Origin of the sequence: Lactobacillus sp. YT155 (assembly GCF_030504545.1) — a bacterium.
GTDB lineage: Bacteria > Bacillota > Bacilli > Lactobacillales > Lactobacillaceae > BQUT01.
This window is the reverse complement of record NZ_JAUKWP010000002.1, coordinates 173,015-230,685: the sequence shown is the minus strand read 5'-3', so window position 1 is coordinate 230,685 and position 57,671 is coordinate 173,015. Positions and strand designations below refer to the sequence as shown.

59 protein-coding genes and 1 tRNA gene (2 of these 60 running past the window's edge) are annotated in these 57,671 nt (G+C 34.8%); 39 read left to right on the top strand and 21 right to left on the bottom strand.

Features of this window, described 5'->3' with window-relative positions:
* The 12 genes from ligA to Q2T76_RS03930 all read left to right on the top strand — a co-directional run.
* On the top strand, nt 1–1,669 hold the 3' portion of the coding sequence (ligA, locus tag Q2T76_RS03985; RefSeq protein ID WP_302084226.1) for an NAD-dependent DNA ligase LigA. Its footprint begins 347 nt before the window's first position; the window shows 1,669 of its 2,016 coding nt (coding positions 348–2,016); its start codon lies beyond the left edge, outside the window; its stop codon occupies nt 1,667–1,669.
* Between the two features lie 10 nt (nt 1,670–1,679).
* Nucleotides 1,680–2,828: a CamS family sex pheromone protein gene (locus tag Q2T76_RS03980; protein WP_302084225.1), complete on the top strand. Its 1,149-nt coding sequence runs from the start codon at nt 1,680–1,682 to the stop codon at nt 2,826–2,828.
* 10 nt (nt 2,829–2,838) lie between these two features.
* The gene (gatC, locus tag Q2T76_RS03975; protein WP_302084224.1) at nt 2,839–3,138 is read left to right on the top strand and encodes an Asp-tRNA(Asn)/Glu-tRNA(Gln) amidotransferase subunit GatC; all 300 of its coding nucleotides are present in this window, start codon (nt 2,839–2,841) and stop codon (nt 3,136–3,138) included.
* Complete coding sequence (gene gatA / locus Q2T76_RS03970) at nt 3,138–4,601, top strand: Asp-tRNA(Asn)/Glu-tRNA(Gln) amidotransferase subunit GatA (protein ID WP_302084223.1); 1,464 nt, start codon at nt 3,138–3,140, stop codon at nt 4,599–4,601. The genes gatC and gatA overlap by 1 nt, the downstream gene beginning before the upstream one ends.
* 1 nt (nt 4,602) lies before the next feature.
* Nucleotides 4,603–6,033: an Asp-tRNA(Asn)/Glu-tRNA(Gln) amidotransferase subunit GatB gene (gene gatB / locus Q2T76_RS03965; protein WP_302084222.1), complete on the top strand. Its 1,431-nt coding sequence runs from the start codon at nt 4,603–4,605 to the stop codon at nt 6,031–6,033.
* A 17-nt stretch (nt 6,034–6,050) separates the two neighbouring features.
* Nucleotides 6,051–7,016: a diacylglycerol kinase gene (locus tag Q2T76_RS03960; protein WP_302084221.1), complete on the top strand. Its 966-nt coding sequence runs from the start codon at nt 6,051–6,053 to the stop codon at nt 7,014–7,016.
* A complete protein-coding gene (gene rlmD, locus Q2T76_RS03955) occupies nt 7,003–8,349 on the top strand; it encodes a 23S rRNA (uracil(1939)-C(5))-methyltransferase RlmD (RefSeq protein WP_302084220.1) in 1,347 nt (448 codons plus the stop codon). The genes Q2T76_RS03960 and rlmD (Q2T76_RS03955) overlap by 14 nt, the downstream gene beginning before the upstream one ends.
* Nucleotides 8,350–8,371: 22 nt before the next feature.
* Nucleotides 8,372–9,127, top strand: coding sequence for a GH25 family lysozyme (locus Q2T76_RS03950; RefSeq protein WP_302084219.1), 756 nt, complete (start codon nt 8,372–8,374; stop codon nt 9,125–9,127).
* Between the two features lie 39 nt (nt 9,128–9,166).
* On the top strand, nt 9,167–10,153 hold the full coding sequence (locus Q2T76_RS03945; protein WP_302084218.1) for a Gfo/Idh/MocA family protein: 987 nt from the start codon (nt 9,167–9,169) through the stop codon (nt 10,151–10,153).
* Nucleotides 10,154–10,161: 8 nt separating this feature from the next.
* Nucleotides 10,162–11,361: a DEAD/DEAH box helicase gene (locus Q2T76_RS03940; RefSeq protein ID WP_302084217.1), complete on the top strand. Its 1,200-nt coding sequence runs from the start codon at nt 10,162–10,164 to the stop codon at nt 11,359–11,361.
* 22 nt (nt 11,362–11,383) lie between these two features.
* A tRNA-Arg gene (locus Q2T76_RS03935) sits at nt 11,384–11,457 on the top strand.
* Between the two features lie 46 nt (nt 11,458–11,503).
* Nucleotides 11,504–11,722, top strand: a complete 219-nt coding sequence (locus Q2T76_RS03930; RefSeq protein WP_302084216.1) for a hypothetical protein — start codon at nt 11,504–11,506, stop codon at nt 11,720–11,722.
* Between the two features lie 69 nt (nt 11,723–11,791).
* Here the strand turns inward: Q2T76_RS03930 and Q2T76_RS03925 are convergent, their stop codons facing one another.
* The 4 genes from Q2T76_RS03925 to Q2T76_RS03910 all read right to left on the bottom strand — a co-directional run bounded on the left by Q2T76_RS03925 (nt 11,792) and on the right by Q2T76_RS03910 (nt 14,594).
* On the bottom strand, nt 11,792–12,442 hold the full coding sequence (locus Q2T76_RS03925; RefSeq protein WP_302084215.1) for an NAD(P)-dependent oxidoreductase: 651 nt from the start codon (nt 12,440–12,442) through the stop codon (nt 11,792–11,794).
* 133 nt (nt 12,443–12,575) lie between these two features.
* Nucleotides 12,576–13,439, bottom strand: coding sequence for a class II fructose-1,6-bisphosphate aldolase (fba, locus tag Q2T76_RS03920; protein ID WP_302084214.1), 864 nt, complete (start codon nt 13,437–13,439; stop codon nt 12,576–12,578).
* Nucleotides 13,440–13,712: 273 nt separating this feature from the next.
* Nucleotides 13,713–14,135 carry a GtrA family protein gene (locus tag Q2T76_RS03915; RefSeq protein WP_302084213.1) on the bottom strand — a complete coding sequence of 141 codons (423 nt, stop codon included), beginning with the start codon at nt 14,133–14,135 and terminating at the stop codon, nt 13,713–13,715.
* A 9-nt stretch (nt 14,136–14,144) separates the two neighbouring features.
* Nucleotides 14,145–14,594, bottom strand: a complete 450-nt coding sequence (locus tag Q2T76_RS03910) for a flavodoxin (RefSeq protein WP_302084212.1) — start codon at nt 14,592–14,594, stop codon at nt 14,145–14,147.
* Between the two features lie 130 nt (nt 14,595–14,724).
* Between Q2T76_RS03910 and map the strand changes: the two genes are divergently transcribed.
* From map to galU, 3 genes are read left to right on the top strand one after another with little or no spacing between them, the layout of a single operon-like run.
* Nucleotides 14,725–15,510 carry a type I methionyl aminopeptidase gene (gene map / locus Q2T76_RS03905; RefSeq protein WP_302084211.1) on the top strand — a complete coding sequence of 262 codons (786 nt, stop codon included), beginning with the start codon at nt 14,725–14,727 and terminating at the stop codon, nt 15,508–15,510.
* A 17-nt stretch (nt 15,511–15,527) separates the two neighbouring features.
* Nucleotides 15,528–16,445: a YihY/virulence factor BrkB family protein gene (locus Q2T76_RS03900; RefSeq protein WP_302084210.1), complete on the top strand. Its 918-nt coding sequence runs from the start codon at nt 15,528–15,530 to the stop codon at nt 16,443–16,445.
* A gap of 21 nt (nt 16,446–16,466) precedes the next feature.
* On the top strand, nt 16,467–17,354 hold the full coding sequence (galU, locus tag Q2T76_RS03895) for a UTP--glucose-1-phosphate uridylyltransferase GalU (RefSeq protein ID WP_302084209.1): 888 nt from the start codon (nt 16,467–16,469) through the stop codon (nt 17,352–17,354).
* Here galU and Q2T76_RS03890 read toward each other — a convergent pair.
* The gene (locus Q2T76_RS03890) at nt 17,351–17,635 is read right to left on the bottom strand and encodes a hypothetical protein (RefSeq protein ID WP_302084208.1); all 285 of its coding nucleotides are present in this window, start codon (nt 17,633–17,635) and stop codon (nt 17,351–17,353) included. The two genes, galU and Q2T76_RS03890, sit on opposite strands and share 4 nt — an antisense overlap.
* 88 nt (nt 17,636–17,723) lie before the next feature.
* On the opposite strand from Q2T76_RS03890, the gene Q2T76_RS03885 reads away from it, so the two are divergent.
* Genes Q2T76_RS03885 through Q2T76_RS03875 form a run of 3 tightly spaced genes read left to right on the top strand, consistent with a single transcriptional unit; the run spans nt 17,724 to nt 21,274 of the window.
* Nucleotides 17,724–18,860: a thiolase family protein gene (locus Q2T76_RS03885; protein ID WP_302084207.1), complete on the top strand. Its 1,137-nt coding sequence runs from the start codon at nt 17,724–17,726 to the stop codon at nt 18,858–18,860.
* A 10-nt stretch (nt 18,861–18,870) separates the two neighbouring features.
* Nucleotides 18,871–20,106 (top strand): hydroxymethylglutaryl-CoA reductase, degradative, encoded by a 1,236-nt coding sequence (locus tag Q2T76_RS03880; RefSeq protein ID WP_302084206.1) that lies wholly within the window; start codon nt 18,871–18,873, stop codon nt 20,104–20,106.
* A 4-nt stretch (nt 20,107–20,110) separates the two neighbouring features.
* Entirely contained in the window at nt 20,111–21,274 is a 1,164-nt protein-coding gene (locus Q2T76_RS03875; RefSeq protein ID WP_302084205.1) for a hydroxymethylglutaryl-CoA synthase, read from the top strand.
* Between the two features lie 265 nt (nt 21,275–21,539).
* On the opposite strand, the gene Q2T76_RS03870 is transcribed toward Q2T76_RS03875, so the two are convergent.
* Together Q2T76_RS03870 and rlmD (Q2T76_RS03865) are read right to left on the bottom strand one after the other, a co-directional pair.
* Nucleotides 21,540–22,013, bottom strand: coding sequence for a nucleoside 2-deoxyribosyltransferase (locus tag Q2T76_RS03870; protein WP_302084204.1), 474 nt, complete (start codon nt 22,011–22,013; stop codon nt 21,540–21,542).
* Between the two features lie 9 nt (nt 22,014–22,022).
* A complete protein-coding gene (gene rlmD, locus Q2T76_RS03865; protein WP_302084203.1) occupies nt 22,023–23,399 on the bottom strand; it encodes a 23S rRNA (uracil(1939)-C(5))-methyltransferase RlmD in 1,377 nt (458 codons plus the stop codon).
* Nucleotides 23,400–23,468: 69 nt separating this feature from the next.
* On the opposite strand from rlmD (Q2T76_RS03865), the gene recX reads away from it, so the two are divergent.
* Nucleotides 23,469–24,251, top strand: a complete 783-nt coding sequence (gene recX / locus Q2T76_RS03860; RefSeq protein WP_302084202.1) for a recombination regulator RecX — start codon at nt 23,469–23,471, stop codon at nt 24,249–24,251.
* 6 nt (nt 24,252–24,257) lie between these two features.
* Here the strand turns inward: recX and Q2T76_RS03855 are convergent, their stop codons facing one another.
* From Q2T76_RS03855 to Q2T76_RS03845, 3 genes are read right to left on the bottom strand one after another with little or no spacing between them, the layout of a single operon-like run.
* Nucleotides 24,258–25,001, bottom strand: coding sequence for an amino acid ABC transporter ATP-binding protein (locus Q2T76_RS03855; RefSeq protein ID WP_302084201.1), 744 nt, complete (start codon nt 24,999–25,001; stop codon nt 24,258–24,260).
* On the bottom strand, nt 24,998–25,696 hold the full coding sequence (locus tag Q2T76_RS03850; RefSeq protein WP_302084200.1) for an amino acid ABC transporter permease: 699 nt from the start codon (nt 25,694–25,696) through the stop codon (nt 24,998–25,000). Before Q2T76_RS03850 ends, Q2T76_RS03855 begins: the two co-directional genes overlap by 4 nt.
* Nucleotides 25,697–25,708: 12 nt before the next feature.
* On the bottom strand, nt 25,709–26,488 hold the full coding sequence (locus tag Q2T76_RS03845) for a transporter substrate-binding domain-containing protein (protein WP_302084199.1): 780 nt from the start codon (nt 26,486–26,488) through the stop codon (nt 25,709–25,711).
* A 320-nt stretch (nt 26,489–26,808) separates the two neighbouring features.
* Between Q2T76_RS03845 and Q2T76_RS03840 the strand changes: the two genes are divergently transcribed.
* From Q2T76_RS03840 to Q2T76_RS03805, 8 genes are all read left to right on the top strand, one after another.
* On the top strand, nt 26,809–27,345 hold the full coding sequence (locus Q2T76_RS03840) for a DUF402 domain-containing protein (protein WP_302084198.1): 537 nt from the start codon (nt 26,809–26,811) through the stop codon (nt 27,343–27,345).
* Nucleotides 27,346–27,495: 150 nt separating this feature from the next.
* The gene (locus Q2T76_RS03835) at nt 27,496–28,539 is read left to right on the top strand and encodes a ribose utilization transcriptional repressor RbsR (RefSeq protein WP_302084197.1); all 1,044 of its coding nucleotides are present in this window, start codon (nt 27,496–27,498) and stop codon (nt 28,537–28,539) included.
* On the top strand, nt 28,517–28,909 hold the full coding sequence (rbsD, locus tag Q2T76_RS03830) for a D-ribose pyranase (protein ID WP_302084196.1): 393 nt from the start codon (nt 28,517–28,519) through the stop codon (nt 28,907–28,909). Before Q2T76_RS03835 ends, rbsD begins: the two co-directional genes overlap by 23 nt.
* An 18-nt stretch (nt 28,910–28,927) precedes the next feature.
* The gene (locus tag Q2T76_RS03825; RefSeq protein ID WP_302084195.1) at nt 28,928–30,418 is read left to right on the top strand and encodes a sugar ABC transporter ATP-binding protein; all 1,491 of its coding nucleotides are present in this window, start codon (nt 28,928–28,930) and stop codon (nt 30,416–30,418) included.
* Complete coding sequence (locus Q2T76_RS03820) at nt 30,411–31,382, top strand: ABC transporter permease (protein WP_302084194.1); 972 nt, start codon at nt 30,411–30,413, stop codon at nt 31,380–31,382. The genes Q2T76_RS03825 and Q2T76_RS03820 overlap by 8 nt, the downstream gene beginning before the upstream one ends.
* A gap of 19 nt (nt 31,383–31,401) precedes the next feature.
* Nucleotides 31,402–32,355, top strand: a complete 954-nt coding sequence (locus Q2T76_RS03815; protein WP_302084193.1) for a substrate-binding domain-containing protein — start codon at nt 31,402–31,404, stop codon at nt 32,353–32,355.
* Between the two features lie 99 nt (nt 32,356–32,454).
* Nucleotides 32,455–33,027, top strand: a complete 573-nt coding sequence (locus tag Q2T76_RS03810) for a TetR/AcrR family transcriptional regulator (protein WP_302084192.1) — start codon at nt 32,455–32,457, stop codon at nt 33,025–33,027.
* An 11-nt stretch (nt 33,028–33,038) separates the two neighbouring features.
* The gene (locus tag Q2T76_RS03805; protein ID WP_302084191.1) at nt 33,039–33,617 is read left to right on the top strand and encodes an NAD(P)H-dependent oxidoreductase; all 579 of its coding nucleotides are present in this window, start codon (nt 33,039–33,041) and stop codon (nt 33,615–33,617) included.
* 31 nt (nt 33,618–33,648) lie between these two features.
* Here Q2T76_RS03805 and Q2T76_RS03800 read toward each other — a convergent pair whose 3' ends face one another.
* Nucleotides 33,649–34,110 carry a hypothetical protein gene (locus Q2T76_RS03800; protein WP_302084190.1) on the bottom strand — a complete coding sequence of 154 codons (462 nt, stop codon included), beginning with the start codon at nt 34,108–34,110 and terminating at the stop codon, nt 33,649–33,651.
* Between the two features lie 128 nt (nt 34,111–34,238).
* Between Q2T76_RS03800 and Q2T76_RS03795 the strand changes: the two genes are divergently transcribed.
* Together Q2T76_RS03795 and Q2T76_RS03790 are read left to right on the top strand one after the other, a co-directional pair.
* Nucleotides 34,239–35,594, top strand: coding sequence for a hemolysin family protein (locus Q2T76_RS03795; RefSeq protein WP_302084189.1), 1,356 nt, complete (start codon nt 34,239–34,241; stop codon nt 35,592–35,594).
* 92 nt (nt 35,595–35,686) lie between these two features.
* Nucleotides 35,687–37,261 (top strand): peptide chain release factor 3, encoded by a 1,575-nt coding sequence (locus tag Q2T76_RS03790; RefSeq protein WP_302084188.1) that lies wholly within the window; start codon nt 35,687–35,689, stop codon nt 37,259–37,261.
* Between the two features lie 28 nt (nt 37,262–37,289).
* Here Q2T76_RS03790 and Q2T76_RS03785 read toward each other — a convergent pair whose 3' ends face one another.
* Nucleotides 37,290–39,458 (bottom strand): ATP-dependent Clp protease ATP-binding subunit, encoded by a 2,169-nt coding sequence (locus Q2T76_RS03785; protein WP_302084187.1) that lies wholly within the window; start codon nt 39,456–39,458, stop codon nt 37,290–37,292.
* A gap of 299 nt (nt 39,459–39,757) precedes the next feature.
* Here Q2T76_RS03785 and Q2T76_RS03780 point away from each other — a divergent pair, with 299 nt between their 5' ends.
* Nucleotides 39,758–40,024, top strand: a complete 267-nt coding sequence (locus tag Q2T76_RS03780) for a phosphocarrier protein HPr (protein ID WP_302084186.1) — start codon at nt 39,758–39,760, stop codon at nt 40,022–40,024.
* Nucleotides 40,024–41,751: a phosphoenolpyruvate--protein phosphotransferase gene (gene ptsP, locus Q2T76_RS03775; RefSeq protein WP_302084185.1), complete on the top strand. Its 1,728-nt coding sequence runs from the start codon at nt 40,024–40,026 to the stop codon at nt 41,749–41,751. Before Q2T76_RS03780 ends, ptsP begins: the two co-directional genes overlap by 1 nt.
* A gap of 38 nt (nt 41,752–41,789) precedes the next feature.
* On the opposite strand, the gene Q2T76_RS03770 is transcribed toward ptsP, so the two are convergent.
* From Q2T76_RS03770 to Q2T76_RS03750, 5 genes are all read right to left on the bottom strand, one after another.
* The gene (locus tag Q2T76_RS03770; RefSeq protein WP_302084184.1) at nt 41,790–42,542 is read right to left on the bottom strand and encodes an ABC transporter ATP-binding protein; all 753 of its coding nucleotides are present in this window, start codon (nt 42,540–42,542) and stop codon (nt 41,790–41,792) included.
* Nucleotides 42,542–43,420, bottom strand: coding sequence for an ABC transporter permease (locus tag Q2T76_RS03765; RefSeq protein ID WP_302084183.1), 879 nt, complete (start codon nt 43,418–43,420; stop codon nt 42,542–42,544). The genes Q2T76_RS03770 and Q2T76_RS03765 overlap by 1 nt, the downstream gene beginning before the upstream one ends.
* Nucleotides 43,417–44,409 carry a tryptophan ABC transporter substrate-binding protein gene (gene trpX / locus Q2T76_RS03760; RefSeq protein WP_302084182.1) on the bottom strand — a complete coding sequence of 331 codons (993 nt, stop codon included), beginning with the start codon at nt 44,407–44,409 and terminating at the stop codon, nt 43,417–43,419. The genes Q2T76_RS03765 and trpX overlap by 4 nt, the downstream gene beginning before the upstream one ends.
* Nucleotides 44,410–44,700: 291 nt before the next feature.
* A complete protein-coding gene (locus tag Q2T76_RS03755) occupies nt 44,701–45,942 on the bottom strand; it encodes an MFS transporter (protein WP_302084181.1) in 1,242 nt (413 codons plus the stop codon).
* 17 nt (nt 45,943–45,959) lie between these two features.
* Nucleotides 45,960–47,618, bottom strand: coding sequence for a family 43 glycosylhydrolase (locus Q2T76_RS03750; protein WP_302084180.1), 1,659 nt, complete (start codon nt 47,616–47,618; stop codon nt 45,960–45,962).
* Nucleotides 47,619–47,813: 195 nt separating this feature from the next.
* On the opposite strand from Q2T76_RS03750, the gene Q2T76_RS03745 reads away from it, so the two are divergent.
* Nucleotides 47,814–48,629 carry an AraC family transcriptional regulator gene (locus Q2T76_RS03745; protein WP_302084179.1) on the top strand — a complete coding sequence of 272 codons (816 nt, stop codon included), beginning with the start codon at nt 47,814–47,816 and terminating at the stop codon, nt 48,627–48,629.
* Nucleotides 48,630–48,663: 34 nt separating this feature from the next.
* Here Q2T76_RS03745 and Q2T76_RS03740 read toward each other — a convergent pair whose 3' ends face one another.
* Both Q2T76_RS03740 and Q2T76_RS03735 read right to left on the bottom strand, forming a co-directional pair.
* Nucleotides 48,664–49,668 carry a HAMP domain-containing sensor histidine kinase gene (locus Q2T76_RS03740; RefSeq protein WP_302084178.1) on the bottom strand — a complete coding sequence of 335 codons (1,005 nt, stop codon included), beginning with the start codon at nt 49,666–49,668 and terminating at the stop codon, nt 48,664–48,666.
* 11 nt (nt 49,669–49,679) lie between these two features.
* Nucleotides 49,680–50,354, bottom strand: a complete 675-nt coding sequence (locus Q2T76_RS03735) for a response regulator transcription factor (protein WP_302084177.1) — start codon at nt 50,352–50,354, stop codon at nt 49,680–49,682.
* 55 nt (nt 50,355–50,409) lie between these two features.
* On the opposite strand from Q2T76_RS03735, the gene Q2T76_RS03730 reads away from it, so the two are divergent.
* Nucleotides 50,410–51,177, top strand: a complete 768-nt coding sequence (locus Q2T76_RS03730; RefSeq protein WP_302084258.1) for an ABC transporter ATP-binding protein — start codon at nt 50,410–50,412, stop codon at nt 51,175–51,177.
* Nucleotides 51,167–53,164: an FtsX-like permease family protein gene (locus tag Q2T76_RS03725; protein ID WP_302084176.1), complete on the top strand. Its 1,998-nt coding sequence runs from the start codon at nt 51,167–51,169 to the stop codon at nt 53,162–53,164. The genes Q2T76_RS03730 and Q2T76_RS03725 overlap by 11 nt, the downstream gene beginning before the upstream one ends.
* Here the strand turns inward: Q2T76_RS03725 and Q2T76_RS03720 are convergent.
* Entirely contained in the window at nt 53,154–53,561 is a 408-nt protein-coding gene (locus Q2T76_RS03720; RefSeq protein WP_302084175.1) for a hypothetical protein, read from the bottom strand. The two genes, Q2T76_RS03725 and Q2T76_RS03720, sit on opposite strands and share 11 nt — an antisense overlap.
* 28 nt (nt 53,562–53,589) lie before the next feature.
* On the opposite strand from Q2T76_RS03720, the gene Q2T76_RS03715 reads away from it, so the two are divergent.
* The 4 genes from Q2T76_RS03715 (at nt 53,590) to Q2T76_RS03700 (ending at nt 56,695) form a co-directional block, all read left to right on the top strand.
* Nucleotides 53,590–54,321, top strand: coding sequence for an MBL fold metallo-hydrolase (locus tag Q2T76_RS03715; protein ID WP_302084174.1), 732 nt, complete (start codon nt 53,590–53,592; stop codon nt 54,319–54,321).
* 219 nt (nt 54,322–54,540) lie between these two features.
* Entirely contained in the window at nt 54,541–54,939 is a 399-nt protein-coding gene (gene spxA, locus Q2T76_RS03710) for a transcriptional regulator SpxA (RefSeq protein WP_302084173.1), read from the top strand.
* Nucleotides 54,940–55,052: 113 nt separating this feature from the next.
* Complete coding sequence (locus tag Q2T76_RS03705; RefSeq protein WP_302084172.1) at nt 55,053–55,745, top strand: adaptor protein MecA; 693 nt, start codon at nt 55,053–55,055, stop codon at nt 55,743–55,745.
* 50 nt (nt 55,746–55,795) lie between these two features.
* Nucleotides 55,796–56,695, top strand: a complete 900-nt coding sequence (locus Q2T76_RS03700) for a competence protein CoiA (protein ID WP_302084171.1) — start codon at nt 55,796–55,798, stop codon at nt 56,693–56,695.
* Here Q2T76_RS03700 and Q2T76_RS03695 read toward each other — a convergent pair.
* Nucleotides 56,678–57,310 (bottom strand): DsbA family protein, encoded by a 633-nt coding sequence (locus Q2T76_RS03695; protein WP_302084170.1) that lies wholly within the window; start codon nt 57,308–57,310, stop codon nt 56,678–56,680. The genes Q2T76_RS03700 and Q2T76_RS03695 overlap by 18 nt on opposite strands.
* Before the next feature lie 162 nt (nt 57,311–57,472).
* On the opposite strand from Q2T76_RS03695, the gene Q2T76_RS03690 reads away from it, so the two are divergent.
* Nucleotides 57,473–57,671, top strand: the start of a protein-coding gene (locus Q2T76_RS03690; protein WP_302084169.1) for a GTP pyrophosphokinase family protein. 476 nt of this gene lie beyond the right edge of the window; only the first 199 of its 675 coding nucleotides appear in the window; the start codon lies at nt 57,473–57,475; its stop codon lies beyond the right edge, outside the window.

The following is a 57,671-nucleotide window of genomic DNA, read 5'->3' as shown; positions in this document are numbered from 1 at the left end:
TGACGGGTTAGCCTTGTCGCTGATTTATGAAAATGGTGAGCTAGTTCAAGGTTCAACGCGTGGTGATGGTGTGATTGGTGAAGATGTAACCAATAACATTATGACGATTAATGACATTCCTAAGAAGCTCTCCGAACCCATTAGTTTGGAAGTTCGTGGTGAATGTTATATGCCAAAGTCCTCATTCAAAAACTTGAATGAACAACGTGAAATTGAGGGACAAACTGTTTTTGCTAATCCGAGAAATGCAGCCGCTGGCTCACTTCGTCAGCTTGACTCTAGCATCACTAAATCACGGAATTTGAGTACTTTTATTTATACACTGATTAATGCTGAAGACTATGGTGTCACAACTCAAAAACAAGCAATTGAATTTATGAAAAAACTTGGATTCCATACTAACCCAAGCTCAGAAACTATCAGTAATATTAATCAAATTGAAGATTACATTGAGAAGTATCAAGATCAAAGAAATGATTTAGAGTATGGTATTGATGGCATTGTTTTAAAGGTAAATGATTTAGCTACTCAAGCTGAACTTGGTAACACTGTCAAAGTTCCTCGTTGGGAAATAGCTTATAAGTTTCCGCCAGAGCAATCAGAAACTATCGTTAGAGATATTGAATGGACAATGGGAAGAACTGGAGTCTTAACGCCGACGGCAGTAATGGACCCAGTACAGCTGGCAGGTACGACTGTATCACGAGCAACATTGCATAATGTGGAAATGATTAGGGATAAGGATGTTAGAATTGGCGACACAGTTTTGCTTCACAAAGCCGGTGACATTATTCCTGAAGTATCACAAGTTGTTTTGAAAAAAAGACCTGACAATTTGCCAGAAGTGGCAGTTCCAACAAACTGTCCTTATTGTGATTCCAAGTTAGTTCATTTAGAAGACGAAGTTGCTTTGCGTTGTATTAACCCAATGTGTCCTGCACAAATCAAAGAAGGTTTAACACATTTTGCTTCAAGAAATGCGATGAATATCGATGGCCTTGGTCCACGGATAATCGAACAATTATTTGAAAAACAAATGATTAAAGATGTTGCTGGATTATATCGATTAACGGCTGATGGTTTGTCACAGCTGGAAGGTTTCAAGGAAAAATCTATTAATAATTTGTTAACAGCAATTGATAACTCTAGAAGTAATTCACTAGAGAAACTATTATATGGTTTAGGGATTCGTCATGTTGGCGCTAAAGCTGCTAAATTATTGGCAGAGGAATTTAATAGCATGGACAATTTGATGGATGCATCCCAAGAATCAATTGCTAATATCAATACCATCGGTGAAACAATTGCCGACAGTGTGACAACTTACTTTGAAAATCAAGAAGTCCATGATTTAATTCAAGAATTAAAAGACGCCTCAGTGAACATGGATTACTTAGGCGGTAGTGAAGAAGTCGTTTCTAACCCTTATTTTACTGATAAAACAGTAGTTATTACTGGAACATTAGAAAATTACAAACGCCAAGAATTGGCGGATCAATTAGAAAAAATGGGTGCCAAAGTAACAAACTCTGTTACAAAGAAAACTGATTATTTAATTGCCGGTGAAAAAGCTGGTAGTAAATTAGATAAAGCAAACAGTTTAAATGTTACTATATTGGATGAAACAACTTTAGAAGGTTATTTATCGTCAACTCAGGATGCTGAGTAGGAGGAATGTTTTGAAAAAGAAATTATTATCTGCGGTAGTATTAAGTTTAGTCGCAATTACAATTGCCGGATGTGGTAACTTACAAAAATCAAGTTTATCAAGTGGAAATGGTTCATCAAAAAAAGAAAAAGTTGTTCAGACAACTAGTTCTAATGATGGTTCTTCCTACAATACTTTATTGCAAGGTAAACAATACCAAGTTAGTCCAATTAATGGATTGACTAGTGGCGATAACGATAATCAGTTCAACTTACAAAGTTTTGATGCTGGTTTATTGGAAGTTTCTAAAAAGGAATTTGCAACTAAAGAATATACTTTCCAAGAAGGAAATGTTATTAAGTCAAACGTTGCTCAAAACTGGTTGGCTCGTAAGTCCGACAGTAATAAAGAAGGCTTGAATCCAGCCGATAATGGTAAGACTGAGCCAAAAGAAAGGAATCCACTTTATTTATCACAAATAATTGAAGATGATTTCTACAAAGAATCAGGTAATAGTTATCAACTGTCAGGAATTTCAATTGGTCTTTCAATGAATGAAGTCGATTATTATACCAAGGTCAAATATGGTGCAACTTTTGAGACGAAAATCTCAGAAGCCGACCGAGTTGCCGAAGGTAAGAAGATGGCCGACGAAATTGTCAAACGACTACGTAAGATGAAAAAAACCAAAGATATTCCAATTATGGTAGCTCTTTATAAAGCTGAAACTAAGGATAGTTTGGTTGGTGGAAATTATTTCATGTATGGAGTAAGCAAGAACGGAACTTCTAACATTGGTTCATGGAGTAATTTGAATAACCAAAGCCAAGTCTTACCGGTAGTTAACAATGCAAAAGTAGTTAATACCGCCGATTCCGATGCTTTCTCATCCTTTAAGTCACACATCCAAAACTACTTCCCTAAATTATCAGGTGTAATTGGCAAAGCTCATTATGCTGATGGTAACTTGGATAGTATGAGTATTACTATTACTACTCAATTCTACGGTGCGGCTGAAGTAAAGAGTTTCACTCAATACGTATCAAACGCCGCCTCATCATATCTTCCTGGTGGAGTTGACCTAGAAATTAAAATACAATCAACTAATGGATTACAAGCCTTTGTCGCTCGTGAAAAAGGACAAAAAGACTTTTATTCTCATGTCTTTAATGATTACTAAGGGGTAAAAAATGATAGATAAAGAACAAATCAGACATATTGCAACGTTAGCAAAATTCGAATTTTCCGATGAAGAATTTGATGGATTTGCTACAAAATTTCAAGAAACCCTTGATATGGGTGACAAACTTCAAGATATTGACACAACTGGAGTAGAACCAACTACTAATTTAGCTACTCGAACAACTGTCTTTCGTGAAGATACTCCTGAAACCGACCAAACTCGTGAACAATTATTGAGTAATGTTCCAGAATCAGACGGTCGTTTAATTAAAGTGCCATCAATTTTAGATACAGAAGGTGACAACTAGTGAATTATTTTGATCATTCAATTGAAGAATTACACGAGCTTTTAGTAAACAAAGAAATCACTGCAACTCAATTGGTAGAGTCTACTTATGAAAATATTGAAGCTACTGATAAAAAAATCAATGCTTTCATTACTTTGAACAAAGAAGAAGCTTTGAAACGAGCACAAGCAGTTGATGAAAAAGGGATTGATACTGATAACTTAATGAGTGGAATTCCGATTGCTATCAAAGATAATATTTTAACTACTGGAATCAAAACTACAGCAGCAAGTAAAATGCTGGAAAATTTTGTTCCTGTTTATGATGCAACCGTAGTAGAAAAACTTCATCAAGATGGAGCTATCAGTGTTGGTAAATTAAACATGGACGAATTTGCCATGGGTTCATCTAGTGAAACCTCTTATTTTGGAAATGTTCACAACCCTTGGAATTTGGATAGAGTACCTGGTGGTTCTTCAGGTGGTTCAGCAGCAAGTGTTGCTGCCGGTGAAATTGTTGCTGCTCTAGGAACAGATACTGGTGGTTCAGTTCGTCAACCAGCTGCTTTTAATGGTGTCTTTGGTATCAAGCCAACTTATGGTCGAATATCAAGATGGGGTGTGATTGCCTTTTCTTCAAGTCTTGACCAAGTTGGTGTTTTATCAAAACGAGTTAAAGATGCCGCTGCTGTCTTGACTTCTATTAGTGGTGAAGACTCAAAAGATGACACTTCAGCTGCGGTTGAAGTTCCTGACTTTGTTAAAAATATCAACCCAGATATGAAGGGCAAAAAGATTGCTGTCCCTAAGGAATTCATGGGTGAAGGTGTAAATGATCAGATTATTGAAGTCATTAAGTCAGCACTTCAAGAATTTGAAAAAATGGGTGCAACCGTTGAAACTATTTCGTTACCTCATGTTAAAAATGCGGTACCAACTTATTTCATTTTAGCCTCAAGTGAAGCCTCATCAAACCTACAAAGATTTGATGGAATTCGCTATGGCTTCAGAGCTCAAGATGTTAAGAATTTGGAAGATGTCTATGTTAAGAGTCGTTCTGAAGGATTCGGTGACGAAGTTAAGCGTCGTTTGATGTTAGGAACATTTGCTCTTTCATCTGGATATTATGATGTCTATTTCAAAAAAGCTGCTCAAATTAGAACTTTAATCATCCAAGAAATGGCAAAAGTTTTTGAAGAGTACGATTATATTATGGGACCATCAACACCAACTACTGCCTTTAAGATTGGTGATAAAATTGATGATCCAGTAACAATGTATATGAACGATATGCTAACAATTCCAGCTAACATGTCAGGTGCGCCTGCGGCTTCAATCCCAGCCGGAATGATTGACGGCATGCCAGTTGGTCTACAAATTATTGCTAATAATTTTGATGACCAAGGAGTCTTCGATGCGGCCTTAGCCTTTGAACAAGCTACTAAATTTTATGAAAAACAACCTGCAATGAAAGGAGAAAACTAAGATGAATTTTGAAACAACCATTGGACTAGAAGTCCACGTTGAATTAAAGACAAAATCCAAAATGTTTAGTACTTCTCCTGCAGTGTATGGTGCTGAACCAAATACAAATACTAACGTAATTGACTTTGGATTTCCTGGTACTTTGCCAACTGTTAATAAAGAAGGTTATCGTCTAGGAATTATGACTGCTTTAGCTTTACATGCTGAAGTTGAAAAACACACTCACTTTGATCGTAAAAATTATTTTTATCCTGATAATCCTAAGGCTTATCAGATTACTCAGTATGAAAAACCTTTGGCACATGACGGCTGGATAGAAATTGAAGTTGATGGTCAAAAGAAAAAAATCGGTATCGAAGAAATGCATGTGGAAGAAGATGCTGGTAAAAACACCCACGGTGAAGACGGATATTCATATGTGGATTTGAATCGTCAGGGAACTGGACTAATTGAAATTGTTTCTAAACCAGATATGACCACACCTGATGAAGCATATGCATATCTAGAAAAACTAAAACAAACTATCCAATTTACTGGTGCTTCTGACGTGAAAATGGAAGAAGGGTCAATGCGTGTTGACTGTAATATTTCAATACGACCAATTGGCTCAAAGAAATATGGACAAAAGATTGAGTTGAAAAACCTTAACTCATTTAATCATGTCCGTTTAGGTCTAGCCTTTGAAGAAAAACGTCAAGCTGAGATTCTTCGCATGGGTGGCGAAATTCTTCCCGAAACGCGTCGTTTTGACGAACCAAGTGGCGAAACAATCTTAATGCGTGTCAAGGAAGGTAAAGATGATTATCGTTACTTCCCTGAACCAGATTTACCTAACTACGAAATCGAGCAAGCATGGATTGATCAAATTAATTCACAACTTCCTGAAATGCCTGATAAGAGAAGAATTCGTTACGTTGATGAATTAGAAATTCCTGAGTATGATGCAGGAGTTCTAACAGCTACTAAAGAAATGTCAGATTTCTTCGAAGAATCAGTTTCTCTAGGAGCAAATCCTAAGTTAGTTTCAAACTGGTTGATGGGTGAAGTTAACGCCTATATGAATGCTAATCAACTAGATCTTCTAGAAACTAAATTAACACCTAAAAACCTTGCAACAATGGTAAAATTAATTACAGAAGGAACAATTTCTTCAAAAATTGCGAAGAAAGTTTTCCAAGAAACAATTGAGAATGGTACCGAACCTAATCAATGGGTTAAAGAAAAAGGTTTGATTCAAGAATCAGATCCAGCTGTTTTGACACCAATTATTTCTGAAATTTTGGACAATAATGAACAATCAATTATTGATTTCAAGAATGGTAAAGATCGTGCAATTGGTTTCTTAGTTGGACAGATTATGAAACAAACTCATGGACAAGCTAATCCTAAAGTTGTCAATCAAATATTGATGAGTGAAATAAAGAAAAGATAATTTTCGAGGATAAAAAAATGCGGGCAAGATTAATTTATAATCCAACATCTGGACATGAAACAATGACTAATAGTGTTGGAGATGTATTAGACATTTTAGAACAAGCCGGCTATGAGGCTAGTGCTTTTCGGACAACTCCTGAGGAGAACTCTGCCCAAAAAGAAGCTAAAAGAGCAGCACTTGCAGGATTTGATCTGTTAGTTGCAGCCGGTGGTGACGGAACTATCAATGAAGTTGTTAATGGCATTGCCGAGCTAGATAAAAGGCCGCAGTTGGCTATTATTCCTAGTGGAACTACGAATGACTTTGCTCGTGCTTTGAAAATTCCTCGTGAGGATCCAATTGAAGCGGCTAAAATTATTTTGAACAAGAAGTTTTTGCCCATGGATATTGGAAAAGCTAATGATAAATATTTCATGAATATTGCCGCTGGTGGGTCAATGACTGAATTGACATACGAAGTTCCATCCGCATTAAAGTCAGTTCTCGGTTACTTGGCATACTTAGTTAAAGGTGCCGAGATGTTACCTAAAATCGGGCCTACTAAAATGAAAATTGAATATGACGAAGGTGAATATGTCGGAAGTGCATCAATGTTCTTTATTGCGATGACAAATTCGGTTGGTGGTTTTGAACAAGTAGTTCCAGATCAACAATTCAGTGATGGATTATTTACGTTAATTGTTATCAAGACCAGCAACTTGAAAGACATTGTTCATCTTATTGCCTTAGCATTAAATGGTGGTCGTCATGTTGATAATGACAAAATCATTTACACAAATTCTCGAAAAATCAAAATCACACCTGAAGATGATAAGAAGTTAATGATTAATCTTGATGGTGAATATGGTGGTGATGCACCAATGGAATTTGATAATTTGCAACAACATATTGATATATACGCTAATACCAGTGAATTGAAAGATTCAATTAGTGATTCGGTCAAAATTGAAACCAAACAGGTGAATAATGAAGAAAAATGATCAACTAACATTAGAAATATTAGATTTGACCTACGAAGGAAAAGGGATAGCCAAAGTCGATGGTTATCCTTTATTTGTAGATAATGCCTTACCAGGAGAACAAGTAAAAGCGACAATTTTAAATCTGAAAAAAGATTATGGATTCGCAAAAACAATTGAAATTATCAAGAAGAGTCCGGATCGAGTAGAAGTCGATGATGCGCGATTTATACAATCGGGAATTGCACCATTACTATTTTTAAAATATGACCAACAATTAATATTCAAACAAACTCAAATTAAGAATTTACTTAATAAAGCTCACTTGACTCAAGAACTAACAGTTAATGAAACAATTGGCATGGAAAATCCATACGAGTATCGTAATAAGGCACTAATTCCAGTTCGTGAACTCAATCATAAATTGCAGACAGGGTTTTATCGTCGACACAGTCACGAACTAATTCCTATGGAGAATTTTCTAATTCAAGAACCTGGTATGGATGAATTAATAATTGCTGTTCGAGATATTCTCAGTAAGTATCAAGTTCAAGCTTATAATGAAGCCGATAACAGTGGTCAAATTCGTAATATCATGATTAGAAAAGGACACTTTACTAATCAATTCATGGTGGCATTAATTACTACTAAAGAACCTATTAATCACTTGGATGAAATCACTAAAGAAATTCAAGCATTGCCAGATGTAGTAAGTGTTGTTCGCAATATTAATAATAAGAAAACCAATGTCTTATTGGGCACTAAAAATAAAACATTAAGTGGTTTTCCTTACATTGAAGATGAGATTCTTGGTAATACTTATCGTATTTCTCCAAATTCATTTTTCCAAGTAAACTCTGTTCAAACTCAAAATCTTTATCAATTAGCAATTGATAAGGCAGAGTTAACTGGGAATGAAATGGTTGTTGATGCCTATTCTGGAATTGGAACAATTGGACTTTCAATGGCAGATAAAGTTAAAGAAGTTCACGGAATTGAAGTAGTTGAAGCAGCTGTCAAAGACGCCAATAAAAATGCCGAAATTAATGATATTAAGAATGCGACTTTTGAAGTTGGTAAAGTTGAAACAGTTTTGAAGAAATGGGCAGAAGAAGGTCGAAAAGTTGACGTCTTAATGGTAGATCCACCACGTAAAGGATTGGATGCATCATTAATAGAAACAATTCAGGCAATTAAGCCACAAAAAATTGTTTATATCAGTTGCAATCCTTCAACATTGGTCCGTGATTTGCAGAATTTGGAATCTGATTATAAAATTAGTTCAATAACTCCAGTTGATATGTTTCCAATGACTAATCATGTGGAGAGTGTGACTAGCTTAATATTAAAGTAATTAGTTAGTCTTTGAGGTGATTATGGCAAGAAAAGAACAACCCATCTATTCTGATCAAAGTAGCACAATCAAGAAACATAAGAAAATTCTCATTTTAGCTGCAGTATTAGTTATTGTTGGAGCTTTAATTACTGGTGGAATTTTGAAGTATTTACAAAATGCTGGTCGGCCAAGTAATCAAGAATATCCTGTTTTAGGGATGATGATTGATCAAAGTGATGGCTACCAAGACTTTCGAGTCTTAAAAGATCACGGAGTTGATTTTGTTTATATGAAGGCAACAGAAGGGTCAACCTACTCTGATGATAATTTTGAAAGCAATTTTTCTAGAGTGAAAGGTTCACAAATTCCTTTTGGCTTCTATCATGTAGTCAGCTTTGAGACTCCCGCCAAAGAACAATTTAGAAACATTGTTGATACTGTCGGACAACAACGGGGAAGTTTGCCATTTGTCTTGCACGTTTCGGCGTATGGGAAATATGCACAGGCGGGAATTCCTAAGAAAAAAGCTGAACAAAATGTACGTAGTTTATTCAATGACATTAGGAATTACTACGAGGATGTAGCTATTGTTCAAGTTGATACCAAGAGCGAGTTTTTAGCCAAGAAGTTTCCCCGTGTTTGGTATGCTTCTGATCAAAAACCAAGAAATAATTGGATATTGTGGCAATACAGTAGCTCAACTAGAATTCCTGGCTATGCTGGTGGCGATGATTATCGATTATCAGTTCTCAATGGTCAGCCGCAACAGCTAGACGGTTTAATTCAAACAAGATAGTAAATTCGCTATAATTGAGATATTCAAAGGAGAATAACTATGCAAAAACTTGGTATTATTGGAACTAATTGGATTACTCAACAATTTGTTGATGCAGCAAGAGAAAGCAAAAGCTTTGACCTAACACATGTCTATTCACGTTCTGAAGAAAAAGGACGAGATTTTGCTAATCAGTCAAAGAAACCAGATATCAGTGTTAGCACCGACTTAAATAGCTTTTTTGCGAGTGATGATTTTGATACAGTGTATATCGCCTCACCAAACGCTCTCCATTTTGAACAAGCCAAACAAGCACTTCAAAGTGGCAAGAATGTTATTGTTGAAAAACCTTCATTTTCAAATGTTGAAGAATTTAATGAAATTGAAAAAGTAGTTAAAGAAACAGGAATGTTCTTATTTGAAGCTGCTCGTCATATTCATGAAGATAGTTTCCAAAAAGTTCATGACTTTATTGATAAATATCAATCACATTTAAGTGGTGCAAGCCTCAGTTATATGAAGTATTCGAGTCGTTATGATCAAGTGTTGGCGGGAGAAGAACCAAATATCTTTTCCTTGAAATTCTCAGGTGGAGCACTTTATGACCTAGGAGTATATCCAATTTATGATGCGGTTGTTTGGTTTGGTAAGCCTGATTCAGTGAACTATCAAGCAGAGATTATTCAAACTGGTGTTGACGGAAGTGGTGTTGCAACATTGAAGTATCCTGACTTTGACGTCAATATTCTTTTTGGAAAGACGAAGAATTCTTCGATGATTTCGGAAATTTATTTTGGCAAGGAAACCTTGCAACTTGATAATGCTGGTACCATTCGTCAGATTACAGCAGTTAGTGGTGATGATCAGCTTGAAATTCCATCAACTGCTAATGATAATCCGATGGTTGATGAAGCAATGGCATTTGCCGAAATAATTAAAAATCATGATACCAAGAAGTTTGAAACACTATTTAACTATGCCAAAATTGTGAATGAAACATTATTTAAACTAAGAGAAACTGCAGGAATTAAATTCACTGCAGACTAGGTGATCAATTGGAAATTCCAGAATTATATCAAGAGTATTTTACTCAAAATTCTTATAAAAAATTCACAGCCATTCAAGAACAAGTTTATGAACCATTCATAAATAATCAAGATTTGTTGGCAATGGCACCTACAGGGTCAGGGAAGACTTTAGCTTTTTGTTTGCCATTGGTTGAAAAAATTAATGGTGGAGAAGGACTGCAAGCAATTATTTTAGAGCCCTCACAAGAGCTAGCCATCCAAACTCGTGATGTTTTGCAACCTCTAGTTAAGTTGATTGACAGTAACGTTATAGCGATAACTGGTGGTGCTAACTCAAAACGTCAATTGGAGAAACTTAAGAAACAAAAACCAGAAATTATTGTTGCTACAATTGGCCGATTACAAGAATTAATTAACTTGAAAAAGGTGAAACCAAGTAAAGTTAAGTATTTAGTAATTGATGAGGCGGACGAACTGCTTTCAGATACTAAATTGACCGACGTACGAAACTTTGTTGATATGGTAGCTGATGATGTCCAAATTTCAATGTTTTCAGCTACCAGCAACCCAATCTTCTTAGAACTTCCGAAATGGTTTGGCAGAGATTTTTTGACAATTGATGATCGACAAAATGAAGAATACCGAAAAGGAATTAAGCACTATTTTGTTCAGGCAACTAATAATCAAGAAGAATTGATTCGTAGATTAGCTCATAATAGTAAATTTCATGGTATGGTCTTCTTTAATAGTTCGCGTCAGTTACATAAAAGTGCCAGCAATTTGAACTTTAAAAAGACTAATTTCGTTGTGCTAGACAGTAAGAGTTCGTCGCAACAGCGAAAAGATGCTTTGAGTAGATTTACAAGTAAAAAAGTTAATCTAATTTTGACTAATGATGTTGCTGCTCGAGGAATTGATATTCCTGCGGTTAATACAATCATCAATTATATGGTCCCAAGAAATACACAAGAATATGTTCATCGTAGTGGTAGAACCGGACGAATGGGACGCGCTGGTGTTAGTATAACTTTTGGAAATGCTCATGATTTTCGGAATTTTTCTAAAGATATTGCAAAAGATTTTGAAGTTAAACAAGTAATGATTACTGAAGATGGTGGCTTCACCAAAAATCTTAAACAAGGCAAAAAGAAGCCCACTGAAAAAAATTCAGAGCGAAAAAAGGAACGTTGGCGTGATAAGAAGAACAAAGGATATAGAAAAAAATAGCATCGAAGATGCTATTTAATACGGTCGCTTGGCTCAGCTGGATAGAGCAACTGCCTCCTAAGCAGTAGGTCCCCGGTTCGACTCCGGGAGCGATCATAATAAAAACGATACATGAATGAACATATTAGAAAGGAATAAGAGTATGTCATTTAAAGACAAAAAGAGTGATGAACTAAATTTGTATGATTTGGATGATATCATTGCTGAAGACAACCGATTAAAATTTGAAGCTTATGGTGATGTGTTACCAAAAGAATCACAAAAAGAAATTGATTTAATGTCCAAGCGGATAGCGGCGTATAAGAAAGCTTATAAATCTGGACATTCAATGACAACAAAAGAATTGAAAAAAATTAAGTAGAGCACTTGGCAATGATAATAAGCATAGTCATAATAAAAAAGCATTCCTAATTCAGGAATGCTTTTTTTGTTATCCATTGGCAACTGTGAATCTTTCGTTTTTATGTTCAGGATGAAGTAGTTCTTCAATCATTGATATTGCCATCGTTTCAGAAGTTGTTTCTGATTCACCTGATTCATTAAATAAGAGGTGATCTTTTCCTTTAAGAATTGAGTCTGATTTGCTGCCAGCAACAAAGTTTAAGCCTGGTGAAATTCCAAACCAATCAACATTAGTTACTTTTCTTAGTAATTCTAATTCTTGTAGCTGAAACTTGGGAATAGCTCTCCAAGGTTCTGTGGATGGGTCGGCTTCAATATCCTTTAAAGCAGAATGATCATCTTCACCAACTAGCAAACTTCCAGCACCAAGAACGAAACCTAAGCGAGTTGAAGAATCCTTGAATAGATCAGTTAATTTCTCTGCTAAGTCAACATGTAGAATTGCTTGGTCTGGAGTAGTTGCAAATGCGTCGACGACAACATCGGCATTTTGAAAATCATTGAGTTCTAAATCGAATGCATCTTTTGCTAAAATTTCAATTGATGGTAAATTACTTTTTAATTCTTGTAATTTATCAGCTGAACGACCGTTAGCAATTACTTCTAAATTATTTTTTACTGCTTCTTTGACAATGGCACTTCCTGCCATTCCTGTGGCACCGATGATAAATATTTTCACAATTGAAAACCCTCTTTTATTTATTTTTAAAACTTTAATAGTTTAGCAAAAACAAGTTTTAATATTCAAATGATTAGCTCGCAAATTCAAATAAAAAAAACACTCACAATTGTGAGTGTTTTTTGAAATATTCTTATTTAACTTCTGGTGTACCAAACCATTCGATACGTGATTCAACTGTATCTTGGATAGCTTGTGTACCTGGTGCAAGAACTTTACGAGGATCGAATCCTTTTTCTTTCTTGTCATTACCAGCAGCGTAATATTCTTTAACAGCTTCTGACCAAGCAATTTGTTGTTCTGTATTAACGTTAACTTTGGCAATACCCATTGAGATTGCTTTAACGATTTGTTCCTTAGGAATTCCTGAACCACCATGAAGAACAAGTGGTGTATCAATTTCTTTAGCTAATTCAGCTAAACGATCAAAGTTAAGACCTTGCCAGTTTTCTGGGTAAACACCATGAATGTTACCAATACCAACAGCTAGGTAGTCAACACCTGTAGCAGCAAGTTGTTTTGCTTCTTCAACGTCAGCTAATTCACCAGCACCGATGATTCCGTCTTCTTCACCACCGATTGAACCAACTTCACCTTCAACAGAAATACCTTTTGAATGTGCCAAAGCAACGATTTCTTTGGTTTTTTCAAGGTTTTCTTCGAAAGGTAAGTCATGTCCATCAAACATAACTGAGTTGTAACCAGCAGCAATAGCTTCTTTAGCAGCTTCGTAGTTACCGTGATCCAAATGCATAATTACAGGAACTGTAATACCCATTGAATCGATTGTGTTAGCAACAAGGTTTTGTACTAACTTGTAACCACCCATATATTTACCAGCACCCATTGATGTTTGAATCAAGATAGGTGTATTTGTTTTTTGACCAGCAGCTAAGATTGCGCGAGTCCATTCAAGGTTGTTTGTGTTAAAAGCACCAACTGCGTAGTGACCTTCACGTGCAGCTTTGAAAATTTCATTACCATTAACTAAAGTCATTGATAATCCTCCTAAGTTTTAACCATTAAAATGGTTTTTTCATTCAACACTGTTCATTATACAATTTTATAACTAAAATTTGTAGGCAAACGCTAAATTAAAACGTTTTCAAAAAGAAAGTAGAAATAGTTATGATAATAACAGTTATTAGAACATCAATTAAGAAAAACCAATGAATTTTTTTGTTAGTAATTGAATAGTAAATAAACATAACTAGGGCAAAACTAAGATTCACTAATAACAAACTGAGAGCGATTAAAATTGAGTAATTTATCATTTTTTTCGTTTAAACCTATTGATAATATTTCGATTATTGTGCGTAAAAATTATTTTTGTAACCAAGTAGTTGATAATACCTACCAGAACTTGATCAAAGATTTTTACTCTAACTGGATGTGTAGGGAAAATCCAAACACCGATGTACATGATCCCCATATCGATGACCCAGGAAAAGGCACGAGCTGAGAAGAAGGACCCTAATTCGTGAAGATAGTCGACACGTGAATGCTTATCGTTTTTAAAAACAATGTGTTTGTTAGCAAAAAACGAAAACAAGTTGGAAATAAACCAAGCAATAGTGTTGGCGATGAGCATTGTTGAATGTAAGTTTGTATGGAATTGATCAAAGATGACAACATTGATTACAGATGCTAGAAAACCAAAAATTGAGTAGAATAGCAGATTAGTATATTTCATAATGTTTAATTATTGACCTTGAAATTTAGAAACCAACTCTTCGGCAAATTTGTCTAAATTGTCAATATCCTCTTCTTCGGGAGCCAATTCAACTTCTACTGGTTTAGCTCCACTAACGGCACCAATTTGTTCAAATATTTTGGCAAACTCATAAATTGCTCGACAAAAATCATCATAATAATGATCTCCTGAGCCACAAGTGCCATAAATTTTACCGGTGAGATCTTCTTCTTGAAGATCTTCATAAAAGTCTAAGGCTTCTTCCGGAACAATTCCATCTTCATATGTATATGTGGCAATGACACAAATGTCACTGTCGACAAAATCACTAGTATCAGTCTGCCCCATCTCGGAGACATCAACTTCACAACCTAGTTCTTGAAATTTTTCATCTAAGACATCAGCAATTTCTTCATCGTTTCCAGTAATACTACAAAAAACAATTTTTACTTTTGGCATAATGACCCTCCAACTTTTTCTAAAAGCTAAGATAGATTATAGCAAAAACGGGAAAGATAAACTATTTTCAGGAATTTTCTTAGGTTTTGCTTTATAATAGTTAAGTAACTTACTCAAGGAGATAGTTTAATTGATAACATTAAAATCAGAACGTGAAATTGAGGGAATGAGACAGTCAGGAGCATTACTAGCCGATACTCTCAATGAAATCGCTAAAATTATTAAACCGGGGATTTCTGCCTGGGAAATTGAAGAATTAGCTGATAACTATATTACTAGTCACGGTGGTACACCATCTGAAAAAGGGTTTGAAGGCTATAAGTATGCAACTTGTGTTTGTGTAAATGACGAAGTTGCTCATGGTACGCCAAGAAAAAATCTGATATTAAAAGATGGTGATATCGTTAAAGTTGATACCACCATTAATCTAAATGGATATGAAAGTGATTCTTGTCGTTCATATGCAGTTGGTACAGTGGATGACGACACTAAACGTCTAATGGAAGTAACTAAAAAAGCCTTGTATTTAGGAATTGATCAAGCAGTCGTCGGCAATAGAATTGGTGATATTGGCCATGCTATTCAACATTTTGTTGAGGATGAAAATGGCATGGGTGATGTTCGTGATTTAATTGGCCATGGAATTCAACCAACAATGCATGAGGAACCTAACGTACCTCACTATGGTAAAGCCGGTCACGGTTTACGTTTAAAAGAAGGCATGACAATCACGATTGAACCAATGGTTAATTTAGGAACATGGGAAATTGATACTCGCGTTATTGATGGTTGGGAATACTTTGTTTCTGCAGATGGCAGTAACTCGGCTCAATATGAACATACAATTGCCATCACTAAAGGTGGTCCTAAAATTTTAACTTCTCATGACCATGAATTTGATGCTAAATATTTGTAATTTGAAATAGGTTTAATATGAATAAAAATTCAAGTATTCCCATTTTCCAACAGAATATTTCTTTCAAAGAGAAAATGAAGGCTTTTGTAGCTGCAATTGGTAAATATTTAGACCAAGGGAATATATTAAATAACTCAAAAGTAGTAATTTATTATATCTTGTTGTCGCTGTTTCCCATTGTTATCATTATTGGAAACTTGTTGCCATTTTTAAATTTGAATGTGACAGAAGTTATTGAATATAGTCGCATAATTTTCCCTTCGCAAGTATCTAATTTACTCGAGCCAACAATTCGACAAATTCTTTCACAACAAAGTGGAGGATTGATTTCATTTGGTATTATTGTGGCATTGTGGTCAAGCTCTAAGGCAATTAATTCGATTCGCCAAGGAATAAATGAAATTTACGGTGTGAAAAAAATCTCGCAATACACCAAAAAGCCGCTTTTAGATATTGTCTTGAAACGCGGAATGTCATTTGTGATTACAATTCTTTCTGTATTGGCATTCTTTGTCGTAACAGTCGTTTTAATCTTTGGACAAATCTTTTTGGAATGGGTTATTAAAACCTTTCAAATTGAACAAGAGTTTTTAAAAGATTTCTTAACTTGGAAGTGGCCAATTGCCTTAACAGTAGTCTTTTTAGCCTTGTTTTTCCTATATTATTTCTTACCAAGTGTTAAAATTAAATTTAAGTCAGTTGTCATGGGGACAATTCTCACAACAACAGGGTTTTCATTATTAACACAGTTCTTCTCTTTATATATGAGATATTTCGGAACTGCTTGGAACAGTTATGGAACAATTGGGGCGTTTATAGTATTCTTATTATGGATGAATGCTTCATCAACCGTTTTCATGTTCGGAGGCGTGGTCAATGCCGCCTTTGCCGAATGTCTAGATGGGGATTTTAAAGTTTTAACTAGAAAAAAATAAAGTTTAATAAGAGGGTTCAAAATGAAAGTAAGAAAAGCTGTCATTCCAGCTGCTGGGTTGGGAACAAGATTTTTACCAGCAACCAAAGCCTTAGCTAAGGAAATGCTACCAATTGTTGATAAACCAACAATTCAATTTATCGTTGAGGAAGCCAAGCAATCAGGAATTGAAGATATTTTGATTGTTACTGGGAAAGCAAAGCGCTCGATCGAAGATCACTTTGACTCAGTTCCAGAACTAGAACAAAATCTAGAATCAAAGAATAAGACCGAATTACTAAAATTAGTTCAAGAAACAACTGATATTGGAGTTAATTTATACTACGCCAGACAAGTTCATCCCGATGGGTTAGGTGATGCTGTTCGCATGGCCAAAACATTTGTGGGTAATGAACCATTCGTAGTTATGCTTGGTGATGATTTGATGAATGATGAAGTTCCATTGACTAAGCAATTAATCAATGACTATGAGGAAACTAAATCTTCAACACTTGCTGTTATGCAAGTTCCAGAAGATGAAGTGTCTGCATACGGTGTTATCGATCCAAAGGGTGAAGAAAAACCAGGATTGTATAATGTAAAGACTTTTGTTGAAAAGCCTGCTAAAGAAGATGCTCCAAGTAATTTGGCAATCATTGGTCGTTACTTGTTGACACCAGAAATTTTTGAATTACTAGAAACTCAAGAACGTGGTGCTGGTAACGAGATTCAGTTAACTGATGCAATTGATCGTTTGAATCAAATTCAAAAAGTCTATGCTCATGAATTCACTGGTAAACGTTACGATGTTGGTAATAAGTTTGGTTACTTGGAAACAAGTATTCAATATGGTTTACAACATCCCCAAGTTAAGGATGATCTTAAAAAATACATCATTAACTTAGGAAAAGAACTAGAAAATAAAGATTAATATAAAACGATTTTTTGTTCACCAAGTCGCATTCCAAAGATTTGGTGATTTTTTTTATCTTTTTCAACAAAAACTGGTAAATCTAATTGATCTTTCTTATTCAGCAATAAAAGTAATTCCCAATTTTTGAGGCTCTTTTTGTTTTTAGTTAATTGACAAAAAATCTTGTCGTCACGTTTTTCGACAAGTTCAATTGCATAATCTTCTTTTTCTAAATTAGCAAAAATCATTTCGTTTTTTTGAATGTCTTTTAGAAATTCTAATAGGTCTATAACTCGCATCTTCAGTTATCCTTTTACTTGTAAGGCTTAGCGTTTTTAGGTATTGTATAGTAATAATTATAACAAAGAAAGTTATAGGTGAAATGTAATGGAATCAGTTGTTATTCTTGATGCAAAACGCACTCCGATTGGAAAATTTTTTGGAGGTTTGAGTGATTTAAGTTCTGTAGAAATAGCTACGAAACTGTTACAAAAAATGCTCCAACAAAATGGTGTCGCTGCTGATGATATTTCCCAGGTAATACTTGGCTCGGTTTATCAAGCAGGTAATGGGCAGAATGTGGCGCGACAAGTAGCTTTAAATTCAGGATTAAGTCAAAGTTCAACTGCCATGACAATTAATCAAGTATGTGGATCAGGACTTAAAGCAATTCATTTAGCTCAGTTAGCATTACAAGCTGACGAAGCAAAAATTATTGTTGCCGGTGGTGTTGAAAGTATGTCGTCCACACCATTCTTGAATCAACGTACAAATAAATTAGAGCACGATGAAAGCAACATTGATTCATTATTTAACGATGGTCTAAACGATGCTTTCAATCATCAAGCAATGGGTGTGACTGCAGAAAATGTTGCCGAAAAATATCATATTTCTAGAAAAGAACAAGATGAATTTGCTTACAACTCACAAATCAAAGCAAGCCAAGCAGATTTTAGTAAAGAAATTATCGCAATTAATGACCTAGAAACTGACGAATCAATTCGTGGTAATACAACAATTGAAAAACTGGGAACTCTTCCTACCAGCTTCAAAGAAAATGGAACAGTTACACCGGGGAATTCCTCACCAATCAATGATGGAGCTTCCTTGTTACTATTAACTACTAAGAAATATGCGGAAGAAAATAATCTCAACTATTTAGCCGAAATTAATAACTATGTTGAGTATGGTAATGATCCTGATTATATGGGATATGCTCCTTATTACGCTATTTCAGAATTGATGAAAAAAGAAAATTCACAGATAGACGATTACGATTTATTAGAAATAAACGAAGCTTTTGCTGCCCAAGCAGTTGCTGTGGCAAAAGATTTACAAATCGATTCCAATAAACTAAATATCAAAGGTGGAGCATTAGCTCTAGGGCATCCGTTAGGAGCATCCGGAGCTCGAATTGTAACCACACTAATTCATAACCTTCAAGAGACAAAGCAAACCACTGGAATTGCATCATTATGTATTGGTGGTGGTATGGGAATGGCAATGAGTTTGAAACTTCATTAAAGAGGCAAACATGGAAAAAAAGTTTTATGAACTTACTTCTCAAGAAAGAATTAAACAGCTTTTTGATAATCAAAAAATTACCGATGAACAAGAACAATATTTGCTGGCAAGTTTGAAAGAGGCAAGTGATGTAATTTCACTGTCGGAAAATACAATTGGCACAAATTCTTTACCTTTTTCAGTGATTTATCCTTTAAAAGTTAATGGAAATAATTATCTGGTTCCGATGTCAATTGAAGAACCATCAGTTGTAGCGGCAGCAGCAAACGGAGCCAAGCGAGCAACTCAAGGTTTGGGATTCAATACAGAGATAAGTGAGAAATTAATTGCTGGTCAAATAGTTTGGCAGACGAATAACACTGATATTTTAGTTAGTGAGTTGCAAGTCCACACTGATGACTTGAAGAAAAAAGTTGCAGAAATTAAACCAAGCTTAGTCAAGCGAGGTGGGGGTCTAGTAGATTTCCAGATTAATACCTATTCTGGTTTTGTTGAGCTAATTTTATTCATTGATACTGTCGATGCCATGGGGGCAAACATTGTTAATACAATTTGTGAAACTGTGGCGACACAATTAGACGAAGAACTTCAGCAACAACATCTATTTGCCATCTTATCCAATGTTGCTGAACGGCAATTAGTTAATTGTCGGGTCGAGATTCCTTTTGAAGAGTTAAAAACTGCTGCTTTAAGTGGAGAAGAAGTTGCTAAAAGAATTAATGAATTAAGTCAGTTTACCCAACTTTCCGATTACCGTGCTGCAACTAATAACAAGGGAATTCTTAACGGTATCTTTGCTGTACTACAGGCAACTGGAAATGATACGAGAGCAGTTAGTGTAGCTGTTGCTGAGTATTTAAAAAATCAAAAATCTTTGAGTAGCTGGAAAATTTCGGATGAGAAATTGGTTGGAAAGCTTGAACTACCATTACCAATCGGTAGCATCGGTGGAGCAATTTCCAGCTTACCAACAGCAAAAATTGCCATACAATTACTTGGAATAAGAGATGTCAAAGAATTAATGAGTGTTGTCGCCTCAGTTGGCTTAGCTAACAATTTATCGGCAATGCGAGCAATTGTTACTACGGGAATTCAAGAAGGACACATGTCATTGCAAGCCAAGAGTTTAGCAATTGCCGCTGGAGCGAAAGACGATGAAATTACGGCAGTTTATAAACAATTAAATGAATTAAAACAATATGATTTAGAAACCGCAAAACAAATTTTGAAAAAGATACGAGGGTAATCAAATGAACATTGGAATTGATAGAATTGATTTTTATACACCTAATCAATATGTGGATTTAGTTGATTTAGCAAAGAGACGTGATGTTGACCCTGACAAATTCACAATCGGAATTGGTCAGGAAAAGATGGGATTACCTTTAATCAGTCAAGATGCTGTGACAATGGCAGCCATGGCCGCTGATAAAATTCTAGATGAAGCAACCAAAAAAGATATTGAGTTGTTAATAATTGGTACTGAAAGTGGAGTTGATGAATCCAAAGCTGCTTCATTATTTGTTCGTGATTTAATCGGACTTCCAAAAACTGTCAGAGCTTTTGAGATTAAGGAAGCTTGTTATGGAGCAACTGCAGGAATTCAAATGGCTTATAACTTCGTGGCTCAGAATCCTGAAAAATCAGCACTAGTTATTAGTTCAGATATTGCTAGATATGGACTAAATACTCCCGGGGAAGTGACTCAAGGAGCCGGGGCAGTGGCAATGTTAATCAAAGCTGAGCCTAAGATTTTGGCATTACAAAATGATTCAGTCTTCATGAGTGAGAATGTGGGTGACTTCTGGCGACCAACTTTTTCTAAGTATGCTTTTGCAAGAGGTAAATTCTCCAACGAAGTTTACATCAGATTTTTTGATGAATTATATGATGCCTATTTTGAAAAAAACAATACGACTATCGATGATTTATCAGCAATACTATTCCATATTCCCTACTCAAAAATGGGTAAGAAGGCCTTACAATCAGTTGAAAACAAAGTGGACGAGGCTAAATATCACGAATTAATGCAACGTTATGAGAGTAGTATTTTACTTTCAAAGAGTATTGGTAACTTGTATACTGGCTCACTTTATTTAGGATTAATTTCCTATCTTGAAAATGCTGAAGACTTGAAAACTGATGATCAAATTATGTTATTCAGTTATGGATCTGGTTCAATGGGAGAAATTTTTACTGGAAAGTTGCAACCTGGATACAAAGAGAATTTGAATCAGGAACAGCACTTAAAGGAATTAGCTGAACGTAGGAAATTAAGTGTTGACGAATACGAAACTGAGTTTAAAAAAGAGATTGAAATTGTTGATGGTGACTGGTTCATTGGTAATTTAACCAATGAGAAATATTATCTTGAACAAATTAAAGAAAACGAGCGAATTTATAAGAGCTTATAAATTGAAAAGGTTTTCAAAAGATGATATATTCTAATTAGGAAAGGTGATTAGCTACAAAGGCAAGTCCCTTAGAAGATTAAGTTCCAAGATTTACAAGAAATAAGCATGTTAGTACATATGTTCAAAAGCATTAAAAGTATCCAAATAAAGAGTTGAAGGTGTTGCATATAATAAACAATAAGTTGTTATTAATCACAAAATCACCTTTCCGGGTACAAAAAGAGGTCATTTCATAAATTTTATGAAGTGACCTTTTTTAGTATGTTTATTTATATTTATTAATTGCAGAAATTAAATCTTCAACGTTATTGACTATCTCACCATTTAATTTAATCAATCCTGTGGTGTAAAGGTTAAGATAGTGGAACTGATTCTCCGCGATGGTAGATAAGGCTGTGAGCTTCTGTTGATTATCAAAACCTTGTTGTCGGGAGTCGGTGTACAAACCAATGATAGGGATGTTATTAGCGTAGGCAACACCAATTTCAGAAGCAACACCAGCATCGATACTAATACCGTCTAAAACAGCAATGACTAACTGGCTTTCAAGTAATTGATCAGTATCAGCTTTAGCAATCATTTCTGAATCAGCATAGGCGGATTTGTCATTAATAGCTGCGTTTTCTTGAGGTAAATAGATTTCTATGTCAGAAAAGTTATCTCGAATTTGTGCAACAATCTTTTCGTTAAAATCAAAATCGGCTTGTGAGAATAATCCATTTGCAAAATATACTTTCATGATGAACTCCTACTTTCTTTTTAATTTAACCACTGTTTCAACATGTGGTGTTTGAGGAAACATATCAATCGGCTGTAATTCTTCAACAATATATTTCTTTGTAAGTTGGCGGAGATCTTTGGCTAGAGTTGAAGGATTGCATGAAATATAAACAAATTTATCTGGCTGTTGATTCAAGATCAAATTGATCAAATCATTTTCCAAACCTGTGCGAGGTGGATCAACAATTAAAGTATTAATCTTGATATGTTCGTCCATCAATTCATTATAAACATCAACTGCGGTTCCAACTCGATAATCAGCGTTCTTGATGGAATTTTCTTCAGCATTTAGTTTAGCATCTTCGATGGCTTCAGGAATTATTTCGGAGCCATAAACTTGTTTAACGTGTTTAGCGAGAGTTAAACCAATTGTTCCTACTCCGGAATAGGCATCGTAGAGAACACTACTTTCATCGGCATCAAGGTATTTCAAAGCAATATCGTAGAGTTTTTCGGTTTGTTGTAAATTTAGTTGCAGAAAGGCACGTGGTGAAAGATTGAATGTGATACCGTTAATAACTTCTTGAAGATATTTTTCACCCCAGAGTAGTTGAGTATCTTCACCCCAGACTAGGCTGGTTTCACCTTGATTGACATTTTGTGAAATGGAAATAACTTCTGGGATTTCTTGTTGAATTAGTTCAATTAACTCACGTTTCTTTGGTAATTTCTTACTATTTGTAATAAAGGTTAACTGAGCATTTTTAAAAGCGTGTGATTCACGAACAACTAAAGTTTTTATGATTCCAGATTTTTCTTCCGGATTATAAATTGGAATATCCAGTTGTTCTAGAATTGGTTTTAAACGATTAATGATATTCATGGTTAATGGGGCTTGAGTAGGCATTTCAGGTAAGTCGACAAGTTCTTGAGTGCCGTGTTTATAAAGTCCAGCGATTACTTTGCCATCAACTTTTCGAACTTGAAATTGTGCTTTATTACGATATTCGAGTGGATGATTCATACCAATAGTTTCATTGATTTGATAGTTATTATAACCAGCGGGACGATACTTATCGAGCGCTTGGCGAAGAATATTTTGCTTTACTTTCAATTGCTCGGGATACTTAAGATGAGATAATTCTAGGCCACCAACTTGTTCAGCAAGTTTTTGAAATTCATCAGTCCTTTGCGAGCTTTTTTTTCGTATTTTATGTAAAGTGGCTTCAAGATATGTATCATGAATTTCGGTCACTTCACAGACAACCTCTTCACCTGTAATTGCTCCGGGAACGAAAGTGGTTTTGCGTTTGAAATAACCAATTCCTTCACCGTTAATACCGATTTTTTTGATGGTGAGTGGGAAACGGTCACCAATTTGTAATTCTGTCGAATCGTTTTGCATAGTTTACCTTTGCTTTTCATTAATTTAATATTAGTATTAATTGAAGTATATCATTGTGAGGAAAAATTGTTGGCAAAAATAACTAAAATTCAGGCACAAAAAAGAAAAGGCCGATTCAATATTTTTCTAGATGGAAAATATGCTTTTGCGGTGAGCGAAAATATTCTGATTAAGTATCATTTATATAAAGATACTGAGTTGACCGAAGCAGAAATTGAGCAAATAAAAGTTAAAGAAAATGTTGATAAGTATTATGTCCGAGCTTTGGATTATATTAGCCATCAAATTCGCACAACCAAAGAGATTAAAGATTTTTTGAAAGACAGAGAAGTTGAAGATGATGATATCAAAATAATTATTGAGAAGCTGGAAGAAAATCGCTATCTAAATGACGAATCGTATACCAAGAGTTTCATCAATACACAGTTGATTACCGGAGTAGATGGGCCGATTGTGATTCAAAATAAGCTCTTTAAAAAAGGTATCGACAAGAAAATGGCAGATCAAGAACTGCTTAATGTTGATTATAATCAGTGGTTGGAGAATGCGACAAAAGCTGCGATTAAAATTCAAAAGCACGCCACACGACAATCGTTTAAGAATTTGTTGAATAAAATCAAAACGGGGTTGATGCAAAAAGGTTATACGTCAGAAATCATTGAAGAGGTAATGAGTAATCTTGATTTAGATGTTGATGAAGAACAAGAAGCAGAAAACCTTCAAAGAGAATTCACCAAAGCTCAAAAACATTATGAAGGTAAAGAAAATGCCCACAATAAAATTTATCAATCACTACTAAGAAAAGGATTCAATAGTAGTGCAATCACTAATTTACTAAACAAAAAAGACTAGAATTTTCTAGTCTTTTTCTAATGTCATTTTTGAAAGAAATTGTTCAATTCGAGGACTTGGTTTTTGGAAGAATTCTTCACTTTGGCCATTAAAAATTATTTTTCCAGCTTCTAAGAAAATAATTTTATCGGCGACAAGTTTTGCAAACTCCATATTATGAGTCACAATAATCATTGATTGTTTCTTATGACTTAAGTCAGTTAGAATTCTGAGCACTTGATTCTCCAATTCCGGATCAAGCGCACTTGTCGGTTCATCTAACAAAATAAACTCTGGTTCCATCGCCAAGGCCCGGCAAATCGAGATACGTTGTTGCTGTCCACCGGATAATTGCTGAGGATAGTAGTTTTCGTAGTCACTTAAGTTAACCAATTCCAAGAGCTTTTTTGCTTTAGTAAAGGCAATATCTTTAGATTGATGGAGATTCTCAATTGGAGCAATGGTGATATTTTCAATCACACTTAGATTAGGAAAGAGATTCCAGTTTTGAAAGACCATACTAGTTTTTTGAAGTAATTTTTGACTAGTGGTTTTGGAAATCTTAGTAGCAAAATCGATGGTTAGATCATCGATTGATAAAGTGCCACTATCAGGTCGAACCAGAAGGTTCAGTGATTTTAATAGAGTTGATTTTCCCGATCCTGATGGTCCAACAATAACGGTTGTTTCTTGGGTTTGAAAATCTAAAGAGAGATTATCTAAAACGGTTTTGTTATCATATTTTTTTGCTAAATTATGAATTGAAATCATGATAATTGACCTCCCTTGAGATATTTAGAAGAACGCTTTTCAAGATAGCTTTGAAGTAAGCTGAGTAAGGTACAAATGACTGCATATAAGACAGCTACCAATGAATACATTAATAATGGTTCGAAGTTCTTTGCAGTGATTTGTTGGCTAACTTGAAACATTTCAAGAATGGTAATTGAACTTGCTAAAGAAGTGTCTTTTACCAAACTAATAAAAGAGTTTGATAACGGAGGTAGGGCAATTCGAAAGGCTTGTGGCAAAATGATTTTCTGTAAAGTCTTGCGAGTTGAAAAGCCTAAGGTGTAAGCCGCGTCCCATTGATCTTGAGGAACGGACATCAATGCCGAGCGAATGATTTCGGCGGTGTAAGCACCGGTGTTCAAAGAAAACCCAATCACAGCTGCTATAAACGGACTTAATTCAATTCCCACACTAGGTAAACCAAAGAAAATGATGAACAATTGAACTAGTAAAGGAGTTGACCGAAATAGCCAGACATAGAACTGGGCAATCTTTTTAAGGATTTGCCAAATAACTTGAGAAAAACCACTAACTTGTGGTTTTAAGAAAATGACCAAAGCAGTGATAACTGCCAGAATTAAACCAACGACAAAAGAAATTAATGCCAGTGGAATTGTGAATTGAATCATTGCCGAGAGTAGTGAAGGCAATGAAGTAATGATAATCTGCCACATATTTTTTATCCTTTATTTTTTGGTGATATCTTCACCAAAATATTTAATGGAAAGTTTTTTAAGTGTTCCATCATCACGAAGTTCTTTAGTAGCTTTAGAAATTTTTTTGCTTAGTTCAGTTGATTTCTTGTTATAAATTGGGGCAATTTCTGAAGCTTTTAATTTGGAATCAGGAATGGTGATGTATTTTAAATCAGTATTTTTGGTTGATTTTTGCCAGGTTAAAAATGCTTCTTTAGAATTAATGGTTGCTTTGATGCGATCATTTTCAATCATCGACATGGTTGATTGAAAGTCCGGTGATGAAATAATATCAGCTTGGAATTTCTCGGCTTTTTGATAGTTATCGGTTCCAGTACCTTCAGCGACTTTGACACCCTTTAGGTCATCGACGGTTTTGATAGGACTGTCTTTTTTGGTAATGATAACTGATTTTGAATAAATATAAGGCTCTGAGAATAGGTAATGAGACTTTCTTTCTTTATTAGTTGAGACATTGTTAATTACTACATCAAAAGTCTTGGAATTAAGTCCGGCAATTAAAGAATCCCACTTAGTTGGGACAAATTTTGCCTTGAGACCAAGTTTTTTAGCAATGGCTTTTCCATATTCAACTTCAAAGCCAGTTAATTTATCACCTTCACGATATGAATAGGGTGCGTAAGTTCCTTCGAGTCCAATAGTTAAAGTATCTTTTTGTTTGGTTAAGTTGTCGGAACTCTTGCCACAACCAACTAATAGAAGAACTAATAGACCGATAAATGATAGCGAAAATAATGTTTTCTTTTTCATGTGAATCTCCTTTGAAATAAAAAAAGAGAACCGACTAATCGTCAGCTCTCTTAAATGTAGGTTAACAAATTTTAAGTGAGTTCTGAATTAGACATGCAAAAACGGCGTAGTATTTTCCGATACTACGCAACAACATTCTGATTTATGAATCATAGTTGTTTGTTCTTGCATGAATAATTACTCCTTTAAAATCGTTATTTCGATATTAATATGAGATTCATACATAGTCAAGTAATTATACTTTTAAGATAGAAGTGGTTAATTTTTGTTACTTTTGGTATAATTTCAAAGAATGTAGTAAAAGGAAAGCTGGAAAAGTTATGGATATTCCTAAAGAAGGAGATTACATAGCAATCCAGAGTTATAAACATGATGGCCATCTGCATAGGACATGGAAAGAAACCATGGTTTTGAAAACCAGTGAGAATGAAATCATTGGTTGTAACGATCATACGTTAGTTACAGAATCAGATGGACGAAAATGGGTTACGAGAGAACCGGCCTTAGTTTATTTTCACAAGCATTATTGGTTTAATATCATTACTATGATACGAGAAAACGGTGTTTCTTATTATTGTAACTTGGCAACGCCATATGTACTTGATAAAGAAGCGTTGAAGTATATTGATTATGATTTAGATGTGAAAGTTTTTCCAGATGGAGAAAAAAGACTTTTAGACGTAGATGAATATGCATTACATAGTAAAAAATGGAGTTATTCGCCTGAAATAGATCAAATTTTGCATAAGAATGTGGATACCTTAATCGAATGGATTAACGAAGGAAAAGGCCCATTTTCAAAAGCCTATGTTGATATGTGGATGAAAAGATATAAAGAATTGTCAAATCGTGTATAACTACCGATTGTTGTGTAACTAGGAAAGAGTCGCTAATTAGCGGCTCTTTTTTTATCGTAAAATTATCATTATATAAATATTGACAGCGCTTACATTATGGTGTTAAACTCACTTGTAGTAAAACGTTTTACTAAAGAAGTAGGTATTTCTATGGTTAAGAAGTCTAGTATCAAAGATGTTGCTGAATTAGCTGGAATTTCAGTGACAACAGTTTCGTTAATTTTGAATAATAAAGGAGACCGATTTAGTAAAGAAACTATTTCGAAAGTTCATGCAGCACAAAAAGAATTGAATTATTTGCCTGATTATTTTGCTCAAGGAATGACAGCAAAAACTACCAAGACAATTGGTGTTTTGGTTCCAGATATTAATAATCCATTCTTTAGTAAATTCACTCAAGGAGTAGAAGAAGTTGCTACGGATGCTGATTTTATCCCTCTTATTTATAACGTAGGTATGAATAATAAGAAAGTCAGTTATTACTTGAAAGAATTAGTTCGCCGAACGGTTGATGGTTTTATTATTGCGGCTCCAAATGTTGCTCCTGACATTATTCAAAAATACTTGCAAGTTAATCAAGTGCCTTATATAACTTTAGATCAGTCATCGGTAACTTCAAATGAAAAAAATCAGATAAAAGCCGGTGATTATGAAGGTGGTATTTCGGCAACGAATTATTTGTTGAAACACCATCATGAACGTATAGGTATTATTTTGCCGAGTGAACCGGCTAATAATATTAAAGAACGTTTCAATGGCTACACAGATGCATTATTAAAAGCAAAAATCACTCCGAGAAAAGAATGGATAATCAAAAAGGAACTTTCCAAAAAAGGTGGGTATCAGGCTGCCGCGGAAGTAATTCGTAGTGGAGTCACTGCTGTATTTGCAGTCAATGATGAAATGGCAATTGGTTTGTATCGTGGATTGAAAGAATATGGCAAATCAATTCCTGAAGATATTTCGATTATTGGTTATGACAACATTGATTGGTGTGATTACGTGCAACCAAGACTGACGACTATTAGACAATCAATTGTTGAAATAGGACAAGTCGCAACTGAATTATTATTAACTCAAATTCAACATCCTAACGTGGAACAAGAAGTAGTAAATCTCTCAACCAATTTAATTGAGCGGGAAAGCGTCAGGGATATTCAGGAGGAATTGAATGAAAAAAACAGCAGTAATTAATTCTGATTTATCAAGAGTTATTTCTCAGATGGGTCATTTTGACACTTTGGGAATAGGTGATGCAGGGATGCCGGTGCCAACTGATACGGAAAAAATTGATTTGGCTTTAACCAATGGTATTCCAAGTTTTATTGATGTTCTAAAAAATGTGTTAAATGAATTGCAATTACAAGAAGTTTATTTAGCTGAAGAAATCAAAACTGAAAATCCCCAGCAGCTTAAAGCAATTGAAAGAGAGATTGATGTTCCAATTAAGTTCATTCCACATGAAAAAATGAAAGCTGACTTATCGAAGGCTAAAGCATTTGTTAGAACCGGAGAAATGACTCCGTACTCTAATATTTTGTTAGTAAGTGGTGTGACATTCTAGAAGGGAGGTGACCTGAAATTGAAAATTGAAATGAAGAAAATTTCTAAAGCTTTTGGAAAAAATCGGGTTTTAGAAGGTGTTGATTTAACAGTTAGAGCTGGTGAAGTTCATGCATTAATGGGTGAAAATGGTGCCGGGAAGTCAACGTTGATGAACATTTTGACTGGTCTTTATAAAAAGGACAATGGACAAATATTTGTTGATGGAGAAGAAACTTATTTTGAAAATCCTCTGGATGCCGAAAAACATGGAGTTAGTTTTATTCACCAAGAGATGAATAACTTTTCCGAAATGTCAGTGCTAGATAACATGTTTCTAAACAAAGAAATTACCAACGCTTTGGGTATTGTGAAGCAAGATGAGATGAAAAAATTGGCTGATGAGAATTTAGCCAAATTGGGAACTAAATTAGATTTGAATGTGCCTGTTGGTAGTTTGAGTGTCGGACGTCAGCAAATGATTGAAATTGCTAAATCACTAATGTCTGATGCCAAAGTTCTAATCATGGATGAACCAACGGCAGCGTTGACGGAAAATGAAATTTCGAAGTTATTCGATGTAATTAGAAAGCTAAAAGAACAAAACGTAGCGATCATCTATATTTCACATCGAATGGAAGAAATTATGAAAATTTCTGATCATATCACAGTTATGCGTGATGGTATCTCAGTTGATGACTATGCGACAACTGATACTGATATGAAAACAATTGTTAGAGATATGGTAGGTCGGGAAATGGGTGATTTTTATCCAGAAAGAACGGTTAAACCTGCTGAGACAATTTTTGAAGTAGAAAAGTTAAATAGTAAGAACGTCTTTGAAGATATTAGTTTCGAATTACACAGTGGTGAAATTCTAGCATTTTCAGGTTTGATGGGTGCAGGAAGAACTGAAATTATGCGGGCTATTTTTGGAATTGACAAGCTCGACAGTGGCTCAATCAAACTTCATGGAAAAGAAATTGTTAATAAAACTCCTGCACAAGCTATCAAGAATAACTTAGGTTTTGTCACCGAAGATCGAAAAGATGAAGGACTGATTTTGGACGATTCTATATCGGATAACATTGCTTTGCCAAGTATTGGTGGCTTCGTAAAACGTGGTTTGGTTGACGATAAAGCAGTAGATAAATTCGTTTCAATGTTAATTAAAAGATTAAATGTTAAAACAACTGGTCCAGATGAGAGTGCGGGTAGTTTATCTGGTGGTAATCAACAAAAAGTTGTTTTAGCAAAATGGATTGGAAACGGGTCACAAGTGCTTATTCTAGATGAACCTACTCGAGGCGTAGATATTGGTGCAAGACGTGAAATATATGATTTGATGAATGAATTAACAGAGCGTGGCGTTGCTATCATTATGGTTTCTAGTGACTTAGATGAAGTTCTGGGAGTATCTGATCGGATAGCTGTAATTTATGAAGGACATCTAGCCGATATTATTGATACAAAATCTGCCACTCAAGAAAAAGTGATGACTTTAGCAACAGGAGGACAATTAAATGGATAACGAAACACAAGGTAAAGAAAAATTCTCAGCACAACAATTTATTTCAAAACTAGGACCGGTTTTAGCTTTAATTGTCTTAGTTGTCGTTGTTAGTGTTATGAATATGAGTTTTTTGGAACCATCAAATTTATTGAACTTGTTACGTCAAGTATCGGTTAATGCGCTAATTGCATTTGGTATGACGTTTGTTATTTTAACTGGTGGAATTGATTTGTCCGTTGGATCAATTCTGGCACTAAGTGGAGCTATTTCTGCCTACATGGTACAACAAGGAATATCAGTAGTAATTGCTATTTCGGTTGGAATGTTGATGGGAGCAATTTTTGGCCTATTAAACGGAATCTTGGTTGCTTACGGTAAAGCTGCTCCATTTATCGCAACTTTAGCAACAATGACCATTTTTAGAGGGGCTACCTATGTTTTTACAAACGGAAACCCAATAACTGGAGATAAGATTAATAATAGTTTCTTATTCCAGTTTATGGGACGTGGATATCTATTTGGAATTCCTTTCCCAATTATCATTATGTTAATTTGTTTCGGAATTCTATATATCGTTTTACACAAGACAACTTTTGGTAGAAAAACTTATGCCTTAGGTGGAAATGAAAAAGCTGCCTTTGTTGCAGGTGTAAATACAAAAAAAGTAACCATGATTATTTACACATTGTCAGGATTGATGGCTGCTATTGCTGGAGTTATTTTGACATCACGTTTGAGTTCAGCTCAACCTGATGCAGGTACTTCATATGAAATGGATGCCATTGCCGCAGTTGTGTTGGGTGGAACAAGTTTGGCCGGTGGTAAAGGTCGAATCTTTGGAACTCTAATAGGTGCTTTAATCATTGGTACTTTGAACAATGGTATGAACTTATTGGGAATTTCCAGTTTCTATCAACAAATTGTTAAAGGGGTAGTAATTATTATTGCTGTCCTAATTGATCGTCGGGAATCGAAAAAATAATATTTTTGGAGGATATATCATGAAAAAGAAGTTCAAAGCATTAGTAGGTGTAATGGTTGTTGCTTTATTAGGAATTACTTTAGTAGGATGTGGTGGCGCTAATTTAGGTAGTGATAGCGGTGACAATGGAAAAGTTGAAAAGAAAGCTGCTAAGAAAGTAAAAATTGGTGTTTCTCTATCAACTTTGAATAATCCATTTTTCGTATCAGTTAAAAAAGGTATCATGGATGCTTCTAAGAACAAAAATAATGTTCAAGTATTCGATGCTCAAAATGATACAGCAAAACAATCTAATGACGTTGAAGATATGATTCAAAAGAAGGTTGATATTTTAATTATTAACCCTGTTGATTCATCAGCTATTTCTTCATCTGTTAAAGATGCTAACGATGCAGGAATTCCAGTTATTACAGTTGATAGAAGTAGTGATAGTGGAAAAGTGTTAACACTAGTTGCTTCAAACAGTACTAAAGGTGGTCAAATGGCTGCTAAGTTCATGATTGAGCAATTAGGTAAAGATGCAAAAATTGCTGAATTACAAGGAATCCCTGGCGCTTCAGCAACACGTGAACGTGGTAAAGGATTTGATAATTCATCAAAAGGTAAATTAGATATTGTTGCTAAACAAACCGCTGGTTTTGATCGTGCCAAAGGATTAACAGTTACAGAAAACATTTTGCAAGGAAATGCTGGAATTAAAGGTATTTTCTCACAAAATGATGAAATGGCTTTAGGTGCTGTTCAAGCTGCTAAAAGTGCTAACAAGAAGGTTCTAATTGTTGGATTCGACGGTGAAGAAGATGGGCTAAAAGCTGTTAAGAGTGGTGACATGGCTGCCACTGTAGCTCAAAAACCTGAAGAAATGGGACGTTTGGCTGTAAAAGCAGCATACGACCACTTCAATGGTAAAAAAGTTAAAGCAAAAATCGATTCACCACTTGAACTAGTTATCAATGATGCATATAAAAAATAAACAAATAAAAGAGCCGCTAATTAGCGGCTCTTTTTTTATTGTCTTAACTTCTTTGCAAATATAGGTTAACGATGTTAACCTATATTTAGGAGGTAAGTTATGAAAGATGGCAGAAGAACAAATACTAGAGATCACGTAATCAATTTAACGATTGATAAAATAAGATTAAATGGATACGAGAAGATTTCTTTACGTGATATTGCTAAAGAAAATAATCTTTCTGCGACAGCATTGTATCGACATTTTCATAACAAGGATGACCTTCTTAATGAGTCCTTGGTGCATGTTTCGAAAGATATGTATGAAAGATATAAATCAAGTCTAGAAATGACAGATGACTCAAATACAAAAGACAAACTGCTTTTGCTAGGTGAAACAATTCTTAATCAGTTTGTGCAAGAACCTAAACTAATGGACTTTTTATTTTTTAGTAAATATGCCTGTGAAAGTCATCTGACGGATAAAAAAACCGACTTTATATTTTTCGATGAATACAAAAAACTAATTCATCAAGCAAAAGAACAATATCAATTAGAGACGGATGAAGAAACGTTGTTCATTGAATTGTGGTCTTTCATTCAAGGCTATGCCATGTTAGTGATGAATAAAGTTACCATCTATGATCGAGCAATAGTTGAAAAGGCAATGAATAAGTTTATTTCCGATAAGTAAGGAGAATATTTATGGAACAAACATTAATAATTTACGCACACCCGTACCCGAAAAGCTTTAACCATGCTGTTTTAGATAAAGTAGAAGCAACTTTTAAAACACAGAGTCGCGAATATGAAGTGATAGATTTATACCAAGATGGATTTGATCCGCGATATACGACTGAAGAGCTGGCGCTTTTTTCTAAAGGAGAGACACTCGATCCTTTGGTTAGGCAGTATCAAGATAAACTTAAAAAAGCGACTGCAATAATCATTATTTCACCTGTCTGGTGGAATGATATACCAGCTATATTGAAAGGTTTCTTTGATAAGGTAATGAAACAAAAATTTGCTTATGTAGCAACTTCAACTGGGGTAAAAGGAATGCTAGATAATATTCAATCCGCTACTGTTATTACTACTTCAACTTCGCCAACATGGTACTTACGTTTGTTCAGTGGCAATGCAATCAAACGAGTATTTTTAAATGGAACAATCAAACAAATTGGAATTAAAAATCGTAAATGGATTAACTTTGGTGGAATTACGGGAAGTAAAAAAGAAAAAAGAGAGCAGTTTTTAAAAGAACTAGAGCAAAAAATTATATAAATAAAAAAGCACAGACATTTTGTCTGTGCTTTTATTTGATTTTATAATCAGCCGTTAAAACATCATATTCAGCAGTAATACCGATTAAAACTGACAGTGACAAGATAATGATTAGATAACCTAGTAGATTTCCAATGTATAGTTGTGGCGAAAAGAAGTAACGAATTGCATAGGTACTTACTACACTGAAAATGAAATCGAGAATAAAGTTTAGATACAAATTAACTGGCTTACTTTCGATATCAAAGAATCCAATCAGTGCTTTCCAAAATGCGTTTTTTGAGTCTACTTCAACGGTTTTGATGACTTTAGACATGATGGTTTTTAGTGCCATTAAGAACAATGCACCAATCACGCCACCAATCGTTACTCGCCAGATACTTGTTTGATGCATGATTAAGGTATTGTAAGAAGTTCCTATCATCATCAAGCAAACAACGTAGGGAATAAAGAAGAGAAATAAGTATATAATTGTTAATTTTTTATTAGTCATGGTTAGTACCTCGTATCAAGATTAAAACAATTCTTATTAATTTGTAAGTATTTATGTCTACATCTATATAAAAAATTAAAAAATTGATATAATATTGTTATCAAATTTGAAAGTGAGTTTTTATAGAAATGGAAGACCCTGGTACTTCGGTCCTGATAAGTCAATTAATTTTAATTATTGTTTTAACTTTAATTAATGCGTTTTTTGCTGCTGGTGAAACAGCAATTCTGTCATTAAATAAAACTAAAATTGAAACCAAAGCCAAAGAAGGCGATAAGAAATCTCAGAAGCTAGTGGCGGTCTTAAATGACTCCACTAATTACCTAGCTACTGTGCAAGTGGCAATTACCTTTGCGGGATTCTTATCATCAGCTAGTGCTGCGGTAACTATGTCCAAGATGTTGGCTCAATTTATCGGAGGTTTTGAAGGTAGTCAAGAACTATCTATTATCATTATCACCTTAATACTTTCATATTTCTCATTGGTTTTTGGTGAGTTGTATCCTAAACAAATCGCAATCCAAAAATCCGAAAAAGTTGTGAATATTACAGCGCCATTTATTCGTTTCTTTGGTGTTGTCTTTAAGCCATTAGTAGCTTTATTATCATTCTCAACTAAATTACTTCTAAGAATCACACCAATCGACTTCACTAAAAAAGAAGATGCTTTGTCACGAAATGAAGTTCTTTCAGTCTTAGAAAAATCGAAGACTAGTGGAAGTATTGATGATGAAGAATACGATATGTTAGAAGGAATTATTGGCTTTTCTAACATGACAGTTCGCGAGGTTATGGTACCCAGAACTGATGCATTCATGATTGATATCAATAACGATCAAGATGAAAATATTGATGCGATTTTAAATCATCCGTTTTCTCGTGTTCCTGTTTATGGTGGGGACAAGGATAAGGTCATTGGTGTAATTCATATTAAGGACTTATTGAAATATGCCCGTCGAAACGGTTTTGATAACTTATCATTACCTGAAATAATGACTGAACCATTATACGTTCTAGAAACCACCAACGTTAATGACTTGTTGTTTGAAATGAAGAATACTCATCAACAATTATCGATTGTCATTGATGAGTATGGTGGAGTCGTTGGAATTGCCACTATCGAAGATTTGATTGAAGAAATTGTCGGTGAAATCGATGATGAGCATGATCAAGATACATTACTCTATCAAAAGGTTAATGCCAATACCTTCAAGGTAGAAGGTAAACTGAACTTAAATGACTTTAACCGAATTTTTGATGAAGAATTAGACAAAGATGACGTTGATACAGTTGCCGGATATTTGATTACCGAAGTTGGTGAGATTCCATCGAATAACAATCAATTGTCCTGTGAACTGGAAGACGGTGTTAAATTGATTTCTGGTGAGGTAAAAGGATCACGTGTTCAAGAAGTTCTGGTTGAGCTACCACCTGAAAAATCAAAAATTGTAAAACAAAACTTAAGTAAAAGACGAGCTATCTAAGCTATCGTCTTTTTTAATGCTCAAAAACTGTTATAATGTTTTAGTTAGAATTGTGTTTCAAACTATCACACTTTAAATAAAGGAAGTTAGCTATGTCTGAGTCTTTACAAGAACAAGTAACTAAAAGAAGAACTTTTGCGATTATCTCCCATCCGGATGCTGGTAAGACGACTATTACTGAGCAACTATTACTTTTTGGTGGGGTTATTCGGTCTGCTGGTACTGTTAAAGGAAAGAAATCTGGGCAGTTCGCAACTAGTGACTGGATGGAAATCGAAAAGAAACGTGGAATTTCTGTTACTAGTTCTGTGATGCAGTTTGATTATAAAGATAAGCGAATCAATATCTTAGATACTCCCGGACATGAGGATTTCTCTGAGGATACTTATCGTACCTTGATGGCAGTTGATGCTGCTGTCATGGTAATTGACTCTGCTAAAGGTATCGAGCCTCAGACGAAGAAACTGTTCAAAGTTGTTAAACAGCGTGGTATTCCTATTTTTACATTTATGAATAAGTTAGACCGTGATGGTCGTGATCCACTAGACTTAATCGCTGAACTTGAAGATCTTTTGAACATTGAGGGATGTGCCATGAATTGGCCAATCGGAATGGGAAAGGGTCTCAAGGGATTGTATGATATCCACAATCAACGCGTTGAGTTATATCGTAAAGACAATGAGGATAGATTCCTAGAACTTGATGGCAATGGAGATTTAGTTGATCAGAGTAATGAATTGCAGTCAGAAAATGACTTCATTCAAGCAAAAGACGAAGTAGAATTAATTTCTGAAGCTGGGAATGAATTCGACGAAGCTAAAGTTTTGAGTGGGGATCAAACACCCGTATTCTTTGGATCAGCTTTGACTAACTTTGGCGTTCAGACCTTCCTTGACCATTTTGTGGAAATGGCTCCACAACCAAGTGCTAAGAAGACAAAAGATGGGGAAGAGATTGATCCTGTTAGTCCAGATTTCTCTGGATTTGTATTCAAAATTCAAGCTAATATGAACCCCGCTCATCGTGACCGCATCGCCTTTATTCGTGTGTGTTCGGGTGAATTCACTAAAGGAATTGACGTAACGCTACAACGCACCAAAAAAAGCTTGCGTTTGAACAATGCTACTGAATTTATGTCCGACCAAAGGGAGCAAGTTTCTAGTGCCGTAGCAGGTGATATTGTTGGTTTGTATGATACAGGTAACTTCCAAATTGGTGATACGATTTACACTGGCAAAAAAGAAGTTGCTTTTGAAGACTTACCACAGTTTACTCCCGAAATATTTATGGAAGTAACAGCCAAGAACGTCATGAAACAAAAATCATTCCATAAAGGAATGACACAATTGGTACAAGAAGGTGCAGTTCAGCTGTATAAGAAGTATTCAACTAATGACTACATTCTAGGTGCTGTTGGACAACTACAATTTGAAGTCTTCAAATTCAGAATGCAAAATGAATATAATAGTGAAGTAGAGATGACACCAATTGGTTCACGAATTGCCAGATGGATTGATCCATCACAACTTAAAGAATCAATGTCATCATCAAGAAATATTCTTGTTAAAGATATGGATGATAATCCATTATTCTTGTTTGAAAATAGATTTGCTGAGAACTGGTTTAAAGATAAATATCCTGATGTGGAATTAACATCGAAACTATAAAAAAAGCTAGCCATTATGGCTAGCTTTTTTATTTATCTTTATTCTTAATAACAATTTTGTCTTCTCTTAGAACAGCTTCAAGATTCTTGTCGTTAGGATTATTTAGATAATAATCAGCAACTTTATCTTCAATTTGTTCTTGGATGACACGACGTAATGGACGGGCTCCCATTGATGGGTCGTATCCTAAATCTACTAGTTTTTCTTTAGCATCTTTAGTTACATCAACATGCAATCCTTTATCTTGTATCATCTTGTTGGTGTCATTTAACATCAAGTCGACAATTGATAGTAAGTTTTCTTTTGATAAAGCTTTGAACTCAACTATTCCATCGAATCTGTTTAAGAATTCTGGTTTGAAATAATTGGTCAACTTATCCAAGACTGAACGAGTTGCAGCTTTACTTTCAGCATCAAAACCAACGCTAGCTTCAACTTCTCCTTGACCAGCATTTGATGTCATGATGATAATTGTATCCTTGAAGCTAACTGTTCTACCTTGAGAATCAGTCAAACGACCATCATCAAGAATTTGTAAGAACATGTGCATTACATCTGGATGAGCTTTTTCAATTTCGTCTAACAAAATCAAACTGTATGGATTACGACGAACTTGTTCAGTTAATTGACCAGCCTCTTCGTAACCTACATATCCAGGAGGTGAACCGATAAGTTTGGAGACACTGTGTTTCTCCATGTATTCAGACATGTCGAAACGAATCATCGAATCGGTTGAACCAAATAATTGTTGTGCTAATTGTTTAGCTAATTCGGTTTTACCAACACCGGTTGGTCCAACGAAGAGGAATGATCCAATAGGGCGTCCAGACTTGTTGAAACCAATTCTGTTTCTTCTGATTGCCTTAGAAACTTCTGAAACGGCTTCATCTTGACCAATAACGTTGTGTTTCAAGTTTGGTTCGAGATTCTTCAATTGAGCTTGTTCATTAGCTTTAAGATCACCGACAGGAATCTTAGTTTTTGCTTCAACGATATCCTCGATGTTCTTTTCAGAGACAGTTGCTGATTCATTTGAATCAGGCAACTTGTTATCACGCATGTCAGTATATTGTTTTACTTTGTCACGATAATAAGCAGCTTTTTCATAATCTTCATTGTCCAAAGCCATTTTCTTATTATGTTCAGCTTCGCTGATTTTGTTGTCCAATTCTTTCGAATCAACTGGCGCGATAGTTAAATTCTTCTTTGAACCAGCTTCATCTAGAAGGTCGATTGCTTTATCTGGTAAGAAACGATCAGAAATGTAACGATCAGATAAAGTTGCGGCAGCAGTAATTGCAGCAGCGGTGTATTTTACATTATGGTAAGCTTCATATTTTGGTTTCAAACCATTTAAAATTTTGATTGTTTCTTCAACTGAAGGTTCATTGACTTGAACTGGTTGAAGACGTCTTGCTAATGCGGAGTCTTTTTCAATGGTTCTAAATTCGTTTAAGGTAGTGGCACCAACTAATTGTAAGTCGCCACGGGCTAGGGCAGGTTTCAAAACGTTACCTGCATCCATACCACCTTCGGCATTTCCAGCACCAACGATTTCGTGAATTTCGTCGATGAATAAGATTGTATTGTTTTCTTTTTGTTGCAATTCAGTCATTAATTCTTGCATTCTCTTTTCAAATTCACCACGAACTCCGGTTCCTTGAACAAGAGATACAACATCAAGCCGAACGACTTTTTTATCTAAAAGTTTCTCGGGAACTTGTCCGTCAACAATTTTTTGAGCCAATCCTTCAACAACCGCTGTTTTACCAACACCAGCTTCACCGATTAATACCGGATTGTTCTTGGTTCTACGGTTTAATATTTCAATGACACGTTCGATTTCACTGTCACGACCAATCACAGGATCAATTTTTCCGTCTTTGGCCTGTTGAGTTAAATCAACACCATACTGGCTGAGGATTGAGCCACCATTATTTCCAAAATTACCACCGGTTGGTCCTTGTGGCTGAGCACGGAGAAATTCCTCTCCAGCATTTTGATTGTTACTATTAAAGGAACTGTTAAATAAATTACCAAATTCATTCATTTCAAAAGGATTATTATTTATGTTATCTTGTTGGTTACGTAATTCTTGATAACAATTTTGGCAAAGGTTTACTTCAGTGCGTTGTCCACTAACGCTAGTGTAGAGATGGATTGTAGCTTCTCTTCGATTACAATTTTGACAAAGCATACACGTCCCTGCCTTTCATAAATTATTTATATCCATTGGCTAGGATACGAGGATATTATACAATTAGCACTCGGGTAATGCAAGTGCTAAGACTTGGAGTTTTCTGAAAACAAATTGCTCGTTTTCAAGATAATTTCACAATCATAATCCGTTGAGAGACAAGCGGTTAGACGGAATTTGAAAAACGAGAAAAAACTTGTCCAAACCTAAAAAAAATGATAGGCTTTTAACTGAATATTGAAAGTTCTTAGGCTTTCTTTTTCCACATATAAATAAAAATTTAGTGAGGTATTTACACTATGGAAAACAAACAATTTCACATCGTTGCTGAATCTGGAATTCATGCACGTCCAGCTACTTTATTAGTACAAGCTGCAAGCAAATTCAGCTCAGATATTAACTTAGAATTTAACGGTAAATCAGTAAACTTGAAATCTATCATGGGTGTTATGTCACTTGGTGTAGGTCAAGGTTCAGACGTTACAATCACTGCTGAAGGTGATGACGCTGCTGACGCAATGGCTACAATTACAGAAACAATGAGCAAAGAGGGATTAACTGAATAATGACTAAAACAATTAGTGGAATCGCTGCTAGTGATGGAATTGCTACGGCGAAGGCTTATTTGTTGGTGCAACCAGATCTATCATTTGAACCTGGTAAGGTTGATGATGTTGATGGTGAAGTTGCCAAATTAAAGAATGCCTTAGACGTATCAGATTCTGAACTTACAAATATCCGTGACAAGGCAGCTCAATCACTTGGTGAAGAAGAAGCACAAGTTTTCGACGCACACAAGTTGATTTTGGCTGATCCAGAATTCACTGGAGCTGTTGAACAAAAAGTGAAAGATGATTCCATTAATGCTGAGCAAGCTTTGGATGAAGTCTCAAAACAATTTATTACTATTTTTGAATCAATGACTGATAACCCATACATGCAAGAACGTGCTGCTGATGTACGTGATGTATCAAAAAGAGTTATGAGTCATTTATTAGGCGTAACACTTCCAAACCCAGCATTGATTGATGAAGAAGTTATCATTGTTGCTGAAGATTTGACACCTAGTGATACAGCTCAACTTAATAAAAAATATGTGCTTGGTTTTGTAACTGATATTGGTGGTAGAACTGCCCATTCAGCTATCATGGCTCGTTCATTAGAAATTCCTGCTATCGTAGGAACTAATGTTGTTACTAAAGAAGTTTCTGAAGGACAAACCTTAATCATTGATGGTAATAACGGTGATTTAATCGTTGACCCAACAGATGATGACCAAGCTAAATACAAAAAGATGGCTGCCGATTTTGCTGCTCAAAAAGCAGAATGGGAAAAACTTAAGAATGAAGTCAGTGTAACTGCTGATGGCAAACATTTCGATATTGCTGCTAACATTGGTACTCCTAAAGATTTAGATGGAGTAGTTGCTAATGGAGCAGAAGGTATTGGTTTGTACAGAACTGAATTCTTATATATGGATTCACCAGAATTACCTGATGAAGAAAGCCAATTTGAAGCTTATAAAGCTGTATTAGAAGGAATGAACGGCAAACCTGTTGTTGTTAGAACAATGGATATTGGTGGAGATAAACATCTTCCATATATGCCACTTCCTGAAGAAATGAATCCTTTCTTAGGTTACCGTGCTATTCGTATCAGTTTGGACAAACAAGATATTTTCAGAACACAATTAAGAGCTTTACTACGTGCTTCAGCATTTGGTAAGTTGAGAATTATGTTCCCAATGATTGCTACTATCCAAGAATTTAAGGATGCTAAAGCAATCTTTGAAGAAGAAAAACAAAAACTTGTTAAAGAAGGAACCAAAGTTTCTGATGATATTCAAGTTGGTATGATGATTGAAATTCCTGCAGCAGCAGTATTGGCTGACCAATTTGCTAAAGTAGTTGATTTCTTCAGTATCGGTACAAATGACTTGATCCAATATACAATGGCTGCCGATCGTGGTAATGAACATGTTTCATATCTATATCAACCATACAATCCATCAATCCTACGTTTGATTAAGAATGTTATTGATGCTTCTCATAAAGAGGGCAAATGGACAGGTATGTGTGGTGAAGCTGCTGGAGATCCAGTTATGTCACCATTACTAGTTGGTATGGGACTTGATGAATTCTCAATGAGTGCCACATCAGTTCTTAAAGTAAGAAGTTTAATGAAGAAACTTGACACTAAAGAATTGGAACCACTAGTAGAAAAAGCAATTAATGAATCATTAACTAATGAAGATAACATCAAATTAGTAGAAGAATTTATGAAAAATAAATAATCAAAAAAGCTACTTTCATTTGAAAGTAGCTTTTTTATTTAGTCAAAATATTTCAATAGATCGTCTTTTGTTAAATTCGGTTGTTTATTTTTATCGATATCAGAAACGATTTGTCCATTATTGAAAATCAATATACGATTACCGTAATTAAGAGCTGTTTCTAAATCATGAGTAATCATCAAACAAGTAATTTTTTTCTCTTTAATAGTAGCATCTGCGAATTTCATTAGACTATTGCTGGTCTGTGGATCTAAAGCTGAAGTATGTTCATCTAGTAATAACAAGTCTGGCTTTTTAATAATTGACATTAAGAAACTCAAAGTTTGACGTTGACCACCAGATAATTTTTCGGTAGCTGTATTCAATTTTAGACCAATATCATTGGGGAGGTCAGCAACAATGTCTTTAAAATAAGCAATTCTTGTTTTTAATTTTCGTGGAAAGAGTCGTCGCGATAAACCTCGTCGCTCAGCTAAGAGAAGATTCTCGGCAACAGTCATACGTGGCGCAGTGCCCAATTTTGGATCTTGAAAAACCTGGCTAATATATTTGGCTCTTCGTTCTCTTTTTTGAGTAGTTAGTTTGTGTTCGTTTAAGTAGATTGAACCAGTGGTAGGCATTAGATCACCAGTAATTAAATTGAAGAAAGTTGATTTACCAGCACCATTAGTTCCTAGAACTACTACGAAATCTTGGTCATTAATTTCAACTGAAGTGGGTTTTAAAATAGTGGTTTGTTCACTGGCATCATTAATTACTTTGGATACATTGTTTATTTTTAAACTGGTCATTATTTGACACCTCTTTTCAACACTTGTTTGGTTTTATCACGGAAAGTTGGCATTGATAGACAAATTGCCAAAATTATCGCTGATAAAAGTTTTAAGTCATCGGGATTAAAGCCGAGTTGTAAAACAACCAGCAAAATCAGACGATAGATAATGCTACCAACCACAATTGAAACAATTCGATTAGTTAACGATAATTCACCGAAAATAACTTCACCAATAATGATTGCTGCTAATCCAATGACAATTACGCCAATTCCCATTGAGATATCAGCGTAGCCACTTTGTTGAGTTACTAATGAACCGGTTAGAGCAACTAGTCCATTAGCAAGCATTAGCCCAAGAATTTTCATATTGTCAGTAGAGATTCCTAGAGATTTTGCCATGGTTTCATTATCACCAGTGGCAATAAGTGCTTGGCCTAATTCGGTATTGAAGAATATTCCTAAGAGAATAAGGACCACAGTTATAAAAATTATGCCTACCACTATTGAGCTGAATTCTGCTGGTAAGTTATTTACTAATTGAAAAATAGTTTTTTGATTGAGTAGGGAAAGGTTAGCTTTACCTAAAATTCTTAAATTAACTGAATATAAGGCGGTCATAACTAAAATTCCTGCTAGAAGAATCGGAATTTTAAACTTTGTATATAATACGGCTGTTGCAAGACCAGCAATTGTTCCACCGATAAATGCTAAAAGAATAGCGAAACCAATTGAATAACCATTATGAAGGGCAATCGCTGAAATTACAGCACCTAATGGAAAACTGCCTTCGACAGTCATATCTGGGAAGCCAAGAATCCGAAAAGTTATAAATAAACCAATTGCAAGTAAGCTCCAGATGAGACCTTGACCAATAGTAGAAACGATAATATTCATTTTAAAATTTCCCCCCTTTTCTTAGCTTCTTCAAGTAATGAATTTGAGAATTTGATATTTAATAATTGAGCTTGTTTCAAATTGAGAATTAGTTTTCCTTTTCTAATGAATTTGATGGGCGTATTTTTGGGGGCTTTATGATGTTTAAGAATAGCAACGATCATTTTTCCTGATTGCCGACCAATTTCATATTGACTGAGACCAATTGTTGCAAGTCCACCATCTTTCATCATTGTTTCTGCTGCTGGGAAAACTGGAATTTTTGCTTGCATGGTTAATTCTTTGATGTTATTTAAACCACTGGCAACAGTATTGTCGGTCGGAATGTAGATTGCCTGAACTTGAGGTATTAGTGACTTTGTAACTTGCGTCAAGTCATTTAAGGAACTGATACTTGCTAAGTGAACTTTAATGCCATTTTTCTCGGCAATTTTTTTGAATTGTTTCATTTGTAGAGTAGCTGAAGGGTCACTAGAAGTGTAGATAATTCCAATATCATGAAGTTTGGGAAGAATCTGTGTAACTAATTCAAACTGTTGCTTAATTGGTGCTTGATCAGAAACTCCAGTCACGTTATTTCCAGGATGTTGATTATCGGCAACTAGTCCAGATCCTTTAGGATCGGTAACGCCACTTAAAACGATGGGAGTTTTCTTAGTGGCATTGGCTAGTGCTTGAGCTGACGGAGTAGCGATGCCGACAACAACGTCTGATTTATCTTGAATCAATTGATTGCTCATAGTATTCAAGTTGCTTTGATCACCTTGACCGTTGAATAATTTGATTTTTATATTTTTACCATCTTCATAGCCGTTGGCTTTTAGTTCATCGACAATTCCTCGATGGATTTCATCCAAGGCTGGGTGGCTCATTAATTGTAGAATTCCTACATGAGGAATTTTGTTTTTTTGACTAGTAGTAGTTTCTTTGAAGAAAGCGACTACTAGAAATAATAGAATAATTGAAATAACACCGTATAATCTTTTCATATTTTCCTCCTAAATTTTTAGTGATTATGTGAATGGCTAATTTTGTATACAAAAAAAGCAATATCCATCATTGTTTAGACGGGTATTGCTTTTTAAGACAAAGAAATACCCACACAGAAATTTTTCCGTGTGGGTAATTTTGAGTTACGCAAAATCAGCCAACACGGTTAGTGTGGGCTTTGCCAACGATTGTTAACTATTTGTAGCATTTGATTTTGCATAACAACTTCTCCTTTTGTACTTAGTGTTTCAAAGTATAGTTAAAACTTTTTTTAAAGTCAATAATTTTATTTATCGTTTAACTGATTTGATTCCTAAGATTGCAATTCCACCAACTAAAGCAAAGACAAATGAGACGATGAAAATTGCTGAGAAACCAAACCAAGAAATAACTGCTGCTGCAAGAATTGGAGCGATAGCTTGAGTAACTGTATTTCCTAAGTTATAAACACCTAAGAAGAAAGCAACTCGATTTTCGTCAGGAATAACTTCTAGATTCAATAGATTATCTAGTGAATTCCAAATTCCCATTCCTAGTCCTGCTGCAAAAGCGTAGATGATGATACCAGTATTATTTCTAAATAAGAATAACATCAAGGCTCCAAAGGCAAGGAAAATTGTTGAAAAGGCAACTGGATATTTTAGAACTTTGAATTTATCTGAAATTGGTCCAGCGACAAATCCCATCAAAATTCCAAATACTAACATAATGATATTAATTAATTGAATTGATGATTGTGTCTGATCACCTCTGTGAAGGAAGTCAGTCATGATGTAAAGAATATAACCAGTAACCGCAAAGTTACCAACACCTTGGAAAATTTTACCAATAAGAGCTAGATAATAATCGCGTCCAACATGCCAACTAGGGAAGATTGCTTTGGCATCTTTGAAAGTTAATTTAACTTTTTCTTTCTTCTCGGCAGATGCGCTCGAATCAGTTAAGTTAGATGGTTCGTGTACAATAAATGCTGCAATAAGAGTACCAACAAAAGTGATAATTCCGAAGATAACAAAACCTAAACGGAATTGTCCTAAGAATAATGCACCAACAACGTTGAAAGCATTATTTCCTAAAGCCATTCCTAATCCACCGTAAGCAGATGATGCAGTTCCTCGACTGTCCTTTGGTGCTAAGTCAATCCAAGCGACCATGGGAGCAACGATGAAGTTCAAGGCTGCTTGTCCAATCATCCAAGCTACTAAGAGCAAAGCAATGTTTGGAGCCATTGAAGCACCAATCATAGCAAGCATGAAGGCAAAAGATCCTCCAACTAACCAAGGTGTACGTTGACCAAATCGTGAGTGGGTTTTATCTGATAATGCTCCAGCAATCATATTTGAAATTGCTGCGACAATCATTCCACAAGTTGAGAAAAGGGCAACTAATTGAATTTTATTTGCTGCATCTAAGTGTTGAATTAATGCAGGTAAAAACAAACTATTCATTACAATATATGGTCCGAGCCAACTAGCTGGTCCAATGATTAATCCAGGGATTAATCGCTTAAGTGAAACTACTTTTTTATCCATATTCTTAGAACTCCTTCTTAATTGTTCTTAACTGTGTAATAGTCAAAATCTGCGTAAAAATCATGTTGATGTGCATCAATAGTACCTAGGAAATTGAAGAGGGCGGTAAAACCACCAATTTCTCCTGGCTCACCATTAACACCTTCATCTGAGAGATAACTGACATCAATAGATGTCCCCAATTGTTGCCAATTATTATCTGTGTCTAATTTGTACCAAACTGTTGCGTTACCCATAAGGTATTCAATCTTAAGTTCGGCAGTGTTATTTGGAACTTCGACTTCATTGAAGATGTCGTCAGTACGATCGCCAAGTTTGGCTTGAAGAATTCGTAAAACTACTTTTTCTTCGTTGTCATCTAGACATAGACGAGCATATAACCAATTGTTTGAATCGTAATAAAGACCGATGCCTGCGGCTTCAGAATAATGATTAGGATTGCAAGTCACCTTGGTTTCAATTGAGTAGTCAAATGAAGTTGCTCGAGTTGCCATGATTGCTGGATTTACTTGAGAGAAGAATGAGTTATTACCATATATTCTCAAATGATGAGGATTTTCTGTGGTATTAACCCAAGTACTTTCTTGTTCACGATAAGGTGTCATGAAGCGCAAATCGTAATTTTCTTGGTCAAAGTGATCGTTAATATCATCGCTTTGTTGTGATTGTGAAAATTCAACATTTGTCATACCTGGAGTTTCCATTTTGGCTAGATTAGAACCGTCAGCCATTTGCAACCAACCATCTTTCCAAACCATTTTTTGAATCGAAGTTTCTCTTCCTAATGGGTTGAGTTTGGTTTCGGGTAGTGGACGAGACATTAAATGCGTAATGTACCATTCATCTGTTTGCGTCTGTACTAGTGATCCATGACCAGCTTTTTGCATGATTGAATTAGGATTGTACATTTCGAAATGACCAGCATCCGGATCTCCAAGGGAGAAGATGTGATGTGGAGAAGATGTAATAATTGGTTCACCTGATGGATCTGGTTCATATGGACCAAAAACATTCTTCGATCGTCCCATTTCAACACCGTGAGCATAGCCTGTTCCACCTGCTGCAATTAATAAATAATAATAGCCATCGTGCTTATAGATTTGAGGTGCTTCAGCACAGCCACGTGTTGTAAAGCCATTAGTTACTCGATGCCAGTCGCCGATAATACTACCGTTTTCTAAATCAACTTCGGCGATAACAATATGACCGGGAGCTTGATAACCAGTACGAGTTTCCCATTCTAAAATCGAAACATAATGTTTGCCGTTTTCATCGTGGAATAATGCTGGGTCAAAACCAATTGATGTTAGGTAAATGGGCTTTGACCAGGGACCGGTGATACTATCGGACCAGACAGCAAATGAATCAGAATTGAACTCTCTACCAGCCATGTTTTGCATGTGGGAGTAAGCAAGCCAATATTTCTTAGTTTTACTGTCATAAGATAGATGAGGTGCCCATATTCCTGCTGGGGTGTTGGTTCCTCTTAAGTTGACTTCGTTATTTGTCAACGCATAAGAAATGAGTTTCCAATTAGCTAAATCCTTCGAATGAAAAATTTGAACTGCAGGGTTCCAATGGAAAGTTGAAGTTGCAATGTAATAATCTTCATCTACACGAATTATTGAAGGGTCAGGTGCCATTCCTTTAATAATTGGATTTGCAATTTTTTGCATGTAAAATTCTCCTTCTCAAATAAGTGATTAAAAGCGCTTGAAATCTCCTATATAGTAGTTGATAATGTATTTATTACTACTTTTATAGGATAAACTGATAGTAAAATGAAAACGGATACAGGTCAATAAAGTTTCAAGTTTTAGTCAATTTGATAATCTCATTAGGTAAGAATTGTAATGTTTGGGAGAAGGATTATGGTTAGACAACATCATGAAAATGTCATTTCAAATGTGAATATTGGAGTTCGTTTTTACGAATCAATTGTCGATAATAATGGCTATGTTCCGTTTCATTGGCATAGTAGTATTGAATTAATCTATGTCATGTCGGGACAGTTGATTTTTATGTTTGATGGAATAGCTCATACAATTCAAGCAAATCAGTTTATAGTAATACCTTCCGGAGTAGTTCACGATGTAACAAACACGGCCAATCAAGCTCTGGTATTACAAATACCGCTTGAATTTATTGAGAAATATTATGATGATCCTGCTAAATTAAATTTCAATATGGAAGTGGACAAGCCCGAGGCGTATCAGTTAGTGACTGAATTATTGAATAATCTAAATAGAATTAATCATCGACAAGAACCTGGATATTTATTTGATTTTGGAAGTAACCTGTTACAAATTTTGAGAATAGTAGTATTGGAATTTGGCGAACCCTACGCCAGTGAAAATCACAATAATACCAGTGGCTTAAAAGATATTATTATTGAAATCAATAGTCACTATGCAAAACCATTTACGGTGAATGAACTGGCTCAACAGTTTGGTTATAATCCCAGTTACTTGTCGAGATTATTTAAAAAACAAATTGGAATTACGATTATTGAATATATTTATGAAATTCGCTTGAGTAAGTTGTATCAAGATTTGATAAGCACTGACTTGCCTATTAAAGAATTAATGAACAATCATGGCTTAACGAATGAACGAACTACCCGAGAAATGTTTAAAAAAATGTATGGGATTTTGCCTAATCAGGTCAGAACAAAATATCAGAAATAATCAAAAAAACCTCTTGATAGTTGATATCAGAGGCTTATTTTTGTTTAAAATATGCTAGAGCAGGGAAAATTATTTTAACTGTTGTTCCATTACGATACTCGGAGTCAACAATCAGCTCTTGTCCCAGTTTGACACTCATTTGATGTGCTAGATACAATCCTAATCCGGTTGACTTAGAGCTGCTGTCACGACCATTTTGTCCAGTGAATCCTTTTTCGAAAACTCGATTGATGTCTTCTGAGACAATTCCAATTCCGTCATCAGAGATTGAAAGGGTGACACTGCCATTTTTTTCCGTAGCTTCGATAGATATCTTTCCGTTTTCAAAGGAGTATTTAACGGCATTAGAAATAATTTGATTTAAGATGAATTCTAACCATTTTTCATCCGTTAAAACACTCAGATTGTTGGTTTCAATATCAACGGCAATCTTTTTGGTGATAAAGGTGTTCATATTATTTCGCAGTGAATTATTAATGACTGTTTCTAAATCCGTTTGACGAATTAAATAGTCATTAGCAAAATTATTCAAGCGAGAATAGTACAAGATTTGTTCAACCAAATGATTCATATGTGAGAGTTCAAAATTTGTTTGCTCTTTGACTTCGTTGAGATCATTCTTCTCAAGAATTAATTTGATTGCCGAAAGGGGAACTTTAATGTCATGCACCCAAGTTTCAATGAATTCTTCTTGATTGTGTTTTGATTCATTTAGTTCGGTTAACTCTTGTCGAAAGTTGGCGATGATATCAGAAATAACTGCTTCTTCATATTTTTCTTGGTGTAAGTTTGTTGTCAGTTCTTTAGTGGTATCTTTTTTCAAAACTTCTAGTGAATTATTCCAGCGTTTTTGATGGGAGTAGGCAATTAACAGGTAACCAGTCAGTATGAAAATGGATAATAAATTGGCATAGATAAAGGTTGAAAAACTAATATTAATTTGTGGCTCTAGAACAATAATTAAATCAAAAATAGAAAATGATAATATCCAAAAAATTATTAACACTATTTTGTCTTTCAAAAACTTAATAAAATTCATCTTATTCATCCTTAAGGTATGAGATAACCTTGACCAACTTTAGTAACGATATAGTCCTTAATGCCAGCCTCTTCAATTTTTTTTCGTAGACGGTTGATGTTCACGGTAAGTGTGTTGTCGTCGACAAAGCGCGAGTCTTCCCACATGAAGCTAAGTAGTTGGTTACGAGTCACAATACTGCCTTTATCTTTTAAAAGACGTTGAAGCAGTTTAAATTCGTTTTTTGATAGATCAATTTCTTGATCGTTAACGTTGGCACTTCCGTTAGAAAGATTCAGAATTAAACCGTTGTGTTCGATAATTTCGGAGGGATTTTCGGAATAATTATAAGCTCGTCTTAACAATGCTTTGATTTTTGCTAAAAGTAAGTCAGTTGAAAAAGGTTTTTCGACGAAATCATCAGCTCCCATATTCATAGCCATGATTTGATCCATGTTGGAATTTCTAGACGAGATGAAAATAATTGGCACTTGCGAAGTCTTACGGATTTCTTGATTCCAGTAATAACCATCAAAAGCTGGCAAATTAATATCCATCAATACTAAATCAGGTTTTTTTTCTAGAAAAATATCTAAGACTTTTTCGAAGTCAGTAACCATAATTGGCTCAAGTTGCCATTGAGTGAGACTATCGCTAATGGTTTGAGCAATAATCGATTCGTCTTCAACAATCATAACTTTAAACATTTCTTCACCTCAAAATGGTATATTCTATATAACTATTCTACCTTAATTGGAGTTAATTATGGAAATAATCAAAATAACCCAAATTTCCAAGAAGTTCGGAAGTTTTTTGAATCCTATCAAAGCCTTAAATGACATATCTTTTTCCATCAACAAAGGTGAATTTGTCGGCATTATGGGGCCTTCAGGTGCAGGGAAGACAACGTTATTAAATGTGATTTCTTCCGCAGTTAAACCTGACTTAGGGATGGTCACAATTAATGATCAAGTCCTAACTAGCATGAAAGAAAATCAATTAGCCAAATTTCGGAAGCAGAATTTAGGTTTTATTTTTCAAGACTTTAATTTACTGGAAGCTTTGACAGTTGAAGAGAACCTTATTTTGCCATTAACTTTTTCCAAAATGAAAAAGGCTCAAATTGAGCAAAGACTTAAACATGTCAATGAAGTTCTAGGACTAACGGCCTTAAATAAAAGAAAGATTTCCGAATTATCTGGTGGTCAAAAACAACTGGTAGCTTGTGGACGAGCAATTATCAATAGTCCAGAGGTTTTATTTGCCGATGAGCCAACCGGTTCTTTGGATTCAAAGTCAGCGACACAACTTTTGAATTATTTGGAAAAGATTAATCAGCAAGAAAAAACGTCAATTCTAATGGCAACTCATGATGCATTTACTGCAAGCTACTGTAATCGAATCATCTTTATTAAAGACGGTAGCTTCTTTGCGGAATTAAATGCCAATGGAAATCGTCAAGATTTCTTTGAGAAGATTATTAACATGCAAAAAACAATCGGGGGAGGAGAATTCTTTAATGCTAAGTAAGATTTTTATCAAGAACTTTTCAGCTCATAAAAGTAATTACCTAGTATATATGATGGCTTCCTCATTGGCAGCGATGATTTATTTTTGCTTGTTTTTTGTTTCTTCCAACCCATTATTAACGGTCATTGACCATAAGTTACAAAACTTGTATCCAATTTTGGTATTTTTTGCCTGGGCTTTTCTATTCATGGAGTGGGTTTTCATCGCCTACATTGGTGGGATACTGATTGTCGACCGAAAAGAAGAGTTTCAATTGTATCGCTTCTTAGGAATTTCTAAGTATCAAATAGCTGGTGGTGTTTTTTTTGAAACTTGTTTTATTCAATTTATTTCTTGGATAACTGGTTTTGTTCTAGCTACTTTATTTTCAAAACTTTTTGGAATGATTTTGATGAAATTGATGGAGGTAAATCGAACTTATAATTTGTACATCAATTGGAAATTAATACAAGAATCAGTGGCGGTTTTCTGTTCATTTACTATACTTCTAGCGTTATTGAACTTTTTTAGAGTGATTATTCGTAAGCAAAAAATTAAGCAATCTAGAAACTGGCAATATTTGAGATATGCCTTGGGTTTAATGGGCTTTGTGTTAATTGTTTACGGCTATTTACAGGCTGGGTTACACGATCATGATATCTACAAAATCGGTAATATCAATGCGTTAAATTATGGACAAATGATACCAATTTTCTTTGAAGTGGTAATTGGAACGTATTTTTTCTATGTTGGATTTGTCGATTTACTGGTCACAATTTTGAAAAAAATTAGCCTGGTTAAATATTCGGGGATACGAAATTTAAGTGGAAATCTGTTCGATAAGTCAATTCGTAAGAATGTATCTTCACTATGGCTAATTACCGTAATTTCAGGAACAGCGATTGTTATGTTGTTTTTAGCGGTTATGACTTATCAAGTTATGCTGCAAGATAACGATACAAATTACTCCTATGATGTAGTGGTTAACAAACGGCAAATATCTAAAGTTAAAGAATTAGCTCTAGAGAACAATCAAGAGATTAAAACCGTGAAGTCGGTTAATGTGAAACAAATAATTGGAAAAGAAGAAGGAAAGAAATTCCAAGTGTTGAGTTTTGTTCCTTACCACGACTATAAAAATTCAATTGGGAAAAAATCTCAGCAATATAATGCAAAAATAAAAAAGAATCAAATAATGACTTTAAATGCTTTTCGAAGACTAGAAAATGACAAAAAAAATACCCATCAGACTTACTATCTAAGTAATGGGCGAAAGATTGAAAGTGAACTAACTGGTGATGCAATGCCAATTGGTTCTGATTTGTATTATGGTCGAGTCTTAGTAGTGCCGGACCAAATCTTTAAGTCTTTATCATCTAAGAAACAAGACAAGATCTATGGAATCAACCTTAAAGGAAGTATCAGAAGTAAGTTTACTAGGGCACTTAATAACTATCTATATGATACTGAGAATGGTTGGATGTTATACAGTTATTTTAATGTCAGTGGTAATCAAGTTGAGGACGTAAAAATAGACGTTACTACTCCACCCGATAATGAGAAAAAAGCATATTATTATAAGTCAGGTGTTAATCAAAATTATCAACGTAATCAAACCGAGAAACAAACCCGAGGCTCACTAATTTTTATCTTTAGTATTTTAAGTATTGTGTTCATCATTGCCTTGGGAAGCATTCTTTCAATCAAACAATTTGTAGAAAATAGACGGAATGTAACAATGTATGAAACTCTTAAAAAAATTGGTATCGGTCAAACAAATATCAACCACTTGATAGTGAGTCAGACGGCTTTGCTATTCTTCTTACCGATGGGCTTAGCAGTCAGTCATGCAGTATTTGCCATTAACTACGTGATGAAGTTTTCTTTTAATATCTATTGGACGATGTTTTTAGTAATCTTGTGTGGTTATCTATTGATGTATGCTGGCTTATTCCTAGCTACCAGTATCGTTTCCAAACGACAAATAAATCAAAAAATTAGTCAATAAGTTCATATAGTTTAGAAAACATTCCAAAGTCTTTCGTGGTGTTTTGCTTCAGAGCTACTTTTATATCTTGATATGAAGTGGCTTTTTTACTGTCGTCAGAAATAATGATGACATAAGAGTGCTCATTTTTAATGACGATTTTTTTATCAAAAAGCTGTGAGTCAGTGTCTAACATGCTTTCAAAAATTGCCGCTTGGTCTTCATTGAATTCTAAATAAATCAGCCGAAAGTATTGAGCGTGCCAGTTAAATTGCTGATTATAGATTTCTTCATAACCGTCCTCGGTTTGACTGATTCTTAGATAATTTTCATCACTATTTACTGGCTTCAATAGGAGAAAAGTTTGATCAAAATTTGTTAGTGCATTTTTGCTGCCAAGTGTTAAACTCAATGACATAATATAACTCCTTAATCGAGGTGATTTTTTGAAATTAACAGTTTTAGGATATTATGGTGGCTATCCTTATCAAGGACACGGAACCACTAGTTATTTACTACAAGAAGCAGGCTTCAACTTGTTAATTGATTGTGGAAGTAATGCGGTAAATAATCTCAGTCGAGTGCTTGACCCGATGGATTTGGATGCGGTGATTATTTCTCATTACCATCATGACCATATAGCAGATTTGGGAGTTTTGCAATATTATTGGCAATTAAATAGTGGCCAAAAGAAAGTTCCAATTTTGCCAATTTATGGTCACACGCAAGATCCACTCAATTATGGATCGTTGACCTTGGATAATGTAACTCAAGGACGCAGCTACTCTGATTTACAACCACTAGAACTTGGACCTTTCACAATTGAATTCTTACGCACAGTTCATCCAGTGCCAACGTATGCTATGAAGATTAAAACTGTTGATAAGATTTTGACATATACGGCTGATACCGATTATTTTCCTGAATTGGTTGATTTTGCCAAAAATTCAGATGTCTTAATAACCGATAGTAACTTTGCCAGTGATAAGACAGGAACTAAATGGCACATGACTAGTACCGAATCAGCAAAATTGGCAAAAGATGCACAAGTTGACTCATTAATAATGAGTCATTTGCCGCAAGAAATTAGTCATGAACAGATTTTGAAAGAGGCAAAAAGTGTTAAAAATGATGGGCAAATTTACTTGGCAAAAGACGAATTGCAGTTAGATATCTAATAATAATTTGTTTATTTAATCAATAAACAAGAATTTTAAATTAGATTGTGAAAAAAGCTTGATTTGACCGTTTTATAAGAGGTTTTTAATCACAAAATTTTGTGAATAGAACAAATTTTCGCATCTTTTTTTCGGAGATTCTATGGACTTTCAAGATTAAAAATAATATAATATAAACGTGGAAGAAATTCCAACTCCATTATGAAAAGGAGAATTTTTATGGTTACATTGTATGTATCACCAAGTTGTACTTCATGTCGTAAGGCAAAAGCATGGTTGAAAGATCATGACATTGAGTACAAAGAAAGAAACATCTTTACAGAGCCTTTGAATAAAGATGAATTAAAACAAATTCTTCAAATGACTGAAGATGGAACAGAAGAAATTATTTCAACTCGTTCCAAGGTATTCCAAAAACTAAATATAAACGTTGACGATTTAACAATCGACCAATTACTAAATATTATCGAAGAAAATCCTGGTATCTTGAGAAGACCAATTATGATGGATGACAAACGTCTCCAAGTTGGTTTCAATGAAGATGAAATCAGAAGATTCTTGCCAAGAAGTGTAAGAACCATGGAATTACACAAAGCTCAATTATTGGCTGGTTTTTAGAAAGAAAGAGATGTGATTATTCACATCTTTTTTTATGCAGAAAACTTTACAACTACAAGAAGATTGATAGAATAGACAAGTAAGAATGGGTATTGCATTGAGAGGTGATTCAAATGGAAACTCATCGAATAAACGAAGATACAATCAAAGTGATATTAGCTCCAGAAGATCTAGAAGATCGCGGCGTTTCTATGTTGGATTTACTTGGCAATCGGAAACAAATCGAGAACTTCTTTTATAGTATTTTGGATGAAGTTGATATTGACAGTTCATTTGGTAAAGATGAAGCCGTTACTTTCCAAGTAATGCCTCAAACCAAAGCCAATGGACTAGTATTATTAATTAGTAAGGGAAATAAAGCAATTAATCAAATGGGAAAAGATATTGATCCATCAAGTGAAGATAATTTTGAATCCAAAAATTGGGAGAAATTCTTCAAAGAGAATTTAGGAGTAGACCTACAAGATAGTAAGGCTGAAACTGTCGAAGAAGAACCCACTGGAAGTCATTTAACCAAGCCATATACCAAAGTAGTTCGGTTTGATAATTTCGAAGACTTTATTGAATTAGCTAATATGCTTAAAGTTGAAGAAATGAGTTCAACATTGTGGCTCTATAATGATGAGTATTACTTGGACTTACAAGTATATACGAATGAACTAGTTTTCTTGCACCTTAAAGAATTCATTGCAATTGTCAACGAGTTCTCTCACAAAACTGATGTTACTGCCGCTATTCTTTCTGAATACGGTAAGAAGATTATGGATAAGAATGCCTTACAAATAGCGAGACATTATTTTAAATAGACTACCAAATGGTAGTCTATTTTTTTGCGTAATTTAACTAGGGTGAGAATTTGTTTGCTGCAAGAGATTCCACAGGACAATTAGTTTATGCGAAATTAGAGAACAATCAGACTAGAGAATATTTTTGCGTTGATTGCCATCAACAAGTGAAACTGATTATTACTAAGAATAATCATAAATACTTCAAGCACGCAAAAGTAATTAAAATTAGCAATAATGAAACGCAATTACATCAACGGGCTAAAACGATATTAAAACAAGAATTTGAAAAAATTAATTATAATGTTGAACTTGAGAAAATCACTCAATTTGATCAAAGAATTGATTTGCTGGCAGCTAATCGTTCACGAAAGATTGCAGTTGAATTCCAGAATTCACCAATTTCAAATAGGAATCTGGAAGAGCGAATTTTAGGATACCAAGAAAATGGGTATCAAAATTTTTGGTTACTAAGTCTTAATTATTATCAAAAGAAATTAAGCAATCGACAATTAAAGTTTCTCAATTATCATCATGACTGGCATTGGTATGTGCTCTTTTTTGATGTTAGAAGGAGACACTACATTTTAATTTATGATATTTATTTTTATGGATGGACTAATAATCAAAGTTATCGACGAGCATATTTTATGAACTTAGCTGAATTGCGAAAATTTTCTCCAACGGAATCAACTCGAGAAATTATTATTGAAAAGAATCCAGATGAAAACTTCAAGAGGTTTTGTTACCAAAAGCAATTCAATTATCTAAAGCAGAAAAATCAGTCAATTAAGTTGCCGCCAGTATTGAAATATGACTTAGTGAAGACTTTATTTCTTTATCAAAACCAGAAGTGTCTGGAAGGATTAATCACAATTCCGGCTTTGATAAAAATAAAACCTCAGATAAGAGAATTTCTCTACTCTGAGGTTGAAAGAATAATTTCTAGATTATTAGTTACGATATGTTGAAAAGTCGATAACATTTTCTGGTTCAGTGGTTGGTGTTTCGAGATGACTTTCTTGATAAAGATTCGTGAGAATTGCTTCTAATTCATGACGCTTGCAGTTATCAATCAAAACACCATTTTTTTCTTCATCATTATAATTAAAGATAACGGTTGATGGCGTTTCTTGAACATTCATTTCCCTAGCCATTAATTGATCTGATTCGAAGCTGGTATTGATTAATTCGTTTTGTTTATCAATTAATAGTTCTTGATAATCAATGTGAAGCTTTTGAGCAATTTTTTCTACTAAATTTTCATTATATTCAGCGCCTAGTTTGTTTATGGCGTGTTGAATTTTCATTAATAATTGACGAGCTTTTCTTTGGCCTTGGCAAGTAGCAGCTTTGTAAGTTAAAGCTGCATCATAGCAGTCAAGCGTGACTTTATTGCGTAATTCAATATCAGATAAATCCATATTCGAGCGCATCATAAAGTCATCGACATTTTTCAAATTGTTAATTGCTACAAAATGAAAATGTGCACGGATATCATGTTCATCAACGAATTTTAATATTGTCTGTTCAGTGTTAAGACAATAAGACCCCAATGGATTAACAAATAGAAATACTTCCCACACGGTGAAATCTCCTCTTTAATTAAATAAAACTTTCAAAGTGTACTTTATCAAAATCTGAGCGAAGGTCAACTTTTTTGCTTACTGAGCCCTACAAATAGTTAATCTACTCGGCAAATATGTTATAGTCTTATTGATGTATTTATGCAAGCGAGGGGTGATTTGATGAGTGATAACTGGGATGTATTTTTAATGCCATATCAACAAGCTGTTGATGAATTGAAAATTAAATTAAGAAGTGCACGAAAAGAGTTCTTAGAACGTGGTGAACACTCACCAATCGAATACGTTACTGGACGTGTTAAAACCGTTGATAGCATAAAAGAAAAAATGCAACGTCGCTATATTGCTGATGATGTGTTAG

Bases quoted from the DNA above. Each gene is read 5' to 3' on its own strand.
- gatC (WP_302084224.1), top strand. From the start codon at position 2,839: ATGATAGATAAAGAACAAATCAGACATATTGCAACGTTAGCAAAATTC.
- gatB (WP_302084222.1), top strand. From the start codon at position 4,603: ATGAATTTTGAAACAACCATTGGACTAGAAGTCCACGTTGAATTAAAG.
- Q2T76_RS03960 (WP_302084221.1), top strand. From the start codon at position 6,051: ATGCGGGCAAGATTAATTTATAATCCAACATCTGGACATGAAACAATG.
- rlmD (WP_302084220.1), top strand. From the start codon at position 7,003: ATGAAGAAAAATGATCAACTAACATTAGAAATATTAGATTTGACCTAC.
- Q2T76_RS03950 (WP_302084219.1), top strand. From the start codon at position 8,372: ATGGCAAGAAAAGAACAACCCATCTATTCTGATCAAAGTAGCACAATC.
- Q2T76_RS03945 (WP_302084218.1), top strand. From the start codon at position 9,167: ATGCAAAAACTTGGTATTATTGGAACTAATTGGATTACTCAACAATTT.
- Q2T76_RS03930 (WP_302084216.1), top strand. From the start codon at position 11,504: ATGTCATTTAAAGACAAAAAGAGTGATGAACTAAATTTGTATGATTTG.
- fba (WP_302084214.1), bottom strand. From the start codon at position 13,439: ATGACTTTAGTTAATGGTAATGAAATTTTCAAAGCTGCACGTGAAGGT.
- Q2T76_RS03915 (WP_302084213.1), bottom strand. From the start codon at position 14,135: ATGAAATATACTAATCTGCTATTCTACTCAATTTTTGGTTTTCTAGCA.
- Q2T76_RS03910 (WP_302084212.1), bottom strand. From the start codon at position 14,594: ATGCCAAAAGTAAAAATTGTTTTTTGTAGTATTACTGGAAACGATGAA.
- Q2T76_RS03900 (WP_302084210.1), top strand. From the start codon at position 15,528: ATGAATAAAAATTCAAGTATTCCCATTTTCCAACAGAATATTTCTTTC.
- galU (WP_302084209.1), top strand. From the start codon at position 16,467: ATGAAAGTAAGAAAAGCTGTCATTCCAGCTGCTGGGTTGGGAACAAGA.
- Q2T76_RS03890 (WP_302084208.1), bottom strand. From the start codon at position 17,635: ATGCGAGTTATAGACCTATTAGAATTTCTAAAAGACATTCAAAAAAAC.
- Q2T76_RS03885 (WP_302084207.1), top strand. From the start codon at position 17,724: ATGGAATCAGTTGTTATTCTTGATGCAAAACGCACTCCGATTGGAAAA.
- Q2T76_RS03880 (WP_302084206.1), top strand. From the start codon at position 18,871: ATGGAAAAAAAGTTTTATGAACTTACTTCTCAAGAAAGAATTAAACAG.
- Q2T76_RS03875 (WP_302084205.1), top strand. From the start codon at position 20,111: ATGAACATTGGAATTGATAGAATTGATTTTTATACACCTAATCAATAT.
- Q2T76_RS03870 (WP_302084204.1), bottom strand. From the start codon at position 22,013: ATGAAAGTATATTTTGCAAATGGATTATTCTCACAAGCCGATTTTGAT.
- rlmD (WP_302084203.1), bottom strand. From the start codon at position 23,399: ATGCAAAACGATTCGACAGAATTACAAATTGGTGACCGTTTCCCACTC.
- Q2T76_RS03855 (WP_302084201.1), bottom strand. From the start codon at position 25,001: ATGATTTCAATTCATAATTTAGCAAAAAAATATGATAACAAAACCGTT.
- Q2T76_RS03850 (WP_302084200.1), bottom strand. From the start codon at position 25,696: ATGTGGCAGATTATCATTACTTCATTGCCTTCACTACTCTCGGCAATG.
- Q2T76_RS03845 (WP_302084199.1), bottom strand. From the start codon at position 26,488: ATGAAAAAGAAAACATTATTTTCGCTATCATTTATCGGTCTATTAGTT.
- Q2T76_RS03840 (WP_302084198.1), top strand. From the start codon at position 26,809: ATGGATATTCCTAAAGAAGGAGATTACATAGCAATCCAGAGTTATAAA.
- Q2T76_RS03835 (WP_302084197.1), top strand. From the start codon at position 27,496: ATGGTTAAGAAGTCTAGTATCAAAGATGTTGCTGAATTAGCTGGAATT.
- rbsD (WP_302084196.1), top strand. From the start codon at position 28,517: ATGAAAAAAACAGCAGTAATTAATTCTGATTTATCAAGAGTTATTTCT.
- Q2T76_RS03820 (WP_302084194.1), top strand. From the start codon at position 30,411: ATGGATAACGAAACACAAGGTAAAGAAAAATTCTCAGCACAACAATTT.
- Q2T76_RS03815 (WP_302084193.1), top strand. From the start codon at position 31,402: ATGAAAAAGAAGTTCAAAGCATTAGTAGGTGTAATGGTTGTTGCTTTA.
- Q2T76_RS03810 (WP_302084192.1), top strand. From the start codon at position 32,455: ATGAAAGATGGCAGAAGAACAAATACTAGAGATCACGTAATCAATTTA.
- Q2T76_RS03805 (WP_302084191.1), top strand. From the start codon at position 33,039: ATGGAACAAACATTAATAATTTACGCACACCCGTACCCGAAAAGCTTT.
- Q2T76_RS03800 (WP_302084190.1), bottom strand. From the start codon at position 34,110: ATGACTAATAAAAAATTAACAATTATATACTTATTTCTCTTCTTTATT.
- Q2T76_RS03795 (WP_302084189.1), top strand. From the start codon at position 34,239: ATGGAAGACCCTGGTACTTCGGTCCTGATAAGTCAATTAATTTTAATT.
- Q2T76_RS03790 (WP_302084188.1), top strand. From the start codon at position 35,687: ATGTCTGAGTCTTTACAAGAACAAGTAACTAAAAGAAGAACTTTTGCG.
- Q2T76_RS03785 (WP_302084187.1), bottom strand. From the start codon at position 39,458: ATGCTTTGTCAAAATTGTAATCGAAGAGAAGCTACAATCCATCTCTAC.
- Q2T76_RS03780 (WP_302084186.1), top strand. From the start codon at position 39,758: ATGGAAAACAAACAATTTCACATCGTTGCTGAATCTGGAATTCATGCA.
- ptsP (WP_302084185.1), top strand. From the start codon at position 40,024: ATGACTAAAACAATTAGTGGAATCGCTGCTAGTGATGGAATTGCTACG.
- Q2T76_RS03770 (WP_302084184.1), bottom strand. From the start codon at position 42,542: ATGACCAGTTTAAAAATAAACAATGTATCCAAAGTAATTAATGATGCC.
- Q2T76_RS03765 (WP_302084183.1), bottom strand. From the start codon at position 43,420: ATGAATATTATCGTTTCTACTATTGGTCAAGGTCTCATCTGGAGCTTA.
- trpX (WP_302084182.1), bottom strand. From the start codon at position 44,409: ATGAAAAGATTATACGGTGTTATTTCAATTATTCTATTATTTCTAGTA.
- Q2T76_RS03755 (WP_302084181.1), bottom strand. From the start codon at position 45,942: ATGGATAAAAAAGTAGTTTCACTTAAGCGATTAATCCCTGGATTAATC.
- Q2T76_RS03750 (WP_302084180.1), bottom strand. From the start codon at position 47,618: ATGCAAAAAATTGCAAATCCAATTATTAAAGGAATGGCACCTGACCCT.
- Q2T76_RS03745 (WP_302084179.1), top strand. From the start codon at position 47,814: ATGGTTAGACAACATCATGAAAATGTCATTTCAAATGTGAATATTGGA.
- Q2T76_RS03740 (WP_302084178.1), bottom strand. From the start codon at position 49,668: ATGAATTTTATTAAGTTTTTGAAAGACAAAATAGTGTTAATAATTTTT.
- Q2T76_RS03735 (WP_302084177.1), bottom strand. From the start codon at position 50,354: ATGTTTAAAGTTATGATTGTTGAAGACGAATCGATTATTGCTCAAACC.
- Q2T76_RS03725 (WP_302084176.1), top strand. From the start codon at position 51,167: ATGCTAAGTAAGATTTTTATCAAGAACTTTTCAGCTCATAAAAGTAAT.
- Q2T76_RS03720 (WP_302084175.1), bottom strand. From the start codon at position 53,561: ATGTCATTGAGTTTAACACTTGGCAGCAAAAATGCACTAACAAATTTT.
- spxA (WP_302084173.1), top strand. From the start codon at position 54,541: ATGGTTACATTGTATGTATCACCAAGTTGTACTTCATGTCGTAAGGCA.
- Q2T76_RS03705 (WP_302084172.1), top strand. From the start codon at position 55,053: ATGGAAACTCATCGAATAAACGAAGATACAATCAAAGTGATATTAGCT.